Source organism: Flavobacterium psychrolimnae (genome assembly GCF_003312425.1).
Taxonomy (GTDB): Bacteria; Bacteroidota; Bacteroidia; order Flavobacteriales; family Flavobacteriaceae; genus Flavobacterium; species Flavobacterium psychrolimnae.
Genome location: NZ_QNUX01000006.1, coordinates 115,344 through 173,014, shown reverse-complemented (window position 1 = coordinate 173,014; position 57,671 = coordinate 115,344). Strand labels below are relative to the sequence as shown.

The 57,671-nt window shown below is 34.4% G+C and carries 48 protein-coding genes, 2 tRNA genes and 1 pseudogene (2 of these 51 cut by a window edge); 21 read left to right on the top strand and 30 right to left on the bottom strand.

From position 1 onward, the window contains the following. Together DR980_RS08375 and DR980_RS08370 are read left to right on the top strand one after the other, a co-directional pair. A protein-coding gene (locus DR980_RS08375) for an esterase-like activity of phytase family protein (RefSeq protein WP_113634960.1) crosses the window boundary here: on the top strand, nucleotides 1-147 show its 3' portion. The gene continues 987 nt to the left of window position 1, outside the view; the window shows 147 of its 1,134 coding nt (coding positions 988-1,134); its start codon lies beyond the left edge, outside the window; its stop codon occupies nucleotides 145-147. 222 nt (nucleotides 148-369) lie between these two features. Further along, on the top strand, nucleotides 370-2,127 hold the full coding sequence (locus DR980_RS08370; protein ID WP_113634958.1) for an aromatic amino acid hydroxylase: 1,758 nt from the start codon (nucleotides 370-372) through the stop codon (nucleotides 2,125-2,127). A gap of 100 nt (nucleotides 2,128-2,227) precedes the next feature. Here DR980_RS08370 and DR980_RS08365 read toward each other — a convergent pair whose 3' ends face one another. The 5 genes from DR980_RS08365 to alaS form a co-directional block, all read right to left on the bottom strand. Continuing rightward, complete coding sequence (locus DR980_RS08365; RefSeq protein ID WP_113634956.1) at nucleotides 2,228-2,848, bottom strand: DUF4230 domain-containing protein; 621 nt, start codon at nucleotides 2,846-2,848, stop codon at nucleotides 2,228-2,230. A gap of 2 nt (nucleotides 2,849-2,850) precedes the next feature. Next, nucleotides 2,851-3,807 carry a GSCFA domain-containing protein gene (locus DR980_RS08360; protein ID WP_113634954.1) on the bottom strand — a complete coding sequence of 319 codons (957 nt, stop codon included), beginning with the start codon at nucleotides 3,805-3,807 and terminating at the stop codon, nucleotides 2,851-2,853. 135 nt (nucleotides 3,808-3,942) lie between these two features. Beyond that, a complete protein-coding gene (locus DR980_RS08355; RefSeq protein ID WP_113634951.1) occupies nucleotides 3,943-4,800 on the bottom strand; it encodes a hypothetical protein in 858 nt (285 codons plus the stop codon). Between the two features lie 135 nt (nucleotides 4,801-4,935). Further along, entirely contained in the window at nucleotides 4,936-5,715 is a 780-nt protein-coding gene (locus tag DR980_RS08350) for a hypothetical protein (RefSeq protein WP_113634948.1), read from the bottom strand. A gap of 231 nt (nucleotides 5,716-5,946) precedes the next feature. Next, entirely contained in the window at nucleotides 5,947-8,583 is a 2,637-nt protein-coding gene (gene alaS, locus DR980_RS08345) for an alanine--tRNA ligase (protein WP_113634946.1), read from the bottom strand. Nucleotides 8,584-8,902: 319 nt separating this feature from the next. Between alaS and DR980_RS08340 the strand changes: the two genes are divergently transcribed. The 9 genes from DR980_RS08340 to DR980_RS08300 all read left to right on the top strand — a co-directional run bounded on the left by DR980_RS08340 (nucleotide 8,903) and on the right by DR980_RS08300 (nucleotide 16,946). Next, a complete protein-coding gene (locus DR980_RS08340; protein ID WP_113634943.1) occupies nucleotides 8,903-9,880 on the top strand; it encodes a peptidoglycan DD-metalloendopeptidase family protein in 978 nt (325 codons plus the stop codon). Between the two features lie 87 nt (nucleotides 9,881-9,967). Further along, a complete protein-coding gene (locus tag DR980_RS08335) occupies nucleotides 9,968-10,300 on the top strand; it encodes a MerR family transcriptional regulator (RefSeq protein WP_099714491.1) in 333 nt (110 codons plus the stop codon). Between the two features lie 66 nt (nucleotides 10,301-10,366). After that, the gene (locus DR980_RS08330) at nucleotides 10,367-10,954 is read left to right on the top strand and encodes a LemA family protein (protein ID WP_073352690.1); all 588 of its coding nucleotides are present in this window, start codon (nucleotides 10,367-10,369) and stop codon (nucleotides 10,952-10,954) included. Between the two features lie 165 nt (nucleotides 10,955-11,119). Then, nucleotides 11,120-11,557 (top strand): TPM domain-containing protein, encoded by a 438-nt coding sequence (locus DR980_RS08325; protein ID WP_113634941.1) that lies wholly within the window; start codon nucleotides 11,120-11,122, stop codon nucleotides 11,555-11,557. Further along, the gene (locus DR980_RS08320) at nucleotides 11,557-12,366 is read left to right on the top strand and encodes a TPM domain-containing protein (RefSeq protein WP_113634939.1); all 810 of its coding nucleotides are present in this window, start codon (nucleotides 11,557-11,559) and stop codon (nucleotides 12,364-12,366) included. Before DR980_RS08325 ends, DR980_RS08320 begins: the two co-directional genes overlap by 1 nt. A 109-nt stretch (nucleotides 12,367-12,475) precedes the next feature. Further along, the gene (locus DR980_RS08315) at nucleotides 12,476-12,889 is read left to right on the top strand and encodes an RrF2 family transcriptional regulator (protein ID WP_113634936.1); all 414 of its coding nucleotides are present in this window, start codon (nucleotides 12,476-12,478) and stop codon (nucleotides 12,887-12,889) included. Nucleotides 12,890-13,133: 244 nt separating this feature from the next. Next, entirely contained in the window at nucleotides 13,134-15,677 is a 2,544-nt protein-coding gene (locus tag DR980_RS08310; protein ID WP_113634934.1) for a TonB-dependent receptor, read from the top strand. A 181-nt stretch (nucleotides 15,678-15,858) separates the two neighbouring features. Continuing rightward, a complete protein-coding gene (locus tag DR980_RS08305) occupies nucleotides 15,859-16,602 on the top strand; it encodes a DUF2490 domain-containing protein (protein ID WP_113634931.1) in 744 nt (247 codons plus the stop codon). A gap of 104 nt (nucleotides 16,603-16,706) precedes the next feature. Then, the gene (locus tag DR980_RS08300; RefSeq protein ID WP_113634928.1) at nucleotides 16,707-16,946 is read left to right on the top strand and encodes a hypothetical protein; all 240 of its coding nucleotides are present in this window, start codon (nucleotides 16,707-16,709) and stop codon (nucleotides 16,944-16,946) included. A gap of 98 nt (nucleotides 16,947-17,044) precedes the next feature. Here the strand turns inward: DR980_RS08300 and DR980_RS08295 are convergent, their stop codons facing one another. From DR980_RS08295 to DR980_RS16675, 5 genes and pseudogenes are all read right to left on the bottom strand, one after another. Beyond that, entirely contained in the window at nucleotides 17,045-17,836 is a 792-nt protein-coding gene (locus tag DR980_RS08295) for an SDR family oxidoreductase (protein WP_113634925.1), read from the bottom strand. Between the two features lie 79 nt (nucleotides 17,837-17,915). Beyond that, on the bottom strand, nucleotides 17,916-19,226 hold the full coding sequence (gene der / locus DR980_RS08290) for a ribosome biogenesis GTPase Der (RefSeq protein ID WP_113635069.1): 1,311 nt from the start codon (nucleotides 19,224-19,226) through the stop codon (nucleotides 17,916-17,918). 170 nt (nucleotides 19,227-19,396) lie between these two features. Then, nucleotides 19,397-19,606 carry a helix-turn-helix domain-containing protein gene (locus tag DR980_RS08285; protein WP_113634923.1) on the bottom strand — a complete coding sequence of 70 codons (210 nt, stop codon included), beginning with the start codon at nucleotides 19,604-19,606 and terminating at the stop codon, nucleotides 19,397-19,399. A 3-nt stretch (nucleotides 19,607-19,609) separates the two neighbouring features. Then, entirely contained in the window at nucleotides 19,610-20,158 is a 549-nt protein-coding gene (locus DR980_RS08280; protein ID WP_113634920.1) for a DUF2975 domain-containing protein, read from the bottom strand. Between the two features lie 409 nt (nucleotides 20,159-20,567). Next, nucleotides 20,568-20,674, bottom strand: a pseudogene (locus tag DR980_RS16675) (GTPase); the annotation flags it as partial. Nucleotides 20,675-20,714: 40 nt separating this feature from the next. Between DR980_RS16675 and DR980_RS16510 the strand changes: the two are divergent. Next, complete coding sequence (locus DR980_RS16510) at nucleotides 20,715-21,278, top strand: hypothetical protein (RefSeq protein ID WP_244199281.1); 564 nt, start codon at nucleotides 20,715-20,717, stop codon at nucleotides 21,276-21,278. A 159-nt stretch (nucleotides 21,279-21,437) separates the two neighbouring features. Here the strand turns inward: DR980_RS16510 and era are convergent, their stop codons facing one another. Continuing rightward, the gene (era, locus tag DR980_RS08265; RefSeq protein WP_113634912.1) at nucleotides 21,438-22,319 is read right to left on the bottom strand and encodes a GTPase Era; all 882 of its coding nucleotides are present in this window, start codon (nucleotides 22,317-22,319) and stop codon (nucleotides 21,438-21,440) included. 117 nt (nucleotides 22,320-22,436) lie between these two features. Between era and DR980_RS08260 the strand changes: the two genes are divergently transcribed. Both DR980_RS08260 and DR980_RS08255 read left to right on the top strand, forming a co-directional pair. Next, nucleotides 22,437-22,509, top strand: a tRNA-Met gene (locus tag DR980_RS08260). Between the two features lie 35 nt (nucleotides 22,510-22,544). Further along, nucleotides 22,545-22,617 (top strand) — tRNA-Met (locus DR980_RS08255). A 380-nt stretch (nucleotides 22,618-22,997) separates the two neighbouring features. On the opposite strand, the gene DR980_RS08250 is transcribed toward DR980_RS08255, so the two are convergent. From DR980_RS08250 to DR980_RS08215, 8 genes are all read right to left on the bottom strand, one after another. Beyond that, nucleotides 22,998-23,894, bottom strand: coding sequence for a carbohydrate kinase family protein (locus DR980_RS08250; protein WP_113634910.1), 897 nt, complete (start codon nucleotides 23,892-23,894; stop codon nucleotides 22,998-23,000). Nucleotides 23,895-23,917: 23 nt separating this feature from the next. Then, entirely contained in the window at nucleotides 23,918-25,474 is a 1,557-nt protein-coding gene (locus tag DR980_RS08245) for a glycoside hydrolase family 32 protein (RefSeq protein ID WP_113634907.1), read from the bottom strand. Nucleotides 25,475-25,495: 21 nt separating this feature from the next. Next, a complete protein-coding gene (locus DR980_RS08240) occupies nucleotides 25,496-26,893 on the bottom strand; it encodes a DUF4960 domain-containing protein (RefSeq protein ID WP_113634905.1) in 1,398 nt (465 codons plus the stop codon). A gap of 19 nt (nucleotides 26,894-26,912) precedes the next feature. Further along, entirely contained in the window at nucleotides 26,913-28,604 is a 1,692-nt protein-coding gene (locus DR980_RS08235) for a RagB/SusD family nutrient uptake outer membrane protein (protein WP_113634902.1), read from the bottom strand. 22 nt (nucleotides 28,605-28,626) lie between these two features. Continuing rightward, on the bottom strand, nucleotides 28,627-31,731 hold the full coding sequence (locus DR980_RS08230) for a SusC/RagA family TonB-linked outer membrane protein (protein WP_113634900.1): 3,105 nt from the start codon (nucleotides 31,729-31,731) through the stop codon (nucleotides 28,627-28,629). A gap of 25 nt (nucleotides 31,732-31,756) precedes the next feature. Continuing rightward, nucleotides 31,757-33,361 carry a glycoside hydrolase family 32 protein gene (locus DR980_RS08225; RefSeq protein WP_113634898.1) on the bottom strand — a complete coding sequence of 535 codons (1,605 nt, stop codon included), beginning with the start codon at nucleotides 33,359-33,361 and terminating at the stop codon, nucleotides 31,757-31,759. Next, nucleotides 33,324-34,682, bottom strand: a complete 1,359-nt coding sequence (locus DR980_RS08220; protein WP_113634897.1) for a sugar porter family MFS transporter — start codon at nucleotides 34,680-34,682, stop codon at nucleotides 33,324-33,326. Before DR980_RS08220 ends, DR980_RS08225 begins: the two co-directional genes overlap by 38 nt. A gap of 230 nt (nucleotides 34,683-34,912) precedes the next feature. Then, the gene (locus tag DR980_RS08215) at nucleotides 34,913-37,651 is read right to left on the bottom strand and encodes a substrate-binding domain-containing protein (RefSeq protein ID WP_113634894.1); all 2,739 of its coding nucleotides are present in this window, start codon (nucleotides 37,649-37,651) and stop codon (nucleotides 34,913-34,915) included. A gap of 430 nt (nucleotides 37,652-38,081) precedes the next feature. Between DR980_RS08215 and DR980_RS08210 the strand changes: the two genes are divergently transcribed. After that, nucleotides 38,082-38,651 carry a hypothetical protein gene (locus DR980_RS08210; protein ID WP_113634891.1) on the top strand — a complete coding sequence of 190 codons (570 nt, stop codon included), beginning with the start codon at nucleotides 38,082-38,084 and terminating at the stop codon, nucleotides 38,649-38,651. A gap of 46 nt (nucleotides 38,652-38,697) precedes the next feature. Here the strand turns inward: DR980_RS08210 and DR980_RS08205 are convergent, their stop codons facing one another. Next, on the bottom strand, nucleotides 38,698-39,552 hold the full coding sequence (locus tag DR980_RS08205; RefSeq protein ID WP_113634889.1) for a leucine-rich repeat domain-containing protein: 855 nt from the start codon (nucleotides 39,550-39,552) through the stop codon (nucleotides 38,698-38,700). A gap of 177 nt (nucleotides 39,553-39,729) precedes the next feature. Between DR980_RS08205 and DR980_RS08200 the strand changes: the two genes are divergently transcribed. Then, nucleotides 39,730-40,218 carry a DUF1761 domain-containing protein gene (locus DR980_RS08200; RefSeq protein WP_113634887.1) on the top strand — a complete coding sequence of 163 codons (489 nt, stop codon included), beginning with the start codon at nucleotides 39,730-39,732 and terminating at the stop codon, nucleotides 40,216-40,218. A 51-nt stretch (nucleotides 40,219-40,269) separates the two neighbouring features. Here DR980_RS08200 and DR980_RS08195 read toward each other — a convergent pair whose 3' ends face one another. After that, nucleotides 40,270-40,545 (bottom strand): 4a-hydroxytetrahydrobiopterin dehydratase, encoded by a 276-nt coding sequence (locus DR980_RS08195; RefSeq protein ID WP_113634884.1) that lies wholly within the window; start codon nucleotides 40,543-40,545, stop codon nucleotides 40,270-40,272. Between the two features lie 98 nt (nucleotides 40,546-40,643). Between DR980_RS08195 and DR980_RS08190 the strand changes: the two genes are divergently transcribed. Next, the gene (locus tag DR980_RS08190) at nucleotides 40,644-41,792 is read left to right on the top strand and encodes a GNAT family protein (protein ID WP_113634882.1); all 1,149 of its coding nucleotides are present in this window, start codon (nucleotides 40,644-40,646) and stop codon (nucleotides 41,790-41,792) included. Here the strand turns inward: DR980_RS08190 and DR980_RS08185 are convergent. Next, the gene (locus DR980_RS08185; RefSeq protein ID WP_113634880.1) at nucleotides 41,785-42,675 is read right to left on the bottom strand and encodes a diacylglycerol/lipid kinase family protein; all 891 of its coding nucleotides are present in this window, start codon (nucleotides 42,673-42,675) and stop codon (nucleotides 41,785-41,787) included. The two genes, DR980_RS08190 and DR980_RS08185, sit on opposite strands and share 8 nt — an antisense overlap. 64 nt (nucleotides 42,676-42,739) lie before the next feature. On the opposite strand from DR980_RS08185, the gene DR980_RS08180 reads away from it, so the two are divergent. Further along, nucleotides 42,740-43,708, top strand: a complete 969-nt coding sequence (locus DR980_RS08180) for an App1 family protein (protein ID WP_113634878.1) — start codon at nucleotides 42,740-42,742, stop codon at nucleotides 43,706-43,708. 30 nt (nucleotides 43,709-43,738) lie between these two features. Here DR980_RS08180 and DR980_RS08175 read toward each other — a convergent pair whose 3' ends face one another. Continuing rightward, a complete protein-coding gene (locus DR980_RS08175; protein WP_113635066.1) occupies nucleotides 43,739-45,646 on the bottom strand; it encodes an ABC transporter ATP-binding protein in 1,908 nt (635 codons plus the stop codon). A gap of 73 nt (nucleotides 45,647-45,719) precedes the next feature. Between DR980_RS08175 and DR980_RS08170 the strand changes: the two genes are divergently transcribed. Beyond that, a complete protein-coding gene (locus DR980_RS08170) occupies nucleotides 45,720-46,103 on the top strand; it encodes a DUF983 domain-containing protein (protein ID WP_113634876.1) in 384 nt (127 codons plus the stop codon). 2 nt (nucleotides 46,104-46,105) lie between these two features. Here DR980_RS08170 and DR980_RS08165 read toward each other — a convergent pair whose 3' ends face one another. The 7 genes from DR980_RS08165 to topA all read right to left on the bottom strand — a co-directional run bounded on the left by DR980_RS08165 (nucleotide 46,106) and on the right by topA (nucleotide 55,687). Further along, nucleotides 46,106-47,158 carry an NAD(P)/FAD-dependent oxidoreductase gene (locus tag DR980_RS08165; RefSeq protein WP_113635065.1) on the bottom strand — a complete coding sequence of 351 codons (1,053 nt, stop codon included), beginning with the start codon at nucleotides 47,156-47,158 and terminating at the stop codon, nucleotides 46,106-46,108. 98 nt (nucleotides 47,159-47,256) lie between these two features. Continuing rightward, the gene (porN, locus tag DR980_RS08160) at nucleotides 47,257-48,147 is read right to left on the bottom strand and encodes a type IX secretion system ring subunit PorN/GldN (protein WP_113635063.1); all 891 of its coding nucleotides are present in this window, start codon (nucleotides 48,145-48,147) and stop codon (nucleotides 47,257-47,259) included. 47 nt (nucleotides 48,148-48,194) lie between these two features. After that, a complete protein-coding gene (gene porM / locus DR980_RS08155; RefSeq protein ID WP_113634873.1) occupies nucleotides 48,195-49,739 on the bottom strand; it encodes a type IX secretion system motor protein PorM/GldM in 1,545 nt (514 codons plus the stop codon). Between the two features lie 45 nt (nucleotides 49,740-49,784). Further along, nucleotides 49,785-50,432, bottom strand: coding sequence for a type IX secretion system motor protein PorL/GldL (gene porL / locus DR980_RS08150; RefSeq protein ID WP_113634871.1), 648 nt, complete (start codon nucleotides 50,430-50,432; stop codon nucleotides 49,785-49,787). A 40-nt stretch (nucleotides 50,433-50,472) separates the two neighbouring features. Continuing rightward, nucleotides 50,473-51,876 carry a T9SS ring complex lipoprotein PorK/GldK gene (gene porK / locus DR980_RS08145; protein ID WP_113634868.1) on the bottom strand — a complete coding sequence of 468 codons (1,404 nt, stop codon included), beginning with the start codon at nucleotides 51,874-51,876 and terminating at the stop codon, nucleotides 50,473-50,475. Between the two features lie 127 nt (nucleotides 51,877-52,003). Continuing rightward, entirely contained in the window at nucleotides 52,004-53,155 is a 1,152-nt protein-coding gene (locus tag DR980_RS08140) for a formimidoylglutamase (RefSeq protein WP_113634866.1), read from the bottom strand. Between the two features lie 3 nt (nucleotides 53,156-53,158). Next, entirely contained in the window at nucleotides 53,159-55,687 is a 2,529-nt protein-coding gene (topA, locus tag DR980_RS08135) for a type I DNA topoisomerase (protein ID WP_113634864.1), read from the bottom strand. A gap of 230 nt (nucleotides 55,688-55,917) precedes the next feature. Between topA and miaB the strand changes: the two genes are divergently transcribed. Then, nucleotides 55,918-57,363 carry a tRNA (N6-isopentenyl adenosine(37)-C2)-methylthiotransferase MiaB gene (miaB, locus tag DR980_RS08130; RefSeq protein ID WP_113634862.1) on the top strand — a complete coding sequence of 482 codons (1,446 nt, stop codon included), beginning with the start codon at nucleotides 55,918-55,920 and terminating at the stop codon, nucleotides 57,361-57,363. A gap of 83 nt (nucleotides 57,364-57,446) precedes the next feature. After that, nucleotides 57,447-57,671: the start of a sigma-54 interaction domain-containing protein gene (locus tag DR980_RS08125; protein ID WP_113635060.1), read on the top strand. The gene runs 1,032 nt beyond the window's last position; only the first 225 of its 1,257 coding nucleotides appear in the window; its start codon is at nucleotides 57,447-57,449; its stop codon lies off the right edge, out of view.

Here is a 57,671-nt window from a genome sequence, read left to right as displayed (position 1 = left end):
GATTTGGGAATTTTCATTGATAACATCGAAGGGCTTACTTTTGGACCAAAACTGACAAATGGCAATCCATCTCTCATTTTTGTTTCGGATAATAATTTTTCTGATAAACAGAAAACGCAGGTATTGGTTTTTGAGTTGGTGAAGTAGTAAATCCAAAGAACATCTTTCAACCCCAACTCCCCTAGCCCCGATTGCAATGAAAAGCTTTTTGCGAAAGCCGTTTTGGTTTTTCTTGTTGCTGCAGAGCGACCGGAGGAAGCTCCTACTGGAACACTAGAAAAACAAACAGGTTTACAAAAACTTGCAATGAAAAGCGGGAAATAGCTCCTGAAATTCGTACTTTTGCAGTAGAACTACAACGTTTTCGATATGAACTCAACTATAGAAAGCAATCCGTTATTAGACCGATTGCCAAAGCACTTAAAACAATTCATTAAGCCTCAGGATTATAGTGATTACACGCCCATAAACCAAGCGGTTTGGCGTTATGTGATGCGCAAAAATGTAGATTATTTATCAAAAGTAGCACATAGTTCCTACCTCCAAGGGTTGAAAAAAACCGGAATAGAGATTGACAATATCCCGAGTATGTACGGTATGAACCGTATTTTGACTGAAATAGGCTGGGCTGCAGTTGCAGTGGACGGATTTATTCCACCGAATGCTTTTATGGAATTTCAGGCCTATAATGTGCTTGTAATTGCTTCTGACATTCGCCAGCTCGAACATATTGAATATACGCCTGCACCGGACATTATTCACGAAGGTGCCGGTCACGCTCCCATTATTGCCAATCCGGAATACGCAGAATATTTGCGACGTTTTGGAGAAATAGGCTGTAAAGCGATTTCTTCGGATAAGGATTACCAAATGTACGAAGCCATCCGATTGCTTTCAATCGTGAAAGAAGCTGAAGATACTCCCCAAGCAACTATTGATGCTGCTGAAAAAGCGGTGGAGGATTTGCAAAATAACATGGGCGAATTATCTGAAATGGCGCAAATCAGAAACCTGCATTGGTGGACTGTCGAGTACGGATTGATTGGCACAGTAGAAAATCCAAAAATATACGGCGCCGGTTTGTTGTCATCAATTGGCGAAAGTGCACATTGCATGACCAATGAGGTAAAAAAAATCCCTTATGATATATCGGCAGCCAACCAAAGTTTTGACATTACAAAACTGCAACCACAACTTTACGTAACTCCCGATTTTGCTTATTTAAGCTTAGTTTTAGAAGAGTTTGCGAACAAAATGGCACTTAGAACAGGCGGTTTATCGGGAATAGAAAAATTAATTGATTCGAATGCGCTTGGAACAATTGAATTGAGTACTGGTATACAAATTTCGGGTGTTTTCAGTTCCGTAATTGAACATGAAGGAAAGCCAATTTACATACAAACCTCCGGAAAAACGGCTTTAGCTTACAGAGAAAAAGAACTAGTAGGTCATGGAACTTTGACACATCCCGAGGGTTTTGGAAGTCCAATAGGAAAACTGGAAGGCATCAATCTGGCAATTGAGGACATGAGTCCAAAAGACTTGAATGCCTATGATATTCTGGAATCTAAAACGGTAAAACTAGAATTTGAAGGTGGTATTACTGTAGAAGGTGAAATCATAACAGGTTCCAGAAACTTACAGGGAGAAATTATTCTGATTCGCTTTAAAAATTGTACTGTAACGCACGGAGAAAAGATCTTGTTTCAACCAGAATGGGGAATTTATGATATGGCTGTAGGTAAAAAAGTGATTTCTGCTTTTTCTGGTCCTGCTGATGTGAATAGTTTTGATTTGATTTCGCATGTACCAACAAGCAAAACCATTAAGGCGAAACATACTGCAGAACGTGATGATTTAGAGGTTTTATACCAAACAATTCGGAACATAAGAGAAACAAAGGATACCGAAACTTACTTAGCTCCAATTTTTGATAAATTACGAACCAATCATCCAAACGACTGGCTGTTGGCTGTTGAAATTACTGAGCTTTTAAAAGATCGAAACGAACCTCAATTATTGCAGGAAATAATGGTTTATCTGGATCAATTGAAAGTAAAAAGACCCGAAGTAACGCATTTGATTGCTGGTGGTTTAGACTTGATTTTTGATAAAGAGAAAGCTTAAATCTTATTTTTGTCAAATCGAGCGCAGTCGAGATTATTAGGTCTATAAATAAAGACCCCTAAAGATGGTTTCGACTGCGCTCAACCTGACAAAGAAGTCTTTATAATTTTATTTGCTTTCCGAAATCTTTCTCGGTTTCGATAACTTTTCCTTCGTATTTTAAAGTCCAACCCAACTGACTCGTTGTGATTAATAGTTTAGACAACTCGCTGATCAGTCGGTTTTGAGCATTTGTTTTTAAGGACGATTTTTCTATTTTCTTAGCCAGATTTGCTTTTACCGATTTGTTGATTTTATTATAATCATCGCCAGTAAACGGATTCAGTTTACTTTGTTCGACATCATAAAATTGAATATCAGGGCTGATTTTTATTTCTTCTTTTGGAATACTAACAATCGTGATGATTTTATTTTTTTCATCGATATCGTATTTCATTTTGTGCAAATCATACGCAACAGTTACATCGGCATTGACAACAACCAAAGCTTTTTTCTCGAAAGAAAGCATGTCCATCAAGTATTTTTGTTGATTTTTATAGGTGATGACTTCCGAAAAATGACCTTCAGTAACTACCAATTTCCCTACGTTTAGGATTTGTTGCTGAATAAGATTCGTGTTGTACGTGATATCTTCATCATCGTTTTTCTTAAAATCGCAGTATTTGAACAATAAAAATATTCCGGCAATAACTGCTATTCCAATAAGTATTCTTTTAAGCATAATTAAAATTTCATAAATGAATATTGATTTTCCAATTTAGTGATTTTTTCTCTGACTTTGGACTTAAACTTCAAATGACTTTCAGAATTTGGGTTAAAAGGTTTGTGAGAAAGGCTTTTTTGGACAGTCTCTATTTCATCCATCACAGTAAAAGCAGTTTCTGAAATGGTAGTTTCTTTGAAACGTTTCCAAATATAATCGATTGCCACTTGATTGGGATGCAACATATCTTCGGCATAAAAACGGTAATCCCGAAGTTCATCCATCATGATTTCGTAGCTAGGAAAGTATTCAGTGTTCAGTTTGCAGTGTTCAGTATTCATAACACTGTGAATAGCTGAAATCAAGTTGGCCTTGCTCCATTGATTTTCGACAAAACCGTCTTTGATGTGACGCACCGGTGAAACCGTGAAAATAATAGTGCAATTAGGATTTACAGCATGAATTAATTTGATTGTGTTTGCAATACTTTTTTTTACTTCTTCGACAGAAAGTAATTCTTTCTTGAACTGCTTTTGTAACACTTTATGACAATTCGCCACAATAGAATCACTTTCTATATTTCGATATACCCACGAGGTTCCATAAGTGATGATAAAATGTGTTGATTCGGTTATTTGTTGGTTAGTTGATTTGATTAGGTCATTTAAAGATGCCAACAATTCTTCTTTATTTGAATTACTTAAATCCGAATGTACATCAAAACAATGCCAACGTTCATTGTGAAAAAAAATGTCGTTTTCTGTAAATTGCTTTTCGGAAACAGCAAAATCTATTAGTTTTTCAATCGCCAACGGATGAAATAAAATACCAACTGGATTACAGCTATTTTGAAATTTTAAATAGTCCAGTTTCTCCGCCATATTTACCGCAAAACAAGAACCTAAAGACATAATCTTTGAACTATAATCTATTGGATAATTACTTTTAGGAATGGGGATTTGGGTTCTGAATTGCATTACTATTTTATTTGCTGCAAATTTGAATAATTTTAGCGAATTAAATGAGGTTTAGTTCTTTTTTCATTGGAATAAAAAAACCCTTTCAGAGTTTAAAACACTGAAAGGGTTAAATAAACCTGTAATCTTAAATGTTTATTCGTAAAAGTATTGAAAAGTTACATCATGGATATTGTTTCCATTATAAATATAAAACTCTTTCATCTCACTTGGATATCCATTAGCACTATAAGTATATTGATTGTATCTAGGAAAAGAGCCTGAAATATTAGATTTCAAAATGTTATTAAATCTATTCAAATGGTATCGTAATGTGGAAGCATTATAAAGAGGAGCAATCTCTTGAAACATAATTTTATTTAAACCTAAAACATCTTTCTTGGGGTTAGATTTCGTATCATATTCAAAACTGCCAAAAAGAAAACTAGCATCCAAAGACTCTGACTTAACAAGATTTTTATTTGTATCAAAAGAAAATTTACCTTCCCATATTTGAGTTTCTATATTATCTCTAGAATCACTGGAATACATTTTACAACTAACCGTATTAGCATCTAATTTATTATAAACCAATCTCAAAATACCTTTAAACGTATCAAAATATTGTTCTCTGGTAGAAGAAATTAATTCTTCGCTACTGTTGTACAAAAAATCTGTTTTAAGAACGAGCTTATCTTGATTACCAAAAATGTTTTTTACTTTTATACTTGTAATTAAATTACCACTGTAGGTGTATTCGGTTTTGTATTGATACAAAAAACCTATATTTCCAACTACCGAAAAATCTTTTTTTGCAGTAACTTCACTAACAATTTTATTTCCATTATAAACAAAATCAGTCGTGCTGATTTCTTTTCCATCCTTATCTAATTCAACAATTTTCTTAACGAGTATAGTTGATGCAGTTGCAGGTGTATCAGTTTCACCACTATCGCTTGAACAAGATGATAAAACTAACATCAAAACCCCTAAGATTAAATTTATTTTTTTCATGTTATAATTTTTAATAAATTAATGGATAAAAAAACAATTTAACACTATTAATTGCATAAAAAAACTCAAATATCCCGTTCCTAAGATATTTGAGTTTTGATTTACATCTTGTTTTATAAGTAAACATTTGTTACCCTAATAGAAATACTCTGTTTTTAAATAACCAACATTTCCATTAGTAGCAACAGTATTTTCAGAAACCCGCTCAGTTGGGTAATTATCTAAATCGTACGTAAATGAGTTTTTGTATAAATAAGCCGATGATGTTATTTGGTCGTCTTTGGAAACACTTGTAATTACAGTACTGATTAAAGTATTATTTATTGAAACTTTATCGTTTTGATTTAATAATTCTTTGAATCCCAAAATGTTAAATAATGGATTTTTCTTAGCGTCATAATCAAAACTAATGCTGTATTTTGAGTCAACACCAACAGGCATATTGTCGTAGGTTCTCTCCTCTTTAATCAAATTTTCATTATCGAAGTATAATATTCCGTGATATTCTCTAATTTCCTCATTGCCTGAACCTAATGTGAATCTCTCGTAAGAAACTATTTTGTCTGAATTATGAATATAGTTTATTTTATAATTCCCTAAAGAAAGAACTCTCACTAATTTACCTTTAAGATAACTGTATTCAGTAGTTTCACGAAGCTGATTTGTTTTATTTAGCATTACCATTTTAGAAATCAAACCATCAGTGTATGTAAAATCCATGCGGTCTTGAATTCCATCAATACTCACTATCTGATTCCCATTATACGCATATAAATAAGTTTGTGAAGTGCCTTTATTGGTTGTTTCCACAACTTTTGTAATTAATTTGAAACTCTCGTCTGTATCATTTGTACACGAGGTAAGTGTAAACACAAAAAACGAAAAGAATAAAAGTAGAACTATTTTATTTTTCATAATAAATCAATCGCTTCTACCATTTAATTTTGGTACAAAAGTCTGCAAACTTAGCCAAATAGAATTTTTACTAAAAAATTCATCGTTATAATCCTTATATTTCGGTTGAACTACTCCTTTTGAAGCGAATTTCAATGCAAGATAAACATACAAAGACAAGGTTTTTGGCAAAAAAAAACCCTTTTGAACTTATGTCCTAAAAGGGTTTCTATTACTAAAAATAAATTTGTTCTATTTTACAAACTCAACTGCTTTTTCTAAAGCTTGCTGAATTCCTGCGACATTCTTCCCTCCTGCTGTCGCAAAAAATGGTTGTCCCCCACCGCCACCTTGGATAAATTTACCCAATTCACGAACCACTTGTCCTGCATTTAGGTTTTTCTCTGCAACTAATTCTTTAGAAACGTAACAGGTTATCATTGGTTTTTCTTCGTCGGCTGTAGCCAAAACTAAAAATAAGTTATTCCCTAAATTCCCTAATTCGTAAGCCAAATCTTTTGCTCCTTCCGGATTCAAATCGACTTGTTTGGCTAAGAATTGCACGCCGTTTATTTCCTGAATTTCAGCAACTAAACTCGCTTTCAAGTTTTTTACTTTATCTTTTACCAAAGCTTCAATTTGTTTCGCTAATTTGGCGTTTTCTTCTTGCATCGAATGAACGGCTTTCAAAATATCCTGAGGATTTTTCAAGGCTGATTTAACTTCATTCAATGTATTTTCATACGAAGCAAAATGTGCCTTTACCGCATCACTTGTAATCGCTTCGATACGACGAATTCCCGCAGCAACCGCTCCTTCAGAAACGATTTTGAAATGCCAGATTTCAGCTGTATTTTTCACGTGAATTCCACCGCATAATTCCATGCTTTCGCCAAATTTTATTGCACGAACCTCATCGCCATATTTCTCTCCAAAAAGTGCCATTGCACCTTCTTCGACTGCTTGCGCAAAAGGAATGTTTCGTCTTTCAATAAGAGGTAATTGCTCTTGTATTCTTGCATTTACAAAATCTTCCACTTGTTGCAATTCGGTTTCCGTCATTTTAGCAAAATGAGAAAAGTCAAAACGCAAATAGTTTGGATTTACTAACGAACCTTTTTGTTCCACATGTGTTCCTAAAATACTTCTCAAGGCTTGGTGCATCAAGTGCGTAGCCGAGTGATTTCTGGAAGATAAACTTCTCAAATCCTGATTTACTTTAGCCACAAAACCAGCGTTTACATTTTCTGGTAATTGTTTTGTAAAATGTAAAATCAGATTATTTTCTTTTTTAGTGTCGATGATTTCGATAGTTTCATTTGCAGAAACCAACATTCCTTTATCTCCAACTTGTCCTCCGCCTTCCGGATAGAATGGCGTATTGTCTAAAACGATTTGGTACAAAACTCCGTCTTTTTTACTGTCGACTTTACGGATTCGGGTGATTTTCACGTTACTTTCTGATTGATCGTAACCTACAAATGTTTCCACATTTCCAGGAATCAATACAGACCAGTCTTCGGTAGAAACTTCTGATGCTGCGCGGGAACGATTTTTTTGTTCTTGCATCGCTGCGTTAAAACCAGCTTCGTCTAGTTCGAATCCTTTTTCTCTCAGAATTAATGCTGTTAAGTCAATTGGAAATCCGAAAGTATCGTATAATTCAAATGCTTTTGTTCCAGAAACAGTTGAACCTTTAGTTTCGGCAACTACATTTTCTAATAATTGTAATCCTTGGTCTAGTGTTCTCAAGAAAGAAGCTTCTTCTTCACGAATCACATTGGTAACCAATTGTTGTTGCGATTTGATTTCTGGGAAAAATTCCCCCATTTGATTCGCTAAAACAGCAACCAATTGATTGATGAAAGGTTCTTTGGTATTCAAGAACGTAAATCCGTAACGAATTGCACGACGTAAAATTCTACGAATTACATAACCAGCACCCGTGTTTGATGGCAATTGTCCGTCGGCAATAGCAAAAGCTACAGCACGAACGTGATCGACGATTACGCGAATAGCAATATTGGTTTTGTTTTGTTCTTCGCTAATATTTAAAACTTCGTTTGAAGTGTATTTTAATCCTGTAATTTGCTCTACTTTTTCAATAAGTGGCGTAAAAACATCGGTATCATAATTAGAAGTTTTTCCTTGTAATGCCATACACAAACGCTCAAATCCCATTCCGGTATCAACGTGTTTTGCAGGCAGTTTTTCCAGAGAACCATCGGCTTTACGGTTGAATTCCATAAATACATTGTTCCAAATTTCTACAACTTGCGGATGGTCATTGTTCACCAAGCTCTTTCCTGAAACTAACGCTTTTTCTTCTGCAGAACGAATGTCAACATGAATTTCTGAACATGGTCCGCAAGGTCCTTGGTCGCCCATTTCCCAGAAGTTGTCTTTCTTGTTTCCAAGAATGATTCGGTCTTCGTCAATCAATTCCTTCCAAATATCCCAAGCTTCCTGATCGAAAGGTACGTTTTCATCCCGATTTCCTTCGAAAACGGAAACGTATAAATTTTCTTTTGGAATTTTATACACTTCTGTCAAAAGTTCCCAAGCCCAGTTGATTGCTTCTTTCTTGAAATAATCTCCAAAAGACCAGTTCCCCAACATCTCAAACATGGTGTGATGATAAGTATCAAAACCTACATCCTCTAAATCATTATGTTTTCCTGAAACACGAAGACATTTTTGCGTATCGGCAATTCTGGTGCTTTTTGGAGTTCCGTTCCCCAAAAAATATTCTTTGAACTGTGCCATTCCTGAGTTATTGAACATCAATGTTGGATCGTCCTTAAGAACTATAGGTGCTGATGGAACAATTAAGTGTCCTTTTGATGCGAAAAAATCCAGAAATTGTTTACGTACGTCTTGTGATTTCATTATTAATTTTAGTTTAAAGTTTAAGGTTTAAAGTTAATTATCCCTGAAACTACATCTTTTACTATTCATTTTTTGCCCCAGATAAAAGTGAAAAGCTTCGAGATTTATACATCTATTTTTTCTTGAGGTGGCAGAGCGACCGGAGGAAGCTCCTGCTGGCTCATTAGAAAAAAAGAGGTATAAACGAGAACTTGCAACGAATAGCTGGAACAGGCACATTATTTTATTTATTACTGAAAAAAGGGTGTAACAAATGAAACATTTCTTAAATTTGTTCGTCTAACCTTTTACAGTGTGCAAAAATAGGGTATTTTAAAATATGTCGAAAGTAAAATATTATTACGATTCCGAAAATCTAGCCTATAGAAAAATAAAAACACGAAAAAGAAGAAAATTTGGTGTTATTATCTTGTTTTTATTGGCATCGGCGTTGTTTGGTTTTTTGAGTTTTATCGTTTTATTGAATACTCCTTATTTTGAAACACCAAAAGATCGTTTGCAAGCGCGTGAAATTGAAAATTTGAGATTAAATTATGCGCTGTTAAATAAAAAAATGGATCAGGTAAATGGCGTTGTTGAGGCTATTCAGGATAGAGATAATAATTTATATCGGGTGTATTTTAATAAATCAGCGATTCCGGATTCAATTCGGAAAGCGGGATTACCAGGAAAAAACAGGTATCAATTATTACAAGGTTATGACAATTCCCAGTTGGTTGTCAACACCACAAAAAGGATTGATGTCCTTAGTAAGGAATTAGCGGTTCAGTCCAAATCATTGGATGTGATTTTGAAATTGGCAGAAGCCAAAAGTGATTTTTTGTCAGCTATTCCTGCCATTCAGCCAGTACGAAATGAAAATTTAAAACTAATGGCATCTGGTTTTGGATACCGAACAGATCCTTTTACGAAAGCAAGGAAAATGCATGAAGGCATGGATTTTACAGCAAAAACAGGGACACCCATTTATGCCACGGGTGACGGAGTGGTAGCAAAAGCAGACAATACTGCTTCAGGATATGGAAATCATATTGTTATTCGGCATGGATTTGGATACGAAACTTTATACGCACATTTGAGTAAATATAAAGCCCGAGCTGGACAACGCGTAAAACGAGGTGACGTTATAGGTTATGTAGGAAGCACAGGAAGATCCGAAGCTCCACATTTACATTATGAAGTGCTAAAAGATAAAAAAGTGGTGAATCCGCTTAATTTTTATTACGGAAATATTTCGGCAGTGGAATATGTTGTCATTGCACAACTGGCGAACCAGGAGAATCAGTCATTAGATTAAAAAATAGTATTCAGGGTTGGGTTCAGATAAAGAATAAAAAAATAGTATTCAGTGAAAATTCAACTGGAAAAAAAATAAAAAACAGATATGCATATTGAATTATCTAAAGACAAAAGATATTACAGCATTGGCGAAGTGGCCAAAGCATTTGACGTGAATGCATCGCTGATTCGTTTTTGGGACAATGAATTTGATATTCTGAAACCAAAAAAGAATGCTAAAGGCAATCGAATGTTTACTCCAGAGGACATCACTAATTTGCAATTGATCTATCATTTAGTGAAAGAAAGAGGTTTTACGCTTGAGGGTGCCAAAACGCATTTGAAAGAAGGACAGAAAAAGACTTTGGATAAGTTTGATATCATTCGAAAATTAGAAACGATACGCACACAATTAACAAATATTAAAAACGAATTGTAGTCAGCACGACTACTTCCCAATTAAAAATTTTAAACAATTAAATAATAAACATTAAATTAAGTAAACATGAGAAGATTTTTGCCTTGGATTATCGGAGCGGTTGTAATTTTTGTAATTTACAGCTGGGTTAAAGGAATTAATAATACTGCAGTAACGTTAAACCAAAATGTAGAACAATCTTGGGGTGATGTGCAAACCGCGTATCAAAGAAGAAATGACCTTATTGGGAATTTAGTAAACACCGTGAAAGGTGCCGCTGATTTTGAAAAAAGCACGTTGACAGCAGTTATCGAAGCGCGTTCTAAAGCTACTTCTGTAAAAATTGATCCAGCAAATATTACTCCGGAACAATTAGCGGAATTCAACAAAGCGCAAAGTGGCGTGAGCAGTTCATTGTCTCGATTATTAGTAACTGTTGAAGCATATCCTGAATTGAAAGCCAACCAAAATTTCTTGAAATTACAAGATGAATTGGCAAGTACAGAAAATCAAATTCTAACGGCGAGAACGCGTTTCAACGAAGCGGTAAAACCATATAACTCTCACATCAAAACGTTTCCAAACAGCTTATTTGCTGGATTATTCGGATTCAAAGAGAAAGCATACTTTAATGCAGTTGAAGGTGCAGATAAACCAGTTGAAGTAAAATTCTAAAGTTGGATTTTGAGACTTTTTAGATTTTTAGATTTTTAGATTTTTAGAAGTCAAAACAAATCAAATTTAAATTAAAGAAACAACCTTTAAAAATTAACGTTTTTTGATTACGGATTTAATAATTCTGAAATCAAAAATCGTTAATCTTAACTCAAAAATATTTCAATGTCAAAAGTAGAAGATTTTTTAAGCAAAGAAGATGAACAAGAAATTGTTGAAGCTATTCGTATGGCTGAAAAAAATACTTCTGGCGAGATTAGAGTTCATATAGAAAAAACAACTTCCATGGATGCGTATGATCGCGCCATGGAAGTTTTTCATGAACTAAAAATGGATGAAACAGAGCTTCAAAATGGAGTTTTAATTTACTTAGCTGTAGAAGACAGACATTTTGTAATTTGTGGTGACAAAGGTATTAATGACGTCGTACAAGATGACTTTTGGAATTGTACCCGAGACATTATGGTTACTGAGTTCAAAAAAGGAGATTTCAAGCAAGGTCTTATAGATGGAATTACAAGAGCTGGAGAACAATTGCAGAAATATTTTCCTTGGCAAGAAGGCGATACAAATGAATTATCAAACGAAATATCTAGAGGATAATGCTATTACAAAAAAAGAGTACCCTAATTTTCCTAAAGTTGTTTGTTTGTTTGTTATTCACACAAATTGGCTTGGCGCAATTTACTATTCCTGAAAAACCAACTTTACAGACTTCTGTTTATGATTATGCGAATGTTTTAAGCGCAACAGAAAAAGCACAATTAGAAGAAAAACTGATTAAATATTCTGATTCTACAACCACTCAAATTGTGATTGTTACCATAGAAACCCTTAAAGGGGAAGATATTGGTATTCTTACTCCAAAATGGGGACAAACTTGGGGAATTGGAGGAACTGCTAAAGAAGATAATGGAGTTCTTATTTTATTGGCTAAAGCCGAAAGAAAAATATGGATTTCACCAGGATATGGTCTTGAAGATCGATTGACTGCCGGTATAGGTGGAGAAATTACCCGAAACATTATTATTCCTGAATTTAAAGCAGGAAGTTATTATAAAGGACTTGACAAAGGAACGGATGCTTTATTTGATGTTTTCAAAGGAAAATACAAAGGTGAACGAGTTAAAGCAACTAAAGATAAAGGATTCCCTATTTTACCTATCATTATTATTGTCATCATTATACTGGTGCTTATATCTCGAAACAAAGGCGGCGGAAACTCTGGCAACAGAGGAGGCGGTATTGGACCAAGTTTATTGGATGTCATTATTCTAAGCAGCCTAGGTAGAAACAGTGGCGGCGGTGGTTTCGGCGGAGGTTCATCTGGTGGTGGATTTGGCGGTGGAGGTTTCGGCGGTGGATTTGGCGGTGGAGGTTTCTCTGGCGGTGGATCTGGCGGAGATTGGTAATATTCAGTTTCCATCTTTCTAAAAAAGGACCGAGATTCAAAAAAGCAAAAACTCTTTTTAATATTTGTCATGCCTAATCTATTCAAAAAACATAAATCAATTACAGTAAATGCTTTCACATAAAGCCAAATACGCACTAAAAGCACTCCTATATTTAGCGCAACAAGAAGAAACCCATATTTCTCGAACTATCGAAATTGCGGAGGCGGCCTCTATTCCAAAAAAGTTTTTGGAACAGATTTTATTGGATCTAAAACGTGGCCATTTCGTAGGAAGCAAACAAGGAAAATTTGGCGGTTATTATCTTTTGAAATCTAAAAACGACATTACTTTAGCCGATATTCACCGACTTTTTGATGGTGCAATTGCGTTACTTCCTTGTGCATCATTGAATTTTTACGAACGCTGTTCTGACTGCGTCGATGAATCGGAATGCCTACTACGACACGGATTGATTACTATTAGAGAGGAAACTTTAAAGGCCATGCAAGGTATTACTATTGCTTCATTAGTAAAAAAATAAAAAAATATTTTTTAAACCCTACTAATTTTATAGAATTAATTATATATTTGCTACAAATTTAATATATCATTAACAATCCAAATTTAAACGTATGAAAACTTACCGAACTAAGCTTGATTTTTTGAATAAGCAAACCCGAAAAAATCCATTAATTATAATTAAAAAAAAGAGTTCTCAAATGATGTGTATGTGTTAGTAAAAAAAATTTAAATTAAATTCTACTAATTACATATACTTAATATAAATGAAAAATTCTATAAAAAATATACTTACAATAGTATCCGCTTTAACTTTCTCAATATCATTTGCACAAAACATTGACGGTGTAGTCACAACAAACCAAAACATTCCTTTAGAAGCTGCAAATGTTGTACTAAAAGGAACAACCTCTAACACGATTTCAGATTCTAGCGGGAAATTTACAATAGACACAAAAGGAAAACTCCCTTTAACTCTTTTAGTTCAATATGTAGGATATAAAACTGCCGAAATAGAAATCGCTTCTTTACCAATACCCTCATTACAAATAAATCTTACTGAAGAAAATACTTTGATCGAAGTCGTAGTTTCTTCAAGACGCCGAATAGAAAAAGTACAAGATGTGCCAATAGCAATATCAGTAATAACAGGAAAACAGGCGGAACAAACTGGAGCTTTCAACGTTAATCGCATAAAAGAACTTGTTCCTTCAGTTCAATTATATTCGTCAAACCCCAGAAATACGGGAATTAATATTCGAAGCTTAGGTTCCCCTTTTGGACTTACAAATGATGGAATCTATCCTGGTGTTGGTTTCTATGTTGATGGCGTTTACTATGCACGTCCAGCCGCAACCACTTTAGATTTTATAGATATAGAGCAAATTGAGGTATTGCGTGGCCCACAAGGATCATTATTTGGTAAAAACACAACTTCGGGAGCCTTTAACATTACTACTCGTAAACCAAGTTTTACTTCAGGTGCTAACTTTGAAGTGAGTTACGGAAATTACAATTTTTTGCAAGCTAAAGCTTCGATTACTGGAGCTTTGAGTTCAAAAATCGCTGGTCGTATCTCGTTTTCAGGTACACAACGTGATGGTTTAATCGATAATATCGCAACAGGAAAACCTACCAATACCCTCAATAATCAAGGAATCAGGGGACAATTGCTTTATACCCCTTCTGAAAGAACTAATATTATACTAGCTGCAGATATTACGACGCAACGTCCAGATGGATATGCTCAAGTAGTTGCAGGTGTAGCACCTACACAAAGAGCGCCTTACCGACAATTTGATGCTATTATTGCTGATTTGAATTATCAATTACCGAGTTTAAATGCTTTTGACCGTAAAATTGACCACGATACGCCATGGCGTTCCGGACAAGACATGGGAGGTATATCTCTTAATATAGATACAAAAATTGGAAACGGAACACTTACTTCAACAACAGCGTGGCGTTTTTGGAATTGGGATCCATCAAATGATAGAGATTTTACAGGATTACAAGTATTAGCAAAATCGCAAAACCCAACCAGACAAACACAAATAACACAAGAATTACGTTATGCAGGTCAGCTTACCTCTAAATTAAGTGGTGTTGTAGGTGTGTTTTTTATTGACCAAACATCACAAACAGATGGAACTGAAGAATCTGGTACTGCACAATGGAGATTTGCACAAAGCACAACCAGTAATTTATGGAAAACACCAGGTCTATTTGAAGGATACGGTATCAAAACCGATGCCCGTATTAGAGCTTCCAGTGTGGCAGTATTTGGTCAGTTGGACTGGGCTTTATCAGAACGTTTACACGTATTACCGGGTTTACGTTATAATTTTGACAAAAAAGATGCTGATTACAACCGTACAACATACGGAGGACTTCAAACGAATGACCCAGCCTTAATTGCCTTGAAAAAACTAGTTTATACGGATCAGTCTTTTTCATCAAACACAGATGATACTGACTTTTCTGGTAACATAACTCTTTCTTTTAAAGCTTCTGACAAGATTAATACATATGCGACTTTTGCAAAAAGCTACAAACCCGTTGGAGTAAACGTAGCTGGATTACCTACTCTTGCCGGGCAGCCCATTCTTGAACTTGCCGTAATTAAACCGGAAGAAGTCAATCATTATGAAATTGGAGTTAAAACAGCACCGTTTAAAAACTCAATATTCAATATAACCTTCTTTAATACCGACATCAAAGATTTTCAAACCAATGTACAGGCAGCTGAATTAGGTGTAAACCGCGGCTATCTTGCCAATGCAGATAAAGTACAGGTAAAAGGTATAGAATGGGATGCCAGTTTTTTAATTACCAAACATTTAACCATCAATGGAGCAACTACCTATACAGATGCTAAATATGTTAAATTTACAAATGCTCCCCTTCCGCTAGAAGAAACAGGAGCGGCAGTATCATTCAAAGATGTTTCCGGAACTGCATTACCGGGCGCTTCAAAATGGGCTGGATCTTTAGGAGGTGAACTTTCAGATAATGCCAAATTTTTTGGAAATAAAGGAAAAATATTCCTTGGAGTTGATTCTTATGCACGTTCTGAATTCTCTTCAAGTCCATCCGCTTCAAAATATTTAGTAGTTCAGGGTTATGCCCTGTTTAATGCTCGTTTAGGTTTCCGTGCAACAGATGGTTTGTCTGTACAATTCTGGGGACGTAATCTGCTAAATAAAGATTATTACGAACAACTATTGCCTGCTGGTGGAAATTCAGGCCAATATGCAGGTGTATTAGGCGATCAAAGAACGTATGGAATTACATTGAAATATTCATTATAAAAAGCTTTCAAAAAATTAAAATTTGAAACAGCACCCTTAAAAATTAGGTTTTAAGGGTGCTGTTTTCTTTTTTCTAAAACACTATTAAACTGACAAAGTAAAATACTTTTTAAAAACACAAAACAATACCTATAGGATTTATAGACTTTATGTAAATTTGCCAAAATTGAAGTAAAGCTCCGTGAAAAAATTTAGAGTCATTTTATTCTTACTGCTGTCTGTTCTTTGTCAAGCGCAAACAGCGGAAAAAAATATAGATAATCAAAGTATTCTTTGGAATCGTTATTACAATCAATTGCTGCTATCAGAGAAATGGTCTTTGCATTCTGAATTTGACAACCGAGTTTTTCTAAAACCAGTGCAAGAAAACTTATATGTCATCCGAATTCAAGGTCGCTATAAAATCAATGATCATTTAGAGACTGGTGCTGGCTTTGCTTATTTTTCTGTTGATACACAAGTCCCTGAAATTAATCATGATTACAAAACCCCTGAATACAGAGGACAGCAGGATCTTACTTGGAAATTAAATGCTAATAAAGTAACGCTGATACAACGTTTTCAAGTAGAAGAGCGATTTATTCACAATGCTGATAATGTAAAGTTGCTTCCTGGCACTACATTTTTTTGGAGATTCAGATACAGACTCCAAGGTGACTATGCCTTTTGGAAAAAAGAAAAACAGTTATTAAAAGCCGTACTGTCTGATGAAATAATGATCAATTTTGGAAAAAAAATAATTAAAAATACGTTTGATCAAAACAGAATTTATGCTGCCGTACACTATGGACTCAATAGCCAATTAGCATTTGAACTCGGGTACCTAAACAGTTTCCAAAGAAGAAGCAATGGAATCGATTATTTCAACAGAGACATTATCCGCTTCAGCATTTTTCATAAAATTAAAATCTCAAAAAAAGTATAAACAGCATTTATAATCACAACCGATAAATATTTTAAATATTGATTATCAATACATTAACTAAATTTTTACAATTAGTGGCGTAACTTTATTTAAAAGATATAGCCATGAAAAATTTTGCAATTAAACTCGTTTGGTTCACTACCATTTATGTTTTTGTTTTTGCCGGTTTATGTCAAACTAATGTTGCTTTGCCGGTAATAATGACGCTATATTGTGTTGGTATACCGTTGATCCTTTTTATGGTTTACACCGTGCTAACTGATGATTATAAAACTACAAAAACTTTTAAAGATTGGTACGGCGACCATCCAATGGAAACTTTGGAAAAAGAAGAAGAAAACTAATCGCGCAAATCCGTTTTTAACAAAGAAATCCCGACTGCTCGGGATTTCTTCGAATTTTACAATACTATAAATATCAATTTGAACTATTGAAATTCAGATTATCTAACTTTACTTTGCAGAACAAAACGATGCAACAGTTTAGGAAAAAAACGTTTCAAATAAACGCCTAAAACTTCTTTTCCTCCAATGTAAGCTTCAAAGGTATTTGATTCAACAGCTTTGATTAATTTTTTTACAAAAATAGCCACTGGCATACCATTTAAAGTGGCTTCATCGTCAGTATTTTGTTTTGATCCATCAGCGGTAAGTGCATTAATAGCTACATTTGTTTGGATAAAACCGGGACAAATTAAAGTGACATTGATATTATCTTTTTGATGTTCCATTCTCAAAACATCAAAAAAACCATGTAAAGCATGTTTTGCACCACAATAGCCGGAACGATACGGCGACCCAAACTTCCCCATTAGACTAGTTACAGTAACAAAATGCCCTTTCTTATTTTTGATAAAATGAGGCAATAAAACTTTTGTCAACGCAACTGTACCTAGATAATCAACCTCGATGAGTTTTTTATCTACTTCAAAATCGGTGTCTGCTATCAGTGAGCGTTGGCTTACTCCACCGTTATTCACTAGAATATCTATTTTCCCAAAGGCAGCAATGGCATTTTCTACATGATTTTTAGCATTGTCAAAATCCGACAGATCAAAAGGCAAAATCACAACTTCCGCTGTTGAACATTTTAATTTCACAGCTTCTAAAGCTTTTATGTTCCGTGCCGAAAGAATGAGTTTACAATTCCTCCTAGCCAATTCATAAGCCAAAGCTTCACCTATACCACTTGAAGCTCCTGTAATCCACACAATTTTGCCATTTATTGCATTCATTTTTTTCCTAAAAATAAAAAAAGTTTATCGAGCTTTTACAAACTCAATAAACTTTCTAGTGTGATTATCGAAATAAAGATTATTTCTCTCTAATATAGATATCGATTGGTACTCCTGAAAAGTCCCATTTTTCTCTAATTTTATTTTCCAGATAACGTTTGTACGGTTCTTTTACATATTGTGGCATGTTGGCAAAAAACACAAATTGTGGTGTCTGCGTTGGCAACTGCATGCAATATTTAATTTTCACATACTTCCCTTTTGTTGCTGGAGGCGGATATGCTTCAATCACTTTCAACATAAATTCGTTGAATTTTGAAGTTGCAATACGTTGTTGTCTATTCTCATACACTTTTACGGTTGCTTCCAATGCTTTCAACAAACGTTGTTTTGTTAATGCTGAAACAAAAAGAATAGGCACATCGGTAAATGGCATTAATTCTTTTTTAATTTTCTCCTCATAATCTCTGGTAGACATGGTTTCCTTTTCAACCAAATCCCATTTATTTACAAGAATTACAACTCCTTTTCTATTCTTTTCCGCTAACCAAAATATACTTTGATCCTGACCTTCAAAACCACGAGTGGCATCAATAATCAAGATACAAATATCAGCATGTTCAATCGCACGAACGGAACGCATTACCGAGTAAAACTCTAAATCCTCTTTTACCTTAGCTTTACGACGGATTCCCGCAGTATCAACTAAATTAAATTCAAAACCAAAACGGTCAAACTTCGTATCAATTGCATCACGGGTTGTACCAGCAATATCCGTTACCATAAAACGTTCTTTACCAATTAATGCATTGATAAAACTTGATTTACCTGCATTAGGACGTCCTACAACTGCAAAACGAGGCAAAACTACTTCTTCTTGAACTGGCTCTGGTTTCACAGGAAAAGCATCAATCAATGCATCCAACAAATCTCCCGTTCCACTCCCTGAAATACTCGCAAATGTATAATATTCACCTAAACCCAAGTTGTAAAACTCAAGAGCATCTTTCTCACGCATGGCATTATCTACCTTGTTCACCGCTAAAAGAACTGGCTTAGTCACTTTACGCAATAAACGCGCAACAACATCATCCATAGGAGTAATCCCTTCTTCTACATCAACCACAAAAATGATAACATCAGCCTCATCAATAGCAAGTTCCACTTGTTTACGGATTTCTCCTTCAAAAACATCATCAGAACCACGCACATATCCGCCGGTATCAATTACGGAAAACTCTTTTCCGTTCCACTCGCTTTTACCATAGTTTCTATCGCGGGTCACCCCAGATACTGAATCTACAATAGCTTCTCTTCTTTGTATCAGCCTATTAAAAAGGGTCGATTTCCCTACATTAGGTCTTCCTACTATCGCAACAATGTTATTCATAATATAATTTGAAAAATTTGTTTTCCGAAACTTCATTTTTCCGTTTCGGGTGGCAAAGGTAGTGTTTAAAACCGTGATTATCAATTTTTTTCGAATATTAGCCACATTAGCAAAACCTAACAACCTCATCTTCAAAGCAAAACTCACAACCTAACCACTACCCTTTGTATTTATTCGTTGTTCGAATATTCTAAAATATCGCCTGGCTGACAATCTAAGGCTTTACAAATAGCTTCCAAAGTACTAAAACGGACCGCTTTGGCCTTTCCTGTTTTTAATATGGATAAATTTGACAAGGTCAAATCCACTTTCTCCGAAAGCTCGTTCAATGACATCTTGCGTTTGGCCATCATCACATCTAGGTTTACAATTATTGCCATAACTTAAATGGTTAGTTCGTTTTCTTGCTGCATTTCGATTCCCTTTTTTATAATTTGCCCAATTACCAATAAAATTACACTGGTAAACCACCATACATCACCACCAGATAAACTTAAATCGGCAATATTAGGCATATGTAGTCCATCATCCATCAAATTCTTCGTAAAGCCGGCTCCCCACAAAGAAAACAACCCGATTCCAAAAGAAATAATAGCAACCACATCAATAAATTTCTTTAAAAAACTATTAAAAGGCTGTGTCAAATCAATTTTTTTAGTGTGAAAAACGTGTACAATATTGTAAAATAATACCGCTTTCAATACCGTGACAATGCACATTAAAACTGTCAAGGTCACATAATGCGACTGATTAAAATGATACAAAGCAGACAAATCAACTTCCGTCCAAAACTTACTTGCCCCAGCAGGATTGAGCAGTAGCGTAAAAACAGTGTTAAAAATAAAGCCACCCGCCTGGATGCAAAGACCCAAAAAAATAATCCAAGATACCACTTGCAATACTTTAAAAACAAAATTGGTTTTTCTAGACATGATACAAAGTATTTAAAATTAAAACACAAATGTATAAATATTTATTGATAAACAATAAAAATACATCATTTATCAAAAAATATTTATTGCTTAAAAAACCATCAGGAGCTATTCCAGCGCTACAATACAACTCCTCGCTCCTCAAGGAGCTGTTGCAAAGCCTGTGCAGGAGCTTCCTTTGGTCGCTCTTCACGGTCAGCAACACTTTCCTTTTTTCGCTGCGGGGTTTCCTTTTCACTCTGGGCTAAAAAAAATCAGAAATTAAGACTAACTCTATCACTGATTTCAATGTTTAGACACTTGGCGAGTTTGAGAACCGATTTTTTTCAACAAAGTAAAAATGAAGTTAGGAAAAACAAACGAAAAATGAATCGAAAACCAAGTCATGAGTTTTAGCATATATCACCAGAATTGTCGATACTGAATCTACTATAGCCTCTCTTCTTTGTATCAGCCTATTAAAAAGAGTTAATTTCCTAGCATTAGGTCTTCCTACTATGCAACTATATTATTCATAATACAAATTCAAATATTTGCAAGGGTAGCATTTAAAACCATGAATATCTATTTTTTTGATATATTAGCAAACCCTTATCCTTTTAATACTTACAAGTTTACTGTTATGGACGCTAATAAAGAACTCAGACTTCGATTACGCTTTTACAAAGATGTTCCGCAAAACATAGATGCTTTGCGTATTAAATTCGCTGATTTCGCACAAATTAAGTCCAAAGATTACTTTATAAAAATACGTGGCTATCACATTTGGCTGAACATAAAAGGTCAAAAAAAAGCATATTGGTCACCTCATTTGCACATAGAAATGGAATCAAAAGACCAAAACGAAACTCATATCCGAGCATTATTTGGCCCTGACCCAACCTTATGGACGCTTTTTATGTTCTTCCATTTTATTATTGCGGGAATATTTTTGATTTTTTCGGGAATTGCTTATTCTGATTATATCCTAAAAAATCCCGTAACATTCGATCTAATCGTGATGGGATTAATGATTTTCGCCTGGTTTCTACTCTATATTGTAGCCAAACAAATCCGAAGCAACGGTCACGACCAAATGAATGATTTGGAAAATTTATTTTTGGAAATTATAGAATCTTAGTTTTCTTTGGAGCAATTCCAGCTCTCCGCTATATCTTTTATGCAGTCCCGATGTTTCGGGACTGCATAAAAGGATGCCACTGCTATCTGGGCTAAAAAAAAATCAATATCAGAAATTGAATTCCAATATTGATTTTTCAAAAAAAAGGACCAGAAAAAATTACTGGTTATAACCAAAACGCTTCAACATATTTGCGTTGCTTCTCCAGTTTTTATTCACTTTTACATACAACTCAATATGAATTTGCTTACCAAAGAATTTCTCTAAATCAGCACGAGCATCCATTCCTACTTTTTTCAAAGCGGCACCTTTATGCCCAATGATGATTCCTTTTTGGGTATCGCGTTCCACCATAATCAAAGAACGGATTCTAATGATGTTTTCGTCTTCAAAAAACTCTTCGGTTACAATTTCTACTGCGTATGGAATTTCTTTACTGTAATTCAACAAAATTTTCTCGCGGATGGTTTCATTTACAAAGAAACGTTCCGGTTTATCTGTCAATTGATCTTTTGGGTAATACGCAGGAGATTCCGGTAACAATTCTATTATTCGTCCAAAAACTTCGGGAACATTAAAATTCTGCAATGCTGATATTGGAAAAATTTCGGCATTAGGAACTTTCGCAGTCCAAAAAGCCACTTGCTCTTCGAGTTGTTCTTGGTTAGAATTATCAATTTTGTTCAATAATAACAGAACAGGGATTGTAGCGTGAATGATTTTATTAAAAAAAGCTTCGTCTTTCAACTCTTGTTCTCCAATTTCCACCATATAAATCAGAATATCAGCATCTTCAAACGCGGATTTAACGAAATTCATCATAGAAGCCTGCATTTCGTAGGCTGGCTTGATGATTCCCGGTGTATCCGATAAGATTAATTGAAAATCTTCCCCATTTACAATTCCTAGAATTCTATGACGTGTTGTTTGTGCTTTTGAAGTAATAATTGATAACCGTTCTCCAACAAAGGCATTCATTAGTGTTGATTTCCCAACATTTGGATTTCCTATGATGTTTACAAAACCTGCTTTATGTGACATTTCTATTATAATTTATTGTGCAAAGGTAGACATATCAAGTCAATAGACGAAATAAAACATTTTTTAAAATTTTTATTGGAAATACGGAAATTCGTTGTACATTTGCACCCGAAACAACGCGGGATAGAGCAGTAGGCAGCTCGTCGGGCTCATAACCCGAAGGTCACAGGTTCGAGTCCTGTTCCCGCTACTAAAGTAGCCTTATTGAGATTACAAAACGCACATCGCGGGATAGAGCAGTAGGCAGCTCGTCGGGCTCATAACCCGAAGGTCACAGGTTCGAGTCCTGTTCCCGCTACTAAGAAAAAACCATCAATTTTATTGATGGTTTTTTTCATTTTTACACCTTCGTTAAGTCCTGTCATTACTGTCACCATGCCAAAAATTCCATTAACTTTTTTGGTTAGATATTCCCTATTCTCTGCCCTAATGGACAATCCTTCTGGAAACACTAAATTTCGGATTCTCATTTTAGCTTCTATGTTTACTTTACTATAGCAACCAGTGATTTATTCCAAAAGAGCTACGTCATTATTTTAAACCTAACTTCTTCTCTTCCTTAATGAAGTGGTTCGAGAAAAGTTTCATATAAACCACCAAAAATCCTAAGTGCTTTCTAAATATTAAAAAAAGCCCATAAAAATGGGCTATTTAAAAATATTTTTGAGGACTACACTTTTACCTTATCATTAAATTTTCAATTCTAGAATTCGAAATCTCGGGATTAGCCCCAGGAGCTTCAGCTACTAATGCTCCTACTGCACAAGCAAAATCAATAGCTGTTTGTGGAGCTATTCCAGTAAGTAATGATGCTATTAATGCCGCTAAAAACGAGTCACCTGCTCCTACTGTATCAGCTACTTCAACAGGATACCCTTCATTTTCATAGAGTTGACCTTCCCACATTAACAAAGCCCCGTGTTTCCCTCTTGTTACGCAAATAGCCTTTACTTTGGTTCTTTCTGCTATGAAGTTCATATTATCTTCCAAACTGGTAAACGGAGACTCCATGGCTGCGGTAATTTCTAACAATTCCTCATCATTAAACTTAATAAAATCAGCCGAGTGCATTAATTGTTCCAGCATTTCATACGAATAATGAGGTTTTCTCAAATTAACATCAAAAACCTTATAGATTTTTAGTTCCAGCAATTCTTCCAGTGCTTGTCTTGAAACCTGATCTCTGCAAACTAAACTGCCATAAATTAAAACGTCAGCATTATTAACTGAATTTCTGGCCAAATCATTCAATACAATTTTATCCCAAGCCGATGGATAACTAATTTCATAACTTGCCGAACCACGCTCGTTTAAGGTAACATTTACCAAACCAGTGGGAAAATCTTCTGATTTAATAATAGCATCTGTTTTAAGTCCTAAGCTTTTTACCTGACTGATAATTGCTTCTCCATCCTCATCATTTCCTACGCAGCTGATCATAGCCACTTCGCAACCTAATGTTTTCATGCGCAAAGCCACATTTAGCGGTGCGCCACCAATCTTTTTTTCATTGGCAAAAACATCCCAAAGTACCTCTCCGTAGGCCACTGCATTAAGTTTTTTTCCGTTATTCATTCTAAAAATATTTTAAAGTAATGTTATTCAGGCTGTGTAACCTGAAGATTTGTAATTATAGCATTTTGTCCTTCAGCAATTAATCCCCATCTATTTTTATCTCTTGCATAAATGCGATTGGTTAAAGCTACTTTTCCATTAATGTAAAGTACAACTATGCTTCCTTCAGTAATTATTTCAACATCATATTTCGTACTCGTTTGAAATTTAAATGGCATTCGGGTAGTTTCCTGGGAAGCCGAATTATAACCCATAACTTTACCCTTTCCAATATCAAAAACAATTTTGTAATAACTTCCAGTATCATTGGTATGAAAAACAAATCCAGCTGTTCCATTTGTTTTCCCTAATGTGACTTCTGCGTTTATTTTTGCTTTTTTTCCAATAGGCTTAAATGTTATCATGGCTTTTTCTGTTGAACCTGACAAAGTATAAGTTCCATTGTTTGCAGTAGCATTTCCTGACGTTTCATCAACCTCTGCACTAGCAGTCTTTTTAGAAAACAAATCTTTTACTGACTGTAATGCCTGAGTGCCTAAGGTTCCATCAGAATTTTGTACTAACTGATGAGCAACCATATTTCCTGCCCAATCTTTATTTCCTAAATCATTTTCAGGTGTTTTTCTGGCATTCCAGCCAAAAACATATCTTTTATTTCCGTCAGAAGCTGTTTTTCCTGCATAAAAATATTCACCGTCAATCATATCATTTTCTGGTGTCAACCAAGGTCCGTTAATCGATGCTGCCATTCGGTAATGCGTTCCTTTATTACCGCTCCAGTTTTCTGAAAACATCAAATACCAATAATTACCCATTTTAAAAATATCAGCACATTCCATCATCAAATAATTTTCTTCAGGACTTGTGGTATAAATTGGAGCTTGTACATCCCATTTTCCTGAAGCTGGATCAGCACTTGTAAAATGCAGTAAAACCGCTTTTCTGCCAGGTTCCGTTTGTGTGCTTACTAACATCGAATATTTCTTTAATTCATCGTTATAAAACACATGAGGATCTCTAAAATCATAATCATAATACCCAGCTGGTGCTATCACCTTGAAAGAAGAAACTTTTGTCCAATTATTCAAATCAGAACTGGTAGCACACAAAACGCTTTCTCTAGCATTTGACTGCACAAAAGCCGGTGTCCCATTGTGACCAGTGTAATAGAAATAATAAAGATTCCCAACTTTTACAACTGACCCAGTGCCAATGGCAAAATCAGGATCAGTAGTTTTTCCGTATGGGATCATTTGTCCTTCATAAGTAAAATGAGCCAAATCAGTACTTAAATATTTATGGATATCATGAAAACCCTTGCCCGCAGGTTTATTCTGGGCATCGTGAAGAAAATAGATATGGAATTTTCCGTTGTCAAAAAAAGGCATAATATCCCCTGTATAGCCTGCACTGTAATATGGATCTGTTCCGCCCATCCATTGTGAAGGCGGTGCGGGGTAAACACCTGTCATTTCTGACTCGCCACCTGAAATGGAACCTCCAATATACGTTTCTTCCTGACTGCAGGAAACTGCTGAAAAGAAAATGGAAGTCAGTATTATTATGTTTCTATATTTCATTTTTATTGTTTTCAAATTAGATTAATTCTCAGCTAAATAATTGATGCTGTTTTGTGTCATAAGTTTGATATTGCCTATAAACTCATTTGCTTGACTTGGCACGCCGCTACTATTAGCTTCGTTATACCAATCATAAGCTCCCATCGAAATCACGACTACATTTTTATCGGTTCCTGTGTTCGGGAACTCAGCAATGGTAACTCTTCCGTCAAGAGCATTATCCCAAGCTTCGCTGGCTAAGTTTGTTCCTCCGGTTTGATTTCTCCAGCCTTCACCGTTTCCGTAGCCACCCCATTCCGGTAAAAACCACCAAGCAGTGTGATTTAATCTAAAAGTACCGCTTTGCAGTAAATTAGCTTTTCCTGTTTCGTAAGTCACCAAGCCCTCAAATATTGGGTGATTCTCATGTCCTACAAATGACATCCCCCATGAATTTCCATCTACAAATCCGTTAGGAAGAAAATCTCCAAAAACATTATTAGGTCCTTTTCCTGAAGGAACAATTCCTAAAGCATCAACATATTGAGAAGCAAATGAAGTTAACAATAAATTACCTTTATTAGTTCTAAAACTTTTCAGTGCTGTTGTTACCACAGGATTGTATGCCACAGAAGGCAAATTAGCAGCCGAATCAAAATGCCACCAAATCACATCTACATCACTTAAATCGGCACCGTTTAAAACACTATCGAAAGACATATATTTGGCTCCTGTGAAATTTTCAAACAGCCAGTTTGAAGCTGTAATTTCATCCATATTTGTTATTTCGGCTCTTGTTGCAGCAGTTCCCAAAAAGGCAACTACTAAACCTGTAACTGGTACTCCTACATTAGCGGTATAATTAACACTTTTTCCATTAGACGTTACCACAAAAGTTACCGGATTTGTAAAATCAACCGTTGCTCCTGAAGTAGGCGAAATAGATACACCATCCGTTAATTCGATTACGGGTTTCAGTGCTGTTAAATTAGTATTTTCCGGTAAAGTCATAGTTATCGTTTTGCTGACATCGTTGATAACTGCTGGTACTCCATTAATTTTAAAACTCTTAATTGGACTCAAAACGGCCACAGTTATAGTATAATCTTTATATAAATTACCGTTTATCACTCTAAACTTTACCGGAGTTGTAAAGTTGATGGGAGTTGTTAAATCAAGATTCGATGTTGAGCCTGCTTCCAAAACAATTTCAGGAATTACAGCTGTAATATCGGATCCGTAAGACATCGTCACATTAATTTTCCCTGTTTTCTGATCAATTTCTCCTGCTGTTCCCTTTAGATTAAAAGAAATGACATTAGAAGGTGAATTGATCTCAAAACCACCATTTTCGAAACTGTCTTCGCAAGCTGTTGCCATGAAAAGCAATGCCAATATCAAAGACGCCTGCATCCAGATTTTATATATAAATTTTTTCATATTGCTGTTTTTAAATGGATTAGTACCCTAGATTTTGTTTATATAATCCCTGACTAAAATTAATCTGTTTTAACGGAATCGGACAATACTCTTCTTTACGTGCATCAAAAAAAGCATCTTGATAATAACTGCGTTTTGTTTTTTCTTTATCATAAAATGCATTCATAACTTCATCACTAACTCCCCAGCGAACCAGATCAAAAAAGCGGCTTCCTTCCATAGCCAATTCTAAACGACGTTCCCAGCGCAATGCTTTACGGGCAAAATCTTTTGTCCAATTGCAGTTAACTCCATCAACATAACTATTGATTTTAAAGTTACTCACATACGGAAGCCTTCCTGTACTTTGAGCCGCTCTCTCTCTAATTTGATTGATTAACGGTAAAGCTTCGGCTTGTCTTCCTAATTCTATCAAAGCTTCAGCACGCATCAAAATCACATCGGCATAACGAATTTGTATTCTGTTTTTTGAATTTCCATAAAAGGGATCAATATTTACAACACAGCTGCAGCTTGGCGCTACATTTTCCTTTAAAGAAGCAAAATAACCATAGGTTCCCGGAGATCTTACCCATGCTTCAACATATAAATATTCCGGATCGTATTTGTATGGCAAACCTGGCATTGCAACTGTATGATACAATCTCGGATCAACAGTATTGGCATCTATATTTTTATAATCAAAATCCTGATTGTTATAAGTGTCGAATTCTGGCAAACCATTAGCGCTTGTTTTAAAAGCATTTACTAAATTTTGGCTTGGCTTATGAAAATCGCAGCATCCCAATCCTTGAGGAGTAGAAAGAACATCCGAAAAATTTAACCTCCCGTATAAAGTCCCATCGTTATCTGAAAATTGAATAGAAAAAATTGATTCTGAACCGTTTTCAAAAGTTCCTGGCAAAAAGTTATTGGCAAAATCAGGTTCCAAAGATGCTTTTCCAATTACTTTATCTGTTGCAGTAATTACCTCTTGAAGATGCTGCGTATTGATTCCTATAACATCATATGTTTCGTCTTGTGTATAAGCCTGATACAAACGTGTTTTGGCTAAGTATGCATAAGCTGCTTTTTGTGTAGCACGCCCAACTTGTGGCTGTGTTTCAGGTAAATCATTGGCTGCTGCCTGAAAATCTGCTGCAATTTTATTCCAAAGTTCTTCGTTTGGAATTGCAGTATTTGAAATCGTTTTATAATCTTCAACAGGAATATCTTCTGTAATGTATGGTACATTTCGGAACATAATTTTCAGCATAAAATAAAAATGTCCTCTCAAAAAACGCATTTCGGCAATACGTCTTTTTTTCAACGGATAATCGGCTTCCGAAATTTGCTCCAAAGCTTTCAAAGCCTTATTCGCCCTGGAAACTCCAACATAACTGATGTACCAAAAATTGTCTAGTTCACCAAAATCAGGTCTGATATTATTCGATACTTCAAAAAAGTGAAAATTCTGAATATCATTTGTTCCGCTTCCTCCTTTATAAGCATCATCAGAACGAACATTTCCAAAAGGCCACAAACTGTAAGGCGAATCATAGTGATCATTCCCTAATTGTGCGTAGGCAGCATTCATAAATCCTTCTACTGTTTCTGGTGTAACAATATCATCCTCAGATAATACTCCACGCGGGTTAGTTTCCAAAAAATCAGAACAGGAAGAGATGATTCCCATCACTAAAAACCCTGCTATATATATTATTTTTTTCATGTTTTTTCGATTTAATCTTTTATTATAATGTTAAATTAAGCCCAGCTGTAAAAGTCGTTGGCTGCGGATATCCAAATCCAGCATTTTCAGGATCTACACCAGTGAAATTTTTAGCATTAATAATCAATAAATTTTGTCCACTGATGTAAAATCTAAAACTTTCGATGCTAGTCTTTTTCAATACATCTTTTGGCAGACTGTATCCCACTTGCAGCACACGAAGTTTTATATAGTTTCCGTTTTCTACATAATAAGTAGAAAATCTTGATTCCGCATTTCTGTCTACAGTTGTCAAAGCCGGAATGGTTGAATTTGGATTATCCACAGACCAGGCATTCAGCAAACGAGTTCCTTTATTAGACCCAACATCATCAACACTCCAAAAATCAGTTTGATATTTTGTATTATTAATTACATCAACATCATTTACACCTTCCCAGAAAGTGTTAAAATCGAAGTTTTTATACGATAGGTTTAAGTTAAATCCGTAAAGCAAACCTGCATTTGGATTCCCTATCCAAGTTCGGTCTTTGTCAGTAATAGTTCCATCACCATTTAAATCTTTGTAACGGATTCTTCCAAGACCTTTTCCATCCTGATTGGCTGAGTTATCAACTTCGTCCTGACTTTTAAACAATCCGTCAGTAACATAACCGTACATCGAGTTAATCGGGCGCCCTAAAATATTATCATCAACTCCATTTCCTCCATAATTATTTCTAACTTCATCAGGTAATGCTGTAATTTTATTTTTGTTTGCCGAAACATTCGCAGAAATGTCATATTTCAAACCAAATGAAGTTTCATCGCGGTATCCTAAAGAAACTTCCCATCCCTCATTTTCCATCGACGCACCATTCACCCAACGGTTTCCTCCTTCGCCAATCACTCCTAAATAGGGTGGTAAAACCAAGATATCTTCAGTTTTTTTGATGTAATAATCAACAGATCCGCTTAATTTTTGTTTGTATAATCCAAAATCTAAACCAACATTAGTTTGTGTAGTTGTTTCCCATTTTAAATCATCGTTTCCTGATTGTGTAGCTATAAAACCTGATGGCAGTAAACCATTTCCGTTTCCAGCAATATCGTAAGCTGTTCCGAAAGAAGTGTTCCATGTAGGATTTCCGCCAGCATAACTAGCTAAATAAAGTGAGTAAACCGCGGTATTACTAATTTCTTGGTTTCCTGTTTGTCCCCAACCAGCTCTTAATTTTAAATCAGAAATAACAGGTGCTTTGTCTTTTATGAAATTTTCATTGCTGATTCTCCATCCCGCTGAAACCGCTGGAAAAGTTCCGTATTGATTGTTTTTACCAAAACGTGAAGAACCATCGCGACGAATTGTAGCCGAAAGCAAATACCTGTTATCGAACTCATAATCCGCTTTGCCGAAATAAGAAAGCAGGGAATAGTTGGTTGAAGTGCCGCTTGTAAAAGATTCTCCCGTTCCTGCATCCGGATACATATAATCAGGCGTTTCTATTAAAAAGTCGTTTTTACGTAAGGAATTTGTCTCAAAAACATCTTTATACATTTCTGTTCCTGCCATTAGGTTTAAATTGCTTTTTCCGAAATTCAGGCTATAAATAGCTGTATTTGTCCAAGTCCATTTATCGCTTTGCGACTGATCAATGGTTACTGAATTTTGATCATTTTGAAGGTAACCTGATTTATAACTTCTTTGTAAGGTGCGTTTTTTGTAAAATCCGTAATCAAGACCAAAACTACTTTTGATATGAAGATTTTTAATAAGCTCTAAATCAGCATACATATTTCCAAAAAGACGTAAATAATCATATTTATTGTCTTTATTATATTCTAATAAACGAACTGGATTCTGTCTGTCATTCATTCCTCCTACTGGACCTCCCCAGCCTTTTCCATCAACGGTACGTACCGGAATTATTGGCAAAGCCCGAAGTGCAGGATCTAAAACACCAGGATCTGAAACTTCATTAGTACGGTTGAAACTAAAATTTTCACCAATCACCAATTTACCGTCAAAATATTTATATGAACTATTCATTCTTGCAGAAATTCTTTCGAAATCAGTTGTTTTCACAACACCTTCATTGCCATAATATCCCAATGAAAAAACATAATTGCCTTTGTCTGATGCATTTGAAACTGACAAATCATACGAATTGGCTATTCCTATTTGCGAAATTTCATCATACCAGTCTGTATTTGAAGCTTTCAGAGTCTGATCAGCATCTAAATATTCAGGGACCAAAACTTTATTTAATTGTGGTTTGTTATTATTTACCGTCCAGTCAAATTGATAGCGTAAATTATTATTGTTCGGATTAAGTCCGTCATTGATATTTGCCTGCCATAATGCCTGACCGAATTGATTGGCGTTCATAACATCCAGCTTTCTTGAATAATCAGAAAAAGAAGAATAGGTGCTGAAATTAATTCTCATTTTACCCGCTTTCCCTTTTTTGGTAGTAATGATAATCACTCCGTTTGAGGCTCTCGATCCATAAATACTGGCTGAAGAAGCATCTTTTAAAACCTGAATCGTTTCAATATCATTCGGGTTCAATTCATGCATTCCTGATTTTGTTGGCATTCCATCAATTACATAAAGAGGATCCGTATTATTCAGGGTTCCCACTCCACGAATAACCACTTTAGTATTTCCTCCACTTGGAGAACCATCAGAAGATACTTTAACCCCAGCAATTCTTCCTTGTAAAGCTTTGATAGGATTCGGTTCTGGCTGTTTCATTAGATCTTTCATGTCTACAACAGCAACAGCTCCGGTTATGTCACTTTTCTTTTGTTTGGAATATCCCGTAACAACAACTTCATTCAGCTTATTGTCATCAACTTGCAAGCTTATATTGAATGATTTTTGATTTTTAACTAAAATAGATTGAGATGCATATCCAATAAAAGAAACTACAATTGTAGCATCTGAATTTACATTCAGAAAAGAAAAATTTCCATCTAAATCAGTGGTTGTACTTATGGAAGTTCCAGAAATAAGTACAGTAGCTCCTGGAAGCGGCATTCCGTCATCAGACGAAATTACCGTTCCTTTAATTCCGCCTTCCTGAGCTGTCATCATCAGCATTGGAAAGAAGAAAAACAGAAAATAAATAATTTTACTTTTCATAAGTTAATGGTTTTGGTTTTTAGTTTTAGTTTATATTTAATTGGTTAATTACAATGTCATTCAATTCAATTCCTTGATTTGAAGAAACAGAAAGTTCAGTAAACGGTTGGTTTGAGAAAAAGATTTCGGTAATTACTTTTTCGCCATTGTTGTAAAAAATTTCAATGGATGTTTTGTCCAAAATAATTTTAAAAACAGCTTCTTCTTGGTTTCCATCCAAAATTGCTTTGGTAATTGTAGATGCAAATTTTTCAGAGAAATCCGTTTTCCCAGATTTGGTTCTATCTAAAAACAAATAATGATCTGAATTATTAATTCCGAAAGTCAAAGATTCTCCAGCAGTATTAGAAAGCGTAAAAGTGTAAGTATCTTGTTTTAGATTTTTTAAATCAAAATTTACAATTGCTTTAGTCAAATCTATTTTTTCACTTGTTACAATCGAGATTTTTTCTTTTCCTTTTAATGATTTTTCTTTAATAGTTTTAGAAATATATTTATTGATTTCTTTTACTGGATTGCTAACCAAGCTATATTCATTTCCTTTTTTTATTAACTGAATTTCACGTGCAATAGTCATGCTCCCTCTCCAAGCAAATGTGGGAACTTGCTGTGCATAATCCCAATTAGACATCCATCCTATAAATAATTTTCTGCCATCTGTACTGGGAATGTTATCCCAGGTTACTCCCGCATAATTATCTTTTCCATAATCCAACCAAACTGCTTTTTCCTTTTCTACTCTTTGAGCAAAATTGACATCTTGTTTGAAAGTTGTTCCGTCAAAATCACCAATAAAATATTGTGTTCCCGATCCTCCGTTAGCTCCACCTGGATTCAAACTCTGAATTAAAACCCATTTTGTTTCATTTGAACCTTCCACTTTTATTTGAAAAAAATCAGGGCATTCCCAAACACCTCCATGAGCTCCAATGTTTTTTCCGAAATCAGATAAGTATTCCCAGTTTTTAAGATTTGTAGATTTATAAAACTGAGCTCTATCCTGAGCAGCTAAAACCATTACCCATTGTTTATGGGTTTTATCCCAGGTTACTTTTGGATCACGAAAATCACGAATTCCAGGATTTTTCACAACAGGATTTCCTTCCTCAAATTTCTGCCATGTAAAACCATTGTCATTCGAATAAGCCAGATCCTGCTGCTCTACATCAATTTTGTTTTCTTTTTCCTTTGTCATATCATGCAAAGTGTAAATAGCCACAATTGGAACTGTTTTTCCAGTACCTAAACCGGATGTATTGTTTATATCTGCAACAGCACTTCCTGAAAAAATATATTTATCTTTATCCGGATAAATAGCAATAGGTTGTTCTTCCCATTTAATCATGTCTTTACTAGTGGTATGTCCCCAGTGCATAGGCCCCCATTTATTTCCATCAGGATAATATTGATAATACAAATGATATTGTCCGTCAGCATAGAACATTCCATTAGGGTCATTCATCCAACCTTTCTTTGGTGTATAATGAAAATTAGGACGGTACATTTGCTCTTCGGTAGCCCCTTTTGTATCAGCAGTTGTTTGCGATAAAACTGAAGCGGTTTTGCAACTTACTATTGAAAGTAGCACAGCACTACAAAGTACCAGCGGTAGATGTTTCTTTGATTTCATTTTTTTTGGTATATTTTTTAGTTAGATTTTCGCTTAAAGTTTCTAAAGAAATTCCTTTGGTTTCAGGCATCATAAATATTACAAACAAAAGCTGCAATACCATCATCAATGTAAAAATCAAGAAAACAACCTCTGGACCAATTTCTGTAAACAACATCGGAATTAAAGAGGGAATAATTGCTGCCAAAACCCAGTGCACTGAACTCCCAAAAGCTTGTCCTGAAGCACGAATATGATTTGGAAAAATTTCAGAAATAAATACCCAGATTACAGCTCCTTGACCAATGGCGTGGGAAGCAATGAATAAGAAAAGAAAAGTAGGTACTGACAATCCTCCCCAATCATAATAAAAAGAAGCCGAAACTAAACCTAAGGAAATAATATATCCAACAGAACCAATGTACATTAACAACTTTCTTCCTAATTTGTCAATTAATGCCACTCCAATTAAAGTAAATATAAGATTCGTAATCCCGATTCCGATACTACTTAATAAGGCTGTATTTTGTCCTAAACCTGCTTCTTCAAAAATTCTTGGTGCATAATATAAAAAGGCATTAATCCCTGAAAACTGATTAAAAAAGGCAATAAGGAAAGCCAAAATCAATGGAAAACGGTATTTTTTCATGAAAATATTTTCATGTTTGGTTACACCATTTTCTCTGGAATCATCCATGATGTCACTGAGTTTTGCAGATGGATCAATTTGGAACAATACTTTACGAGCCTCTTCATCACGGTTTTTAGATATTAACCATCTTGGGCTTTCCGGGATTGTAAGTATAAAAAGAATATAGATAATCGATGGAAAAGCCTGAACTCCAATCATCCAACGCCATGCATTTTCACCAATATCTTTTAAAAAGTAATTGGAGATAAAAGCAACTAAAATTCCCAGGACAATATTAAACTGGTACAAAGCTACTAATCGACCTCGTTTATCTGCAGGAGCAATTTCAGAAACATAAGCAGGAGCAGCAATAGTTGAAGCACCAACACCTAACCCTCCTAAAAATCTGAAAGCAGCAAAAACATATGGATCGTTTGCATAAGCAGCACCAACAGCAGAAACGAAATATAAAATCCCAATCCAGAACAGTGTTTTTTTACGACCTATTTTATTGGTTGGGATTCCTCCAAAAATAGCACCTACTACTGTTCCCCAAAGCGCCATTGCCATAACAACAGATCCATGAAAAGCATCAGAAGAATGCCAAAGAAGCTGTAATTGTTTATCAGCTCCAGAAATAACTACGGTATCAAAACCGAATAGAAAACCTGCCAATGCAGCAGTAACAGACCAAATCAATATCTTATTCATTGTAGAAGTATTAAAAACTTGCTGCTAAGATATTCGCAATAAAAACAACTTATTTTTAATGATGTTACAATTTAATTCTACAATTATTGATGGTTTGACATTTAAACAACAAGAGCTTTATTTACAGGGGTTTACATAAATTAAAGTTTATTTACGAAAACCGTGTAGTTTCGATTTTGTTACATTACGTTTAAAATTGATACCTGATTTGTATCAATTTTAAACCAGTATTAGTTGGAAGATTTGTATTCCTTTGGTGAAATTCCAAATTTATTCTTAAAAGCTGTAGAAAAATAGTTTGGAGAAGAGAATCCAAGAGAGTATGCAATTTCAGAAATATTCATCTCATTGGACTTTAAAAGTTCTGCCGCTTTCTCTAATTTTACGTTATTAATATGATCACTGATATTAATTCCGATAATCGCTTTTACCTTTCGATACAACTGAACTCTGGAAATACTTAGTTTATCTGCTAAATCTTCAACTGAAAATTTAGGGTTTTCAACATTGAATTTAATAATATCATTCATTTTAGTAATAAAAGACTGCTCCTGATTACCAAATTTAGACTCAGGTTCAATACGATAGATATTATTCGTATAATAATAACGTAGTTTTTCTCTGTTAAAAAGCAGACTCGAAATAGACTGTTTTAAAATCGAAAGACTAAAAGGCTTCGTAAGATACTGATCCACTCCACTCTGTAATCCTTTTAAAACAGATTCCTTGTTACTTTGTGCCGTCAATATAATAATAGGAATATGAGAAGTACGTAAATCCTTTTTCAATTCTTTACTAATTTCATAACCATCTTTGTCTGCCAAATTAATGTCACAAATAATTATATCCGGGACAATTTCCATTGCTATTTCAATAGCATCACTTCCGTCAGAGATATTAATTACATACTCGTTCGATAGTTTAGCTTTTAAAAATGTAACCAAATCAATGTTATCTTCAATAATTAAAAGAGAATGTTTTTCTAACTGAGAACTTACGTTAAGCTGGCTAAAATCAGGCTCAATATCAAGATAATCTGTTATTAGATTTGGAGTTACATTTAAGTTTTCTGCTTTATGTATAATTTCAGAAGGCTGTAAATGACTGCTGCCTTTTAGTAAAGTAATTATAAACTCACTTCCCTGCTTCGATTTAAGTTCTATTGTTCCGTGATGCAAAAGCACAAACTCTTTTGACAAATGAAGCCCTATTCCGGAACTGTTTTTATTATTGTTTGAAGCTCTAAAAAATGGATTAAATACATTTGATAATTCATTTTCCGGTATTCCAATTCCGGAATCCTTAAAACTAATTTTAATTGTATTGTCCTGATTTTCGGTAATTGAAATAGTTATTTTTCCGTTATCAGGCGTAAACTTGAAAGCATTTGAAAGCAAATTAAAATAAACTTTATCCATCAAACCCCTGTCAATAAACAACTCCATACTTTTATTTTTACAAATAAGCTGAAAATTAATATTTCTACGGGAAGCTTCACCTTTAAAGTTAGTCATTACTTCATTTGTAAAATCATAGATCTTAGTATTTGAAGCTCTTAACGTGAATTTTTGTTCTTCAATTTTTCTAAAATCCAATAACTGATTTATTAATCTCAGTAATCTATTCGAATTTTTATGAATCAGTTTTACTTCATCAATAAGAGCGGTTCCTTTGATTTTTTCGTTTTCAATTAATGACTCCACATAACTCATAATCAGCGTTATTGGTGTTTTGAATTCATGTGAAAGACCTGTAAAGAAATTCAATTTGGCCTCATTGCTTTTCTCAGCAATTTTTGCCATTTCCTGAATTTCATGATTCTGATAAATTACAGTCTGATTAATATTCTCAAGCTGTTTTTTCTTTCTCGAAATAGAAATAGTAGAATAAATACTATAAATCGTCAAACTGAGAATAATCATTAAGAAAAAACTCAGTAACCGAACCAGATTGTTCTGTGAAGCATATTCTCCTTCCTGCACCTTTATTGCTCTTTGCTGTGATTCAATAACGGCTTGCTGCTGATCAACTTTATCCATTTGGTTTTCGATAATTTCAGCATTATTCTGATCAATAACAATCGTATTCAGTATATTATTTTTAGAAATCGGCTCTTTATTATACATTTTTAAGGCCAATTTCAATGCTTCATTTCCTCCAGTGGGATATAATATAGTTCCATCTAAAACGTCACTTTTCACCAACTCTATACCGCCATTCACCGTATTAAGTCCGTCAACGCTTAAAAATTTAATTTTCTTTTCTAATCCTTGTGTTTTAGCAGTTTCCCACGCACTTAATGCCATGCGGTCGTTATGAGCAAAAATGTATTCAATATCCGGATTTTGCTCAAGAATTGTTTTGAGTGGTGCTTTAACGGACTCTTTTTCCCAATCACCGTGAATGGTGCCGTTAATTTCAAAACGATTATTTTTAGCAATTATCTGATTAAATCCCAGACTACGCTCATATGCAGGCGAAGAGCCACTTGCTCCGGTAATTTCAATAATTTTACCGGAACCTTTACTGTTCGAAATAATATATCGAGCAGCAATTCTGCCAATTTCAATATTATCAGCTCCAAGGTATGCAGAGTAATTTTCACCATCTATTTTTCGATCTACAACAAGAACCGGAATTCCTGCTTTTATCGATTTTTCTACAACAGCAGTTAAGGGTTTAGATTGAATTGGAGATACAATAATAACATCTACTTTATCAGCTATAAATTTTTCAATATCTTCAATTTGGTTTTGGACATTGTTATCAGCATCTTTAATAGTCAAATCTACTTCAGGCCGTAAAGAGGCTTCAACTTTTATGGAGATGTTCATTTGTTTACGCCAATCGTCCGTAGTCATAGCTTGAGAAAATCCGACCTTGATTTTATCTCCTTGTTTTTGTTTACAGGAAACTAAAATTAATGATGCTAAAAAAAGCATCAAGATATTTTTTAAAAATTGATACATGGAAATAAGAGTTTATATCTATGAAAATGACTTTGGAAATTTCTTCTTATAAACAACGGGCCAAAAATAATTAGGAAGGATTATTATGTAATGACAGGCAAGGTTGCTATATATATTAAAAAAGTAAAATTAAACTTTTATTTTATGTACACAAATTAGCAGAGACATATATATAATTTAAAATGACCTAAGAAAATCAACAACTTGAAATGGAATCACAATAAGCTGAAATCGCGAATTTCAACTAAAAAATTCACCAATTTAAAAATCATCATTAACGCTAATTATTTTATAATAACCATCCAAAAATTAGTTAGATTTTTCACGATTACTCGCTACTAAAAAGCTTGAGAGAAATCTGGAGCTTTTTCATTTAAAATATTTAATAAATTTGTTTTTTAGAATTTTTAAAATCTTTTAAACTCAAATAATGGATGAAAACGTGTTACATTTAAAAGCCAAAACGTTATCAATACTACCTTTCGGAATTATGTATATGATCTCTTTACCCCTATTAGGAATCCTTTTGGCACAAACTGGAATACAAAATAACCTTTTGATCTATATTCTTGCTTTTACAATCACTATGCTTTCTGCAATTATTTTATTTAGATTGTTTTCCGGCACGCTACTTCTAGAACTTCGAAATGAGACAATCAAAATGGATTGGATAAAGAAACCTATTTATAGTTCGATTAAGTCTCAAACGATTAATTTGAATGATATTAATCATTGGAAACATCAAGAAGGAAAAGGTGTCAACCGACTCAAAATTTATCTAAAGAACTATAAAAAAATATGCATTGAATTGGACAACATTTCAAATTCAACTAAGAATCATGAAATGGCAAACACATTAAAAAACTTCCTGATAGCTAAAGAAATAAAAAAACTATTCTCTATTAGTATTCTTTTAGAAACAAAAAAACCTGTGGAGCATGTCACACAGGTTTTTAACCAACTACGTTTATTAAACTTAACATATCCAAAAATCAACTAAATTTTAATCGTTAAAAAAGTACGTATCTGTTATTTTTAATTATAAATTAATCTTCTGAAACAATTGCTGAATTTCTATCCATAGATACGTTCAGCAAAACTGTAATTCCTTGCTCATTAAGCATAGTCATATTCAACGTATCCAAAACAGCTAAGTCTTTAGATACCAAACCATTGAATTTATTATAAGAAATATTCATTTCTTTTAGGTTGTTTAAGTTTTCTAATTCAAATGGAACCTGACCAATCATTTTATTGTCAAACAAACTAAGATTTTCAAGTGCCGTCATATTCTCTACATCTCTGCTTAATTCACCTACAAGTTTGTTACTGTTTAAAAGTAGCGTTTTTATTGTTTTAATGTCATAAAGAGAATTTGGAATTTCACCCACAATTTCGTTATTGAATAACGATAATATTTCCAATTGGCTTAAAGCTCCAATTTGTAATGGTAATTCGCCTGAAAGTGCATTCATATATAATTCTAAATCTTTCAAATTTGACATTTCGCAAACAGAAGAAGGAATTGAACCTGTTAATTTATTGAACGAAAGATTCAATACTTTCATATCCTTTAGTTTTCCAATAGCAGATGGAATTGTTCCTGATATTTGATTTTTGTGTAAATCCAATTCTTGAAGACTAACCAAGTTTACAATATCCGATGGAATCTCTCCCACTAGATTATTATCAGCTAAATGCACTGCAATTACTTTTTCATCTTGCACTTTAACACCATACCAAGTAGAAACCGGAGCTAATAAATCCCATTTCACTTTCCATTGTTGACCATTTGTTGACTGATATAATTTCACCAAGGCATCTTTCTCTGATTGAGATACATTTGCAAGCATTGAAAATGAAAACAAAAGCGTTAAAAATAGAGTAGATATTTTTTTCATAACAGGGTATTTTTCTTTTACACATCTAAAACTACACACATTATGGCTAATCAGCAAATAAAATCGACGAACTACACAATATTGTTTTTTATATACCGTAATACCTTACAATTAATCTCTTTTTGGTGATAAGTAATATTTCATTAAATTTGCTGTACTAACCTTAATCTCAAATTTATGGAAATCAATTTCTTAGCACTATTTGTTGCAGCTTTATCTACTCTTGTAATTGGTTTTGTTTGGTATCATCCAAAAGTTTTTGGAACAATTTGGATGAAAGAATCTGGACTGACAGAAGAAAAGCTAAAAGGAGGAAATATGCTTTTAATATTTGGCACTTCATTGCTATATGCTTTTTTCATCAGCTTCGTACTTCAAATGCTCACCATACATCAATTTGGAGCAATAGGTATGATAGGGGGAGATCCCAGTATTGCAAAACCTTCCTATGAAGCTTTTATGACTGACTATGGAAATGCTTTCAGAACGTTTAAGCATGGAGCTTTACACGGCTTTATGACGGGACTGTTTTTTGCTTTACCAATTATAGGAACGAATGCTTTGTATGAAAGAAGAAGTTTCAAATATACCTTTGTAACTGGTGGATTTTGGATTGTGTGCCTTACAATTATGGGAGGAATTATTTGTGGATGGCAATTATCTTAACTTTTAAATTAAATTTCGCCTTCTGATTCAAAAGGCGAAATTTATTCTGCTTTACATCTTTTCTATGGCTTTTGCCAAATCTAAATCTTTATCCGTAACCCCATTTGCATCATGAGTGGTTAAGCGTATGGTGACTTTATTGTAAACATTGAATAATTCCGGATGATGACTACTCTTTTCAGCCATTACTCCTACCTGTACGATAAAACCCAAAGCTTGAGTGAAATCTTTGAATTTAAAATTTTTCTCGATTCCATTATTGACAAATTTCCAGTCTTTCAACTCTTTCAACGCGATTTGAATAGATTCCTCTGAGTAGGTTTTCATAATTAGTTTATTTAGTGATATAAAGTTAGTTTATTTCATGACAATCAATAATACTTTAACTTTATTAACTAATTTTGAAAAAAATATTTCCACACAATTTGAATCCAGCTTACTCTTTCAAAATTTATAATTCAACTACTGAACTTCCTGAAAACTGGGATGAATTAGCTATTTCAACTATTTTTTTATCTAAGAAATACCTGCATGTTTTAGAAAAATCCTCTCCTGACAACATGATTTGTCACTTCATTGGAATCTTCGACAATACGACTTTAGTTGGCATTGCAATTTCTCAATTTTTAGATTTGAATTCATTGGAATCTTTTGGAGAACGAGATAAATGTATCAAAACTGCTGTACGAAATATTGTTTTCAGAAACTTTGGTTCTCATGTACTGGTCATTGGCAATAACATGCTGACGGGTCAAAACTGCTTTGCTCTATCCGACACGATTGATAAAAAGATAGCAATACAAACGTTACATGCTGCCGCAACTGAATTAAAAAAGATATTTAAATCTAAGGGTGTCAAGATTCATATTACGACTTATAAAGATTTTAGCGAAGAGGAAATTAGATACTTTGCAGTTCCAGAATTCAAAAATGATTATCAGTTCTCGACACAACCCAACATGGTTTTCTCTATTAATGAAAATTGGAAAACGGAGCAGGATTACATCGATTCACTTTCAAAAAAATATAGAGATCAATACAAAAGAGCCCGAAAAAAAGCAGCTATTATTGAGAAAAGAAAGCTACATCTGGAAGACATCATCGCTTTAGAGGATACGATTTATGATTTGTATTTTCATGTTGCCAAAAACGCACCTTTCAATACTTTTTTTCTGCCAAAAAATCATTTTAGAGTTTTCAAAGAAATCTTTAAAGACAAATTCCTTTTTTACGGCTATTTTATCGATGAAAAGCTAATAGGTTTTAACACTTTAATTAAAAATGGTGAAGTAATGGACACCTATTTCCTGGGATATGACGAAAGTATTCAGCGTGAAAAAATGCTGTACTTGAACATGTTATATGATATGATTGCATACTCCATCAATAAAGGTTTCAAGGAAATTGTCTTCGCAAGAACAGCATTAGAAATCAAAAGTTCTGTTGGTGCAAAACCGATAAAAATGTACGGAATCATCGCGCATAGCAATGAAATGGTAAATCCATATATGCCAAAAATATTCAAATATTTAGAACCGGAAACCACTTGGCAAGAACGCAATCCTTTTAAATAATAGCACTAATTGGATTAGGTACTGCAACTTTCAATTGCTTTGGCAGAATTTCGATATTCAATTTTGTTTCCTTACCGCAATATTCGCCATCAATTTGAAAACTTACCGGAATATTGGTAGTCACAAAAGCTTGATCTGTAGAAATAATTTCAACATCATTGACATCAATCGGCATATTTCCAGTGATGATTTTACCCAAAACCACTAAATCCATATTTTTTAGGATTACCAATTCAAACTTTCCATCATCCATAACCCCGTTTGGGTTTATAGAAACTCCAGTTCCGTATTTTTGAGAATTAGCAATAACAATCATTCTCGCTTCGCATTCAATCGTAGGAAAATCACCTGTAATGGTAGCGATAAACGGATCTTCTAAGTCAATCAAAGTCGAAACGGTTTGCAAGGCATATCCCCATTTACCACGAATACTGCTATTTTCGTAGTTTTTGATCATCTCCGCATTTACACCCAAATCACTCAAGTGAATACTTTTCTTTCCGTTAATCGAAATCATATCTATTTCCATGAAATCATTGTGAAAAGCAATTTCTAAGTTTTCTTCAATTGTTGAAGGCAAATTCAAATCTACGGCTAAACCATTAGCAGATCCGGCAGGTAAAATCCCAATAATAACGTCGTGATCTTCCATCGCTTCGGCAACCATTTTTATAGTTCCATCGCCACCGGCAACAATAATTCTCTGCGGAGTATAGGTATTATAAAGGACTTTTATATTATCACTGTCTGAAATTCCAGAAGTGTTATAAATCACGAGATTCAAATTTTCTTTTTCGGCAAAAGCTGTCGCAGCATCAATAAGCTCTGATTTATCGACGTCTCCGGAAATAGGATTAACGATAAGGATAATATTATTTTTCAAACTTTTTCTTCTTTTATTGATTAAAAACCTCTAAATTGAACTTTTATCAAAAGTAATACAATATATGAAACCAATTTTAAAATTATACCGAGGATACGCAAATGAACAGGAATTAATCGTCATGGGCCACGTCTTCAAACCAACATCAATGGAAGAGTATAATTTTCAAAAAAAGAATCTAAAAAATGCAACTTCTGTTATTAAAATGTTCCAAATAAAAACGCAAGCAAATGCCGATGTCTATTTGAAACACAACAATTCCAAAATCCATACCAAAACATTAGTTGATGGCTATTTTAAATTTTGCGTCCCATTAGACCAAGACACAAATTACGGTTGGATCGATTATGAAGTGAGCATCATTTACAAAAACGGAACTATCACCACAAAAGATAGTTACATTAGACCACACAAAGGAAATTTGGGAATTATATCCGATATTGATGATACCTTTTTAGTATCGCATACGCTAAATCCTTTAAAAAAATTATATGTATTATTATTCAAAAATGTAAATAAGAGAAAAATATATGAAGATGTTGTAACCCATTATCAAGCTTTAAGCACAGCTGGAAGAGAGAAAAAGGAAGAGTTTAATGCTTTTTTCTATGTTTCGAGCAGCGAGTGGAATTTGTACCGTTTCATCACAAAATTCACTGAAATTCATCAGCTTCCAAAAGCAGTTTTGCTACTGAAGGACATTAAAACAAGTCTAGCGGATTTTTTCTTGACAGGAAGAGGAGATCACAACCATAAGTTTGATAAAATAAAACACATTTTAGAATTTTATCCCAATTTAGAATACGTGCTTCTTGGCGATGATTCGCAAAATGATCCGTATTTATATGAAGCCATCTGTAAAATATTTCCAGTTACTGTAAAAGCAGTTTACATCCGACAGACTGGTTCAACTAAAAAGCAAAAAATAATCAACGTAATGAAAAATTTAGAAACCTTGAACGTTTCAATTTGTTACTTCAAACATAGCAGCGAAGCCATTGCGCACTCTAAATCCATTGGGATTATTGCATAAAAAAAGAGTTCCGTTGTGGAACTCTTTTTTTTATAAATTATCTATTTCTTCCTGAACCACTTCCCAGTCCAGCAGCAGTTTATCTAACTCTGCTTTTTTCTTGTTGTAGGCCATGAAAAACTTAGCATCTTCAATATGCTTGTCATAATTAGAAGCCAACATTTTATCATCTTGTTGAATGTCTCTTTCCAATTGCTTTATTTGACTTTCTACTTTACTCAATTTGTTTTGCAAGGCTTTGCCTTTCTTTTGATCTTCGTATGAGGATTTATTGCTTTCTTTGGGTGCTGCAGCTTTTTCGGCATCTTTTTTCTCCACTTCACGCATATTTTCCATATTACGCTGTTCAAGGAAATAGTTGATATCACCTAGATATTCCTTAATTTTTTGGTCTTTAAACTCATAAACCAAATTTGACATTCCTTGCAGGAAATCCCTATCGTGAGAAACCAAAAGCAAAGTTCCACCAAATTTTTGCAGTGCGGCCTTCAAAACATTCTTAGATTTGATATCTAAGTGATTCGTAGGTTCATCCATCAACAAAACATTAATGGGTTGCAATAACAATTTACAGAGCGCTAACCGGTTTCTTTCGCCTCCAGAAAGAACTTTAACCTTTTTCTCGACATCATCGCCACGAAACAAGAAAGAACCCAGCATATCGCGCACTTTCATTCGGTTTGTATCTGCAGCTGCGTCTTCCATAGTTTGTAACAACGTGATTTCGCCATCCAGATATTCCGCCTGATTTTGTGCAAAATACCCTAACTGTACATTGTGTCCTAACTTGATATTTCCTTTATATTCGAATTCATCAACAATAGCTTTAATGAAAGTTGATTTCCCTTGCCCGTTTTGTCCAACGAATGCAATTTTACTTCCACGTTCTACCAAAAGGCTAATATCTTTCAAAATAGTTTTATCACCGTAACTTTTAGTCACATTTTCAGCTTCAATAACTACTCTTCCCGGCTCTTTTGAAACTGGAAAAGTAATATTCATCACTGAGTTGTCATCTTCATCTACTTCGATACGCTCTACTTTATCTAACTTTTTTATTAAGGACTGTGCCATTGATGCTTTAGAAGCTTTGGCACGGAATTTTTCGATTAATTTCTCTGTTTCTTCAATTTTTTTGGCTTGATTTTTTTGTGTAGCCAGTTGCTTTTCGCGAATTTCATGACGCAATTCTAAATATTGAGAATAAGGTTTGTTGAAATCATAAGCTTTCCCAAGTGAAATTTCAATAGTTCTGTTGGTTACATTATCCAAAAACATTTTATCGTGCGAAACAATCACAACAACTCCCGGATAATTACGAAGGAAACTTTCTAACCAAATGATACTTTCGATATCCAAGTGATTCGTAGGTTCATCCAGCAATAATACGTCATTGGCTTGCAATAATAATTTGGCTAATTCGATACGCATTCTCCATCCGCCGGAAAAAGTCTCCGTTTGATTATCGAATACATCTCGTTTAAATCCTAAACCAAGTAAAATTTTCTCGGTATCACCCACATAATTATAACCTCCTAAAAGTTCAAAACGATGTGTATAATCAGATAGGTCTTCAATGATTTGGCTGTATTCGTCACTTTCATAATCCGTTCTTGTAACTAACAAGTGATTAATCTCTTCAAGCTTTTTCTCAACAATTTTTATCTCCGTGAAAGCTTCATAGGCTTCTTCAAGAACAGTTCTTCCTTGCTCAAAATCGATATCTTGGCGCAAGAATCCCATTCGGAGATCCTTCTCTTGAGAAATAACACCTGAGTCAGGAGCAAAATCTTTTGCCAACATTTTAAGCATCGTAGATTTCCCCGCTCCATTCTTCCCAACAAGACCAACACGGTCTCCAGCACCCAATCGAAAGGTAACTTCTTCAAATAAATAAGAACCACCAAATGAAACGGATAAATTGTGTATATTAAGCATGTATTGTGATTTTATTCCTTTTCGAATGCGTAAATTTGTAACTCCAAAAAAGGAAAAATTAAATTTTTTGCAAATGTTAAAAAAAGGATCCAAATTATATAGCATTTTAACAGGAACTTGTCCTAAATGTCAGAATGAGAGTATGTATTTGGACAAAAATCCACTGCATTTCAATAAAATATTAAAAATGCATGAAAATTGCAGTCATTGCGGACTAAGATATCAAATTGAACCTTCTTTTTTTTACGGAGCAATGTATGTGAGTTATGGATTAAATGTTGCTATTGGAATTGCAGCTTTTATAATCTCATTTGTATTTTTTGACTCGAATCTTAAAGTCGCCTTTATAGTTATTATTGCGTCCTTGATTATATCATTTCCTTTTGTTCTTCGTTGGTCCAGAAACATATATATCAATATGTTTGTTTCCTATGATCCTACAACAAAACTAAAATAATATCAATTCTTTCCTTTTGGCAAAAATCTATCAATGTTAATTTCCTTATCCAAAGGAATTTTAAGTTCTATATTTTCATATAAAGCTTTTGCCATTGCCGGCCCTAACATCACTCCTCTCGTTCCTAAACCATTCAAAATATGAATTGATTTATGGTTTTGATGCGTTCCTACTAACGGTCTCCTGTCTTTAACCGTTGGACGAACGCCAGCAAAATGGTCAATAATTTCAAAATCACAAGTAATAATTTCCTTGATTCTCTCCATTAATTCGGTTTTTCCTTCTTCCGTAGGTAAATCCGTTTTATCTTTCCAATTATAGGTTGCTCCTACTTTGAACAAATCATCCCCAAGCGGCAAAATAAACACACTGGTATTCACAATTACATCAAGGTCTAATTGTGGAGCTTTAATTATAAAAAGTTCTCCTTTGGTACCATCCAAAGGCAAGACCTTGAAATAAGGATTTGCATGCATTCCAAAACCTTCAGCAAAAATAATATGTTTAGCTTTAATATTTTTATATAGAATACCATCCGAAACGATCTGCAAAGCATCAAAATCAAATGACTCTTCTTGAAAAAGATTATTTTCGTTCAGGTATAGTTTGTATTTATTCAACAATAAAGCCGTGTCCACATAACCCGTTTGTAAAACTTCTCCATATCCGTGAGGCGAATCAATTCCCCCATATTTTTTAGAGATTAATTCAGTAGATAAAAAAGGAGTCAACGCTATTTTATCCGAAGCTGCAAACCAATTATTCTGTTCTTCGACAGAGAAAAATTTCCTTAAAATAGGCCTTTTGAAATCAACTTTACATTGCAGTTTATTTTCTAAAAAGCTATAAAATTCGTTCATTAAAATCAATTGCTGCTGCGCTTTCCAAACTTCGCTAAAGCGTTTCAGTATCACCGGATTGTACAATCCACCAGCAATTTTTGAGGAATTTTGAGAATTATCATCCAAAACCAAAATAGATTTATCATTCCGCAAAGCAACCTCCGCAAATGAAATACCTGCCAAACCAGAACCAATAATTAAATAATCAATCATCCAAAAATTCATTTAAAACTGAATACAAAGAAAGCACATTAAAACAAAAAACTCTTACCATTACAGTAAGAGTTAATTAATATTTTATAAAACTGAAATTAATAATTCCACATATCAGATTCGAAATTACGAATTTTATCTTTCACTCTTTCTGATTCTAACAATTGATTCTGAGCATTATCTTTCATGTATTCGTCAATAGTTCTATCGCCATACACATTTTCTTCTTTGTAAATAACACTGTTAAAACGTCTTGAATTTAATATCTGATCAAATGAAACAGGCATCGCTGAATTCTTATCGTTAAATGCTTTAGCATCATGCAACACTTCTCTGGCCGCAGGGAAAAATATCCAAAACAACTCGATATAATCCTTTTCATCACTGTTCATTGTGTACACATCCGGAGTTACAGGACAAATACCCAACAAACGATATTTTAATTCGCTTTGACGCTTATCAAAATACCAATATCCTTTAATTTTATATTGAGAAACATCTTGAGCAGATAAATCTTGTCTTAAAATGTACTCATCGGAGATTTGATTTCCAGCATTAATTTGTTCTCTTCCGGCATCAGTTGTATCGATACGAGTTAATGAACCTTGAATATCTTGTAATGATTTTTTGGTGTTAAAATAACTATCAGTATAAACTTCCGTGATTTCACCTTTTTTCATTGCTTTCGTCAAAACATCATATAATGACCTTCTATCAGAACCAACATTTGCAGTGTCAATTGGAAAATACAAAGCAAAATTAATTTTCTCGCTCAAATCGATAATCTCCCAAGTAGTCTTTCCCATCAAGACATCTCTATCGTGGACATAACCATAAGCTAATGGTTTATCATTATCCGAGTCCAGTTGTGCGGCAGTTTTAAGTCCTATTTGGTCCGGAGTTTTTGCATTAAGCAAATTAGATTGCGCAAATGACGCAAAACTTCCCGTAATAGATATAATAGCGATTAAAAAATTTCTTACATTCATCATGTTATCCTAATAAGAATTGAAGTAGATTACTAAAAAGCTACTTATTATTGTATTTCAAAAATTACTGGAGCAGTTCTAGGCAATAAATAGCTTCCTGCGCCTTCAAGTTTTGTTTTAATTTCAGAGATTGTTACCTGATCTCCTCTTCCTGCTTTTGAAAGTACCGCTTTACATTGTGCATTTAATCTATTTCCTGAAACAACCACAGTAGGCTGACCAGTAACTTTTAAATTAAAACCAACAACATTCAAACCTACTTCAAAATCAAAATCTACTAATTTAGCTCCAATTGTAGCAATTTCTAAATTCGATTTAGGACCTTTAACAACTCCCATTTCTCCTCTAATTGTACCGGTTGGACCAGGAATACCTTTTATTCTAAATACTTTTTTATCATTAGCAACTTTTCCGTCAGACATCTTACCTGAAACGCTTACAACTACTTCATTACCTCCGCCAGGATTCATAACGTATTTACCATTACCTACCTTTGATAAACCTGGAGCTGAAGCATTAACAGCATTATCAGGAATACCAGCAAATGATATCGTCATAGGATTAGATACACCTCTATAAACTACATTCATTTTATCTGCAGAAATTGTAGCAGAGTTAGGTCTTGGTACAACAACATATTTTCCAGCGAACTTTAAAGGAATTGTTTTTCCGTCTTCAACAAAAGTAAATTGACCTGCAATATTTTGTTCTCCTACACCTCCAGCTGTTATAGCAATCTTAGCTTGTCCCGTTGCTGGATCTAATCTTGCACCTGTAACATTAGTTGGCTTTGTATTCTCGTCATAACGACCCAAAACAACTTTTCCTGTAACTTGCTCTCCTTGAAAATAAGCATTTTTATCTAATACTACAATAGCCTGATAGTTACTGTATGAAGCAGCTGCAACAGCCGCCTTACCTAATGCAGTACTGTAAACATCTGATTCTGCTTTTTTAACATCATTCTGCCAAGCAGATAATTTTGCTAAAGAGGCAACAGCGGGAAAACCTTTAAAATGATAATCTAAATAAGGAATCGCTATACCGTCTTTATTCTTAACATCTGCTAAACTAAACTTAGTTTGAACCTCGGATAAAATCGGAGCTAACTTTTTATTATCACCTAAAGCTAATTTCATATCTGCTTTATACTTTTCAATCGTAGCTACTACTTCTTTCCCTTTAGCTGAATAACCCGCAGGGCTAAACCATAAATTATCGATATTATCTCCTTTGTCCATTGCCTCGTAAGGTAATTTTCCAGTTTCAGGATCTACTTCTGTACCTAGTAAAACTTGAGATTTTATTGTTGCAATATAATCGTAAAAGTTTTTTGTAATAACTTCTACTTTGTGAGCCGTCACTGCCGCTATCGCAAATTCACCACCTGCTTCTGCAGCTTTAGCATCTAAACCAGCTAACATTTGAGCGTTTGACTGCTCAGCTGAAGTATTTGAACCTTCAAATTTTTCATTCATTAATCCAAAAGCTGACAATACTTCTTTGGACATATTTAGTGCTAACATTGCGATAAAAACCAAGTACATTAGGTTTATCATCTTCTGTCTAGGGGTTAGTTTTCCTCCTGCCATATTTTCTAATAATTAGTTTATTGTTTTTTTATAGTTCGAAACTAATTATCCTTTATTGTTCATTGCAGAAAGCATTCCACCATATACGTTGTTTAAAGACGATAGATTAGAAGTCAATGATTGCATTTGGTCTTTTAATTTTAAGTTATTTTCAGCAACTTCCTCATTTATTTGAGCATTTCTGGAAGCACTTTGTAATTGTATTTTATACAAACTGTTCAACGATTCCATTTGTGCAGCAGCTAAACTTAGTTCTTCACTGTATTTTTTTGTTGATGCAATAGAATCAACAGTAGGAGCAATTCCTTTAGCCGCAGATTCAAAATTTTTGATGCTGTTTCCTAAACTTGCCATCAATTCACCATCAATTTTAGCATCTTTTAACATTACATCTAGTTTTTGAGACAACAATCCTTGTGCATCAGAAGGAGTTTCCACTTTTTTAGTAGCTGGTTTAGCTTGACCGTTAGCTAATTCTGGATAAACCAAAGTCCAATCCAAGTCATTATCAACCGGTTCGAATGCTGAAAGAGCAAAAATGGCTGCTTCAACAACAAGACCAATTGTTAGCATTAAATTCCCTGTTAAGAATCCAAATTCAATATGAGTGATTTTGAATAATGCTCCAATGATTACAACCGCCGCTCCCATACCGTATGCGAAATTCATTGCTTTTTTGCTTAATAATGCCATAATAGTGATTTTTAAAATTTAAATAGATTTGGTTTCTTTTTTATTTCTTTTTACCGTTCCCGGTGGTTTGAACTCCCATATAATCCTGAACAGTTCTAAAACCTATGTAACTTCTGGCTGAATCAGCATATTCATAGTCTCTTGTACTTACTTGTAGGAAATAAGCAACATCTTTCCATGAACCACCACGAAGTACTTTACGTTTATTTGAGGCATCAAGAACATTTGGATTCATTGAGGAAACATATTCATAAGCATTTGGATCATACGAAGAATCCGTCCACTCAGAAACATTCCCAGCCATATTGTAAAGGTTATAACCATTAGGCTCATATGATTTTGCCTCTACAGTATACAACGCTTCATCTGCTGCATAATCTCCCCTGTTTGGCTTGAAATTAGCTAAGAAACAACCTCTGTCATTTTTAGTATATGGTCCACCCCAAGGATATGTTGCAGACTCAAGACCACCTCTAGCAGAATATTCCCATTCGGCTTCTGTTGGTAATCGGAAAGAGTTTATCAAATCTTGTCCTTTCTTTTTTGATTTTACATAGCTATTTTTATTTAAGGTCCTCCATGCACAAAAAGCTTTAGCTTGCGTCCATTTCACTCCCACCACAGGATAATCTCCATAGGCTTTGTGCCAAAAATAGTCATTATGCATTGGCTCATTATAAGAATAAGCAAAATCCTTAATCCAAACTGTAGTATCCGGATAAACATTAACTTCTTCTGTTTTTATGAAATCTTTTCTTCTTCCAACTTTTGCTTTTGCAGCAGCCTGAATATCCATCCATGAGTAACGGAATTTCAACTTATTGACATCGATAGTTCTTAAGCCGTTGTATGATTCTTCAATAGGTAAATACATCGAATCCATCACTTCAGCGTAATATTCATCAGGATACAACTTAGTATCTTTGATTAATTTCACCTTTTTATTCAATTTTCTTCCTGCATAAGGATCATCAGCAGTACCTACGCTATAATAGTTGTCGTACATGTACTTATCATATGCTGTCATTTTCTCTGGATCTGCATCATTAAATGCATAATCAGCAATGCTTCCTGCATTTTTACCTTTACCTCCAGTTGTGCTGGCTGTTTGACCACTTTCATCTGCAAGAATAGCTAAACGAACTCTCATTGTAGAATCTTTTACCCATTCAACAAACTGACGGTACTCACTATTGGTAATTTCCGTCTCATCCATATAGAATGAACGAACAGTAACTGTTTTTGTGGGAGCATCTTCAACATTAGCTAAATCAGCATCTGATTTACCCATAATAAAGGCGCCTCCTGGAATTAATGCCATTCCATAAGGCTTCTCAGGATGCCATTTTCCTCCATTAACACCAACCAGTTCTCCTTTATCGCTTGATTTTCCACAGCCAATTAAAAGGGTCAAAATTGCCGTAAAAGCTATGAACTTCTTCATATAAATTTAGTTATCTAATCATTATTTTTAAGTGTGTAAACCTATTTATTATTTTTTAGAAAAACAATTTTTTTACAGTAAACAAACTGTTTTTTATAAAAAAATCATAAATAAGTAAAAAATGGTTCTAAACGATGTTTTTTCTTTGAGCTTTCCACCATCTTTCAGGTAATTCCTGATTGCAAGCCATCAAATATTCATCATAAGAACATGGTAATAACGTGTTTCTTTTTAATTTATTATTAACATTTGAAATAAATGGAATTTCTATCCACCAGCGATCCGTTTTATCGCTTTTATAAAAAATTAATTCCTCTTCTTCCAATGGAACAATGTATTTTAAATAATTCTCTTTGCTCCCAAAAGGATACTCATTCGAACGATAATGAAACCCTTCGATAAAATACCAAATTATCTGTGCAATCAATACTGATTCTTGTGCCGAATTAGTATGGTTGAATATCCCAAACGAAGATACTTTATCACTTATCCCAGCATATCGCGACAAAGAACAAATTTCTTTTCCATTAAAACCATTCGGTTGAAATGAAATAAAATTTCCGGAATCAGATGATTTTATCGAATTCAAATCAATACTTACCAAATCAGCATCTCTAAAAACTGGTTCTGAAATAGCAATGTTATTAGAAACTTCTCCTAATCTATAGGCATCAAAAAATAGTTTTTCAATCAAATCTATTTCCTCCTGTGAATTAAAATAAGTCTGATATCCAATATTGCAATAGTTAAAAAGATTATTGGGTTCATCGATAATTATTTTTGTCAAATAAGAAGATGCCGAAACGGATTCATTTTCTTTTCCGAAATCAAATTTATCATCAATGGAAACCAAGTTGACCATTTGCTCTAAATCATCATACGCTCTATAAAGTGCGTACGTTACATCTTGAGAACCTCCTATTACTATTGGCGTGATCTTTTTCTTAATCAAACTTGCTACCACCTTTTTTACTGCAAAATAGGTGTCCGCAACAGAATTCCCTGCAACAATATCTCCCAAATCAGCAATTGAAGCATCCCAGTTTCCAGGAAACAAACCGTATAATTCTTTCCTAAGAGGTATCAAATCTACATCTGAAACCGCTTTTTTATCTCCTCGATTTTCTAAAACGCCTATTACAGCAATTTTAATCTTATTTAGATCTGGAAATTGTTCCTTCGTATGTAAAACTATTTTACTTCCTAGTTGCTGCGAAGTCAATCCGTTTATAAACTCCTGGATTTCATCATCGACGGGTTTCAGAAAATCAAATTCCATTTTTTACTTTTTTGCTACTGGTTTCTTAACTGCTGGTTTCTTTGCCACTGCTTTCTTTGCAGGTGCTTTTTTAGCAGCTACTTTTTTGGCTGGTGTTTTCTTGGCAATCATTTCCTGAACTTCTTCCAATGTCAATTTTGTAGCATCAACATCTTTACTTAATTCAATTTTGATTTTCCCTTTGGTAATAACCGAGCGTCCCCAACGGGCTTTTTCGACTAGAATCCCTTCGTCCTCCCAATTATGTAAAACCTTATCAATATTCTTTTTTAATTTATCTTCAATCAACGCTTCAATGTCTGCTTGAGACAAATTATCAAAATTATATTTCTTACTTACATTGATAAACAAGCCGTCCCATTTGATAAAAGGACCAAAACGACCCGTTCCTTTTTGCACGCCTTCGCCTTTATAAACTGCAATTGGAGCATCGGCTATTGCTTTTTCATCGATTAATTCCTGTGCTCTTTCAAAATCTACATCTAATGGATTTTCACCTTTTGGCAAAGAAACGAAAGCAGCGCCGTGACGAATATAAGGACCATAACGGCCGTTACTTACCTCAACTTCTTCTCCTTTATATTCACCCAAGTTTTTTGGTAACAAAAATAAATTCAGTGTCTCTTCTAGAGTGATGTTTCCAATGTTTTGATCGTTCATCAAACTCGCAAACTTTTTCTCTTCATCATCAGCAGCTCCAATTTGAGCCATTGGTCCAAATTTCCCTAAACGAACCGAAACTGGTTTTCCTGTTTTAGGATCTGTTCCCAAAATTCTTTCACCGCTTTCTCTTTCTGCATTGGCTTCTACATCTTTCACCGTTGGATGAAATTTATCATAGAACTCCTGCATCATTTTTGTCCAAACGATATTGCCTTCTGCAATTTCATCGAAATCCTGTTCGACTTTTGCAGTGAAATTATAATCTAAAATATTTCCGAAATTCTTAACCAAGAAATCCGTAACAATCGTTCCGATGTCCGTAGGAACTAATTTTCCTTTATCAGAACCTGTGTTTTCTTTCAATAGCTTCTCTCCTACTTTTCCGGATTGTAACGTCAATTGCGTATAATTACGTTCTTGCCCGTCAAGATTTCCTTTCTCTACATAATTTCTATTGATGATTGTAGAAATCGTTGGTGCATAAGTAGAAGGACGACCAATGCCCAATTCCTCTAATTTTTTTACCAAAGAAGCTTCAGTATACCTTGCAGCAGCACGAGAATATCTCTCGGTCGCAGTAATGTAATTATTTTGTAATTTTTCGTTGACTTTCATTGCAGGCAACATTCCTTCTTGCTCTTCTTCATCGTCATCATGACCTTCTAAGTACACTTTCAAGAAACCTTCAAAAAGTAAAACCTCTCCAGATGCTGTGAATATTTCACCGTGGTTGTTTGCCTCAATTTTCACGTTTGTACGTTCTAATTGCGCATCACTCATTTGCGAAGCCAACGTTCTTTTCCAAATCAAATCATATAAACGCGCTTGGTCTCTGTCGATATCTACCGTGTGACGCGACATATCCGTAGGTCGAATCGCCTCGTGTGCTTCTTGTGCCCCTTTGCTTTTATTGACAAAAGTTCGAGGTTTAGAGAACTCTTTTCCGTAGGATTTAATAATTTCAGCCTGAGCAGCTTCCATCGCATCTTTGGATAAATTTACACTATCCGTTCTCATATATGTAATAAGTCCGGCTTCGTACAAACGCTGCGCAAGTTGCATCGTAATTCCAACAGGCAAATACAGTTTTCTCGCCGCTTCTTGTTGCAAAGTCGAAGTGGTAAACGGACCCGTCGGTGATTTTTTGGTAGGCTTCGTTTCTAAATCGGCTACGTTATATGTTGAACCTATATTTTTATTTAAAAAATCTTCGGCTTCTTTTTTAGTATTGAAATTTTTTGGAAGTTTTGCCTTGAATGTTTTTCCAGACTCATTGGTAAATTCAGCAACAACAGAATATGTTGCAACAGCTTTGAAATTTTGGATTTCTCTTTCACGCTCCACAATCAAACGAACAGATACCGATTGTACACGACCGGCAGAAAGTCCTCCTTTTATTTTTCTCCAAAGTACAGGCGACAATTCATAACCAACTAATCGATCCAAAACACGACGCGCTTGTTGTGCATTAACCAAATTATAATCAATTTCTCGTGGATTATCAATTGCTTTTAGAATAGCAGTTTTAGTAATTTCGTGAAAAACAATACGTTTTGTTTTGGTTTTATCTAATTTTAATTCTTCGGCTAAATGCCAAGAAATAGCCTCACCCTCGCGATCCTCATCACTTGCTAACCAAACCATTTCAGCTTTTTTAGCTAGTCCTTTTAATTTAGTAACCAACGCTTTTTTATCAGCAGAAACTTCGTATTTAGGTTTGAAACCATTTTCCACATCTACTCCAATTTCTTTGGATGGTAAGTCGGCAATATGTCCGTAACTGGACTCTACCTGAAAATCACTCCCTAAAAATTTTTCGATTGTTTTTGCCTTTGCAGGTGATTCCACTATAACTAAATTCTTTGCCATATTCCGATTGTTTATGTCGGCAAAAGTATATGATTTTTTTAAATTTTAAGTTTTTTAAATTTTAAAAGTCAATTTAATCGTTGAATAGCGGGTTTTAACATATTTAAATTCAATAAATTTTGGATCAATTTATCTGTTGCTACAAACACCTTAAAATAGTGTTAATTCTTAATCTGACATCTTGTCATATTTATTTGAATTGCGTTATCTTTGCACTTTGAAAATACAAGATGGAAAAGATTATTGAAGAAAGTAAACAAGGTGAAAGTCTTGTTTTAGAGAATAAACCTGAGAATACAAAAAAGCTATTTATAGAAAGTTACGGTTGCGCGATGAATTTTTCGGACAGCGAAATTGTAGCTTCCATATTATCTGGAAACGGATATAATACCACGCAAGTGCTGGAAGAAGCCGATTTGGTTTTGGTCAATACCTGTTCTATTCGGGACAAGGCAGAACAAACCATTCGCAAACGTTTGGAGAAATACAATGCGGTGAAACGCATTAATCCAAAAATGAAAGTAGGCGTTTTGGGCTGTATGGCCGAACGTTTGAAAAGTCAATTCCTTGAAGAAGAAAAAATCGTTGACCTTGTTGTAGGACCTGATGCTTATAAAGATTTGCCAAACCTTTTGCAAGAAGTGGAAGAAGGACGCGATGCGATTAACGTGATTTTGTCGAAAGACGAAACCTATGGTGATATTTCACCTGTGCGATTGATGAGCAACGGAATTACGGCTTTGGTTTCTATCACGCGTGGTTGTGATAATATGTGTACGTTTTGCGTGGTACCTTTTACCCGCGGACGTGAACGCAGCCGTGAACCACAAAGTATCATGAAAGAAATCCAAGATTTGTGGGACAAAGGATTTAAAGAAATTACGCTTTTGGGACAAAACGTGGATAGTTTCCTTTGGTACGGCGGCGGATTGAAAAAAGATTTTGAGAATGCTACCGAAATGCAAAAAGCTACTGCGGTTGACTTTGATCAATTACTGGAAATGGTAGCGGTTGGTTTTCCAAAAATGCGCATTCGATTTTCGACATCAAATCCGCAGGACATGCACGAAAGTATTTTACATGTGATTGCAAAACATCCTAATATTTGCAAACACATTCACTTGCCGGTACAGTCCGGAAGCGATAGAATCCTAAAAGAGATGAATCGTTTGCATACGCGTGAAGAATATATGACTTTGATTGATAAAATCAGAACTATTATTCCAAATAGCTCCATTTCGCAGGATATGATTGCTGGTTTCCCAACAGAAACTGAAGAAGATCATAAAGATACCTTAAGTTTAATGGAATATGTGAAATATAATTTTGGTTATATGTATTCATATTCGGAACGTCCAGGAACATTGGCAGGAAGAAAAATGGAAGACGACGTTCCAGAAGAAACAAAAGCAAGAAGATTACAAGAAATTGTCGATTTGCAACAAAAACACGCTTGGTTCCGCAGTGAAGAATTCATTGGACAAACGGTAGAAGTTTTAGTAGAGAAAGTTTCCAAAAAATCGACAGAAGAATTTTCTGGAAGAAATTCACAAAGTATCACAGTAGTTTTTCCGAAAGAGAATTACAAAATTGGTGATTTTGTAAATGTGAGAATTACTTCTTGCACCAGCGGAACACTGAAAGGAGAAGCAGTTGGTTTGAGTGAAATGAATTAAAAAAAGTTTGTTTCATGTTTCAGGTTTAAAGTTATCACGATAACTTGAAACCTGAAACAAAGAAAACTTTAAACAAAAATAAAATGGAATCAGTTCAAGCTATAAAACAACGATTTGAGATTATCGGGAATGACCCGAAGCTTAATCGTGCGATAGAAAAAGCCATTCAGGTTGCTCCTACTGATATCACGGTATTAGTAGCGGGAGAAAGCGGAGTTGGAAAAGAGAATATTCCTAGAATTATTCATTCGCTTTCGCACAGAAAACACGGGAAATATATTGCCGTAAACTGTGGAGCCATTCCAGAA

Excerpts from the sequence above, each read along its gene's own strand:
- DR980_RS08370 (WP_113634958.1), top strand. The coding sequence starts at position 370 with ATGAACTCAACTATAGAAAGCAATCCGTTATTAGACCGATTGCCAAAG.
- DR980_RS08365 (WP_113634956.1), bottom strand. The coding sequence starts at position 2,848 with ATGCTTAAAAGAATACTTATTGGAATAGCAGTTATTGCCGGAATATTT.
- DR980_RS08360 (WP_113634954.1), bottom strand. The coding sequence starts at position 3,807 with ATGCAATTCAGAACCCAAATCCCCATTCCTAAAAGTAATTATCCAATA.
- DR980_RS08355 (WP_113634951.1), bottom strand. The coding sequence starts at position 4,800 with ATGAAAAAAATAAATTTAATCTTAGGGGTTTTGATGTTAGTTTTATCA.
- DR980_RS08350 (WP_113634948.1), bottom strand. The coding sequence starts at position 5,715 with ATGAAAAATAAAATAGTTCTACTTTTATTCTTTTCGTTTTTTGTGTTT.
- alaS (WP_113634946.1), bottom strand. The coding sequence starts at position 8,583 with ATGAAATCACAAGACGTACGTAAACAATTTCTGGATTTTTTCGCATCA.
- DR980_RS08340 (WP_113634943.1), top strand. The coding sequence starts at position 8,903 with ATGTCGAAAGTAAAATATTATTACGATTCCGAAAATCTAGCCTATAGA.
- DR980_RS08335 (WP_099714491.1), top strand. The coding sequence starts at position 9,968 with ATGCATATTGAATTATCTAAAGACAAAAGATATTACAGCATTGGCGAA.
- DR980_RS08330 (WP_073352690.1), top strand. The coding sequence starts at position 10,367 with ATGAGAAGATTTTTGCCTTGGATTATCGGAGCGGTTGTAATTTTTGTA.
- DR980_RS08325 (WP_113634941.1), top strand. The coding sequence starts at position 11,120 with ATGTCAAAAGTAGAAGATTTTTTAAGCAAAGAAGATGAACAAGAAATT.
- DR980_RS08320 (WP_113634939.1), top strand. The coding sequence starts at position 11,557 with ATGCTATTACAAAAAAAGAGTACCCTAATTTTCCTAAAGTTGTTTGTT.
- DR980_RS08315 (WP_113634936.1), top strand. The coding sequence starts at position 12,476 with ATGCTTTCACATAAAGCCAAATACGCACTAAAAGCACTCCTATATTTA.
- DR980_RS08310 (WP_113634934.1), top strand. The coding sequence starts at position 13,134 with ATGAAAAATTCTATAAAAAATATACTTACAATAGTATCCGCTTTAACT.
- DR980_RS08300 (WP_113634928.1), top strand. The coding sequence starts at position 16,707 with ATGAAAAATTTTGCAATTAAACTCGTTTGGTTCACTACCATTTATGTT.
- DR980_RS08295 (WP_113634925.1), bottom strand. The coding sequence starts at position 17,836 with ATGAATGCAATAAATGGCAAAATTGTGTGGATTACAGGAGCTTCAAGT.
- der (WP_113635069.1), bottom strand. The coding sequence starts at position 19,226 with ATGAATAACATTGTTGCGATAGTAGGAAGACCTAATGTAGGGAAATCG.
- DR980_RS08285 (WP_113634923.1), bottom strand. The coding sequence starts at position 19,606 with ATGGCAATAATTGTAAACCTAGATGTGATGATGGCCAAACGCAAGATG.
- DR980_RS08280 (WP_113634920.1), bottom strand. The coding sequence starts at position 20,158 with ATGTCTAGAAAAACCAATTTTGTTTTTAAAGTATTGCAAGTGGTATCT.
- DR980_RS16510 (WP_244199281.1), top strand. The coding sequence starts at position 20,715 with ATGAATATCTATTTTTTTGATATATTAGCAAACCCTTATCCTTTTAAT.
- era (WP_113634912.1), bottom strand. The coding sequence starts at position 22,319 with ATGTCACATAAAGCAGGTTTTGTAAACATCATAGGAAATCCAAATGTT.
- DR980_RS08250 (WP_113634910.1), bottom strand. The coding sequence starts at position 23,894 with ATGAATAACGGAAAAAAACTTAATGCAGTGGCCTACGGAGAGGTACTT.
- DR980_RS08245 (WP_113634907.1), bottom strand. The coding sequence starts at position 25,474 with ATGAAATATAGAAACATAATAATACTGACTTCCATTTTCTTTTCAGCA.
- DR980_RS08240 (WP_113634905.1), bottom strand. The coding sequence starts at position 26,893 with ATGAAAAAATTTATATATAAAATCTGGATGCAGGCGTCTTTGATATTG.
- DR980_RS08235 (WP_113634902.1), bottom strand. The coding sequence starts at position 28,604 with ATGAAAAAAATAATATATATAGCAGGGTTTTTAGTGATGGGAATCATC.
- DR980_RS08230 (WP_113634900.1), bottom strand. The coding sequence starts at position 31,731 with ATGAAAAGTAAAATTATTTATTTTCTGTTTTTCTTCTTTCCAATGCTG.
- DR980_RS08225 (WP_113634898.1), bottom strand. The coding sequence starts at position 33,361 with ATGAAATCAAAGAAACATCTACCGCTGGTACTTTGTAGTGCTGTGCTA.
- DR980_RS08220 (WP_113634897.1), bottom strand. The coding sequence starts at position 34,682 with ATGAATAAGATATTGATTTGGTCTGTTACTGCTGCATTGGCAGGTTTT.
- DR980_RS08215 (WP_113634894.1), bottom strand. The coding sequence starts at position 37,651 with ATGTATCAATTTTTAAAAAATATCTTGATGCTTTTTTTAGCATCATTA.
- DR980_RS08210 (WP_113634891.1), top strand. The coding sequence starts at position 38,082 with ATGGATGAAAACGTGTTACATTTAAAAGCCAAAACGTTATCAATACTA.
- DR980_RS08205 (WP_113634889.1), bottom strand. The coding sequence starts at position 39,552 with ATGAAAAAAATATCTACTCTATTTTTAACGCTTTTGTTTTCATTTTCA.
- DR980_RS08200 (WP_113634887.1), top strand. The coding sequence starts at position 39,730 with ATGGAAATCAATTTCTTAGCACTATTTGTTGCAGCTTTATCTACTCTT.
- DR980_RS08195 (WP_113634884.1), bottom strand. The coding sequence starts at position 40,545 with ATGAAAACCTACTCAGAGGAATCTATTCAAATCGCGTTGAAAGAGTTG.
- DR980_RS08180 (WP_113634878.1), top strand. The coding sequence starts at position 42,740 with ATGAAACCAATTTTAAAATTATACCGAGGATACGCAAATGAACAGGAA.
- DR980_RS08175 (WP_113635066.1), bottom strand. The coding sequence starts at position 45,646 with ATGCTTAATATACACAATTTATCCGTTTCATTTGGTGGTTCTTATTTA.
- DR980_RS08170 (WP_113634876.1), top strand. The coding sequence starts at position 45,720 with ATGTTAAAAAAAGGATCCAAATTATATAGCATTTTAACAGGAACTTGT.
- DR980_RS08165 (WP_113635065.1), bottom strand. The coding sequence starts at position 47,158 with ATGATTGATTATTTAATTATTGGTTCTGGTTTGGCAGGTATTTCATTT.
- porN (WP_113635063.1), bottom strand. The coding sequence starts at position 48,147 with ATGAATGTAAGAAATTTTTTAATCGCTATTATATCTATTACGGGAAGT.
- porM (WP_113634873.1), bottom strand. The coding sequence starts at position 49,739 with ATGGCAGGAGGAAAACTAACCCCTAGACAGAAGATGATAAACCTAATG.
- porL (WP_113634871.1), bottom strand. The coding sequence starts at position 50,432 with ATGGCATTATTAAGCAAAAAAGCAATGAATTTCGCATACGGTATGGGA.
- porK (WP_113634868.1), bottom strand. The coding sequence starts at position 51,876 with ATGAAGAAGTTCATAGCTTTTACGGCAATTTTGACCCTTTTAATTGGC.
- DR980_RS08140 (WP_113634866.1), bottom strand. The coding sequence starts at position 53,155 with ATGGAATTTGATTTTCTGAAACCCGTCGATGATGAAATCCAGGAGTTT.
- topA (WP_113634864.1), bottom strand. The coding sequence starts at position 55,687 with ATGGCAAAGAATTTAGTTATAGTGGAATCACCTGCAAAGGCAAAAACA.
- miaB (WP_113634862.1), top strand. The coding sequence starts at position 55,918 with ATGGAAAAGATTATTGAAGAAAGTAAACAAGGTGAAAGTCTTGTTTTA.